This is a genomic window from Paenibacillus radicibacter, assembly GCF_024721995.1.
Lineage (GTDB): Bacteria > Bacillota > Bacilli > Paenibacillales > NBRC-103111 > Paenibacillus_AM > Paenibacillus_AM radicibacter.
In genome coordinates this window covers 455,725-513,395 of the sequence record NZ_JANQBC010000001.1, presented here as the reverse complement: position 1 = coordinate 513,395, position 57,671 = coordinate 455,725, and the positions used below count along the sequence as shown (strand labels likewise).

Below are 57,671 nucleotides of genomic sequence, written 5' to 3'. Positions count from 1 at the left end.
TGATATGCTGCCATCCAAATGAATGATTGACCATCTACTGGACTATTCAAAAATATATTATTGTTCAAGTTAAAACCTCCATCATTGTATTGTTGAAGAATAGAAAAAAGCCCACCAAATAGATGAGCTCTAGACTATTTAACAGAAATGTATTTTTTTATATTTAACTATATTGATATGCTACACGAAGCAAGAAATCAACATTTCCTGCTGTTGCAGTAGCTGAAGGTTCAGCAATCAATGTTACCTTTGCAAAGTTGTTAAGTGCATTAGTTGTAGTTCCATCATTTATTGCTCCACTAATTGTTCCAGCAGCAGTAGTTCCACCAGCTTTAATTGACTTAGTTGTTTCTCCACCAATTGGAGTAAAAGAAGTTTCTGACATCGTAGCCACTTTAACCTTAATCCATTTATCAGTTACTAGCTCACCTGTGTTGTCACCTTTGCTGTCTTTAGTGGTAATGGTAACATTTTTCATGTCGGATGCGACTGTTGTTCCGCCTCTATTGTTCCAAATAAGTAATGTTGTCTCTGGTGATGTTGATCCTGCATCTACTGTACCAATGTTCCAATTATCGACCTGTGCAGTATTTTGAGAATTAAACCATCTTACTTGCGGCTGATTTGCCATTATGTATTCCTCCTATAAAATATACTTATTTTATTTTAATATCAATTTGGATAGTGATCCCTTTAAAGTTATAATCTAATTCAGACAGGTTAATTCTAAAATAATCACCTTTTGCTACTTGTTTGTTAATGAAAACAGGATCATTACTCTTTAAACTGTTTGGTGAAAATACTAATTCTTTAGAAAAGATAGATGTCCATTTTTCATTATCGCTAAAGTCTTTCTCTGAGTTTTTCTCAATATGTAACTTCAATTGATTTGAACCTGCTTGTGTACAGTAACCAGAGACTTTAGTAATTTCGCCATTATGGGGAAACTGGACTAGATATCCTTGGACTCCCGATCTTTGAACACTAGGCATTAAAAAAAGGACTCTTCGAAATATGAAGTCCTTGTAATTATCACTTTTCAATAGCCCACTTGTTGTTTCAGACGCAAAAGGGATTGAACCACCTAGATAGTTGTCAATAAGTTGCCACTGACCTGTAATTACTCCATCAAACCGATAGATATCACCAGTTTCAGAAACCATGACCCTCCATCCATTTTCAGGAAGAGGATATTTGGTTTTAATGTCTTTAAAATTAGAAACTGGATCTTTGTAAATCATGATTGTACTAGCAGCAGCATTTAAGGCTGCTTTAATAGCCATTAGTGTTTCAAATGTAGCTTGTTTGGCGTTATCTGTTGCTATGTTCGCATTATTTGTAGCTGTATTTGCTTTTTCTATAACTTGATTCAACAAGCCAATTGCTAATTCAGTATCTTTTAATCTTTGCAATGCTTCATCAATGATGTCTTGTAATGTTTTAACAATATCTGGACTACGTTCGACTAACGCGTAAATACGAGAGGCGGGATATAGGATAATTCCACGACCAAAGCTTTCACACATTAGAGATTTACCTTCGTTAGATGGATGAAAGTGAATATCTCCAACATTATAATCAACTAAGAACTCATATGGTTGAAGTGTGTTGTGTCTTTCGTATACATCTTGATTGATTTCAGTAAAGCCAGAAATTTTTACCCGTTGTTCTTTTGCTGGTATCTCAAGCAATGTTATTCTACCATTGATGATTGGCAAGAAGTCTGAACGTGGTATGTAAGGATCGTCTGCTTTTCCAGAGCGCCACACGATTTTTAATGGATCGTTAAAATGATCATATGTTTGCAACAATGGCATGTATTCACCTCCTTTAATTCACAAATACATTGCTGCTACCACCGTTAATGGTAGATGTAGTATTAACACAAGTACTAGTCGAGGAGCCATTTGTGGCTAATTGTCTACCATTGACAAATACATTTGATGAGCCACCTGTAACAGAACCGTTTCCACTTCCATTTTGACCCGGACTCGCACTAACAAATATTGGCGTAAATCCTGAGTTAGTCCAAGATTCAATGGTTGAATCTCCTATTGTAACTGCACCTCTACCATTAATGTATACATTCGAAGTGCTTGATTTAACCGTGCCATTAACTATTGCGTTAGAGTTGTCTTGATACTCATCATATCCTCCTCTGTAGCATGTTCGAGGGTGTTCATCAGTACCGCAATCATATGGATTATTATATGGATTCCAAACTTTATATGTATAGCTTATGTATCCATAGCTTGTTGATTGCGCTATGGGAAGACCATCATAGGCTGCTCCTGCCATGAGTCTACCTCCTCATATCTTCGTTATACTTCCGTTTTTTCCGTCTTGTTAATTCATAATTCTCAATGAAATGGTAATTTCATGGGAATATAAAAAAGCCACTCGATTAGGAGTGACCATTTTAATCATTGATTTCAGTTAGTCGGGCTTTTGCTTCATAGATTCTTTCAATAATAGTTTCGAAATCTTCTTCGTCAAGAATGCCAATATAGCCTCTTAAACGAACTCTCCCTATCTTATGTGTATTTGTATGTGAGCATTTCACATAAGATTTTTCATCAAGTCCTGCTTCTTTCCATTTTGAAATAACTTGCTTAAGCCCGTCATAATGCGTTGGTGGTTCTTTTGGTTCAACAGAGGTGATTTCTTGAATTGTATACAAGTCACTATCTTCCTCATAGTTAACAACTAATACAGGACGTATTTTACCTGATCCAGAAGTACCCTTATAATATATCTTTGTTTTCCAAACCTCTGAAATTGAAGGATTATCTGCCACGTTTAAAAATCACTCACCTTTATAATGATCTTTATCATACCACTCTTTGTGATGAGGATTTTTTGGATTAATTTCAATCATGTTATCTTTCCCAGATAAAATAGGCGCTGACTTGCTTATCTTGTTTAGCTTATCTTTTAGATGAGCATACTTCTGATTAAGTGCTGTAGCCATATCTTTATCCTCCTTATCTTTGCTCATAATACACCTCCTAGTTTCCTAGTAAGATGTATATGAGTAGATTTATTGGTTTATGTAGGAATTCATCTTATCATGCGTATGTCCACTCTTGGTTGGTAATAATAGGATACCACATTTTTCCTAAATGTAGAGATTTTTTTCTTAAAAAATCAGATATATGACACATATTGAATGTTAAATTCCTTTTTTTAATCACAATCTCATGTGTGAAACCTACTTCCTATTTATCATGGTAATCACGAATCATTTCTCTAATGTTATCCATGCCAACACTTTCAGTTTTCTTCTGTTGCATTGCATAACAATCAAATTCCTTTTTATCAGTAGATGATCCAAAAATGGCTGTAGTTGGTCTGATTGGTTTAGATACAGTCACCACTTCATCATCAACCTTATGGTTAATCATAATCGATCCTCCTGCTTTGATCATCTCACTCTTTGTTTGAGGAGTTAACTGTTTCTTCTTTTCGACTAATTTCAAAAGATTTTCAGGTGACACATTAACACTCCTCTATTTGAGAGATTCAACTTTATCTCGCTCCACAATTGTGTGGAATGAAGAATAGAAAACATTTAGGAAATACCCTTCTTCCAATTTAACACTTCTCAATATTGCAAAATGAGGAATAGTCAGTATCACAACAGATGACATATCTGTTTCATAATCAATATATCAGAAGCATGGGATTTAAACAATGATAACTCATTTTTTATTTTTAAAATAGAGAAAAGACTTCCGATTGAGGAAAGTCTTCTATTAGAGAATATGCTATTCTTTGTAACCTCTTAAGTTAGAATACTCAATTTCACTTTTTTCTGTATAATCAATAGGCATTTTACCATCATTGTCTTTTATTCTGGATTTTACTTTGAAACTTTCTAAAAGCTCATCCATCATAAACCCGTTTTTTGTGATAGTTGCTATATGTAATGGTGTTTTACCTTCTTTATTTGGTAGTACTGGATCTACTCCATTTTCCTTTAGATATAAAAATATATCTGAGTTGCTCTCTCTAATACTAAGAATCAACAATGAATCACCACTTACCTCATCTTGACTGTTAACTGTCAATTCCCCTTTAGTAACTGCTGCTTTTACCAAACCAACATTCAACTTATCATCTTTGGAATATTTTTGTTTCAAATCCTTAATGTAACTACCAGTAGCATTCAATGGCTTTTTATCCTCCTGCTTTGTCACTTCTTCTTTTGACTGAATATATTTTTTTCCGTCATTTGCTAGTGAGATTGTTTCAGAACTAGAATCAAACTGTACTTCGTATCCCAGCATGTTACTAATAGCTCTTACAGGCATGTAACTACTTCCATCAACTGTAATCATTTGTTTGTCTAATGCTTTTTTCTCACCATTTACAAGCAAGTTAAACTTTTCGAGCGTAGCTGTAACCGAACTACTTGCAAATGCAGAAGTAGCCGAGAATACTAAAGCTCCACATACAAACCCAATAATATATTTTTTCATTATTTTGAACCCCCGATATAAGATTATATAATTCTATTATAACTTATATCGGAATGTTCTGATATAAAGTTAAGTTAATTGTAATTAATTGAGATCAATTTTGGCTCCCGACAACTTCATATTACTAGCTGCTTTGAGATTAAATTCTGCGCCTGATTCAATTTCAATTCCACCAGTTGCTTTTAGTTTTATTTTGCCTTGAATGTCTGCATTTAAGCCGTTACTATCAAGTTTGAAAGTAGAGCCATTATTTAGTTCAACGAGAACGGAGCCATTATCTGAAAAAAGTTTGAAATCCTTACATTCTAGATTTATTTTATTCTCTAGAGATTTAATAAATAGACCTTCGTCTCTCATTCTAATGCTTCGTTCATCACCATTTTGACTACGATAGTATTCAATAGAGTATTCGCCATTTGGCTTTTTTTGATAGCCCCTGCCAGAATTTTTTAGTCTGAATCCATTTGCGTCTGTTTTGACTCCATCTCCGACACCATCAGCAACAATAGGAAATGAATCTCTGCCATTTCCTTCAAAGAATATCTCTTTCTTATTCCAATTCTCATTTTTATCGAATGTGTAAGAATAAAAAGGATAAGGACTACTCTCGGTTGTTACCAATTGTTTTTTACTATCAGTAAAGTATAAAAGTCTTCCTTTGGAGTCTTTGGCTTGTTCTTTTTTTGTTACCTTTGAAGTCTTCCATGCGGCAATATTATCCTTAATGTCGATGTAATCAACATACTCACCAACGTTTCTCTCAACTCCTAAAGTTTTCAACTTATTGACAGTTAAATCATTGATATACCCTTCATCTGCAACAATCATTTTAGCTGTAATTAAGTCTGCTGCTAGTCGAGCAATACCACCAATATCAAAATTCCCAAAGTCAATAAATCCATTTTCAGTATCAATTAAAACTTTGCCAGCTTTACCAAAGAAAATTGCTTTATGTGCCTTAAGATTTCCATCCAAATCAACAGAAAATGGCGCTGAATCAAAGTTTACATGTCCTGCCCAAATACCGATATTAGGAAATACTCTAAATGACTTATTGCTATTTTCATCACCAATAATTAAATCAGATCCTCTAATGTGTCCATCTTTAAACCATGAATTTTTAATCTCAGCAGTATCTGCAAACAACTTGTTCATCCAAACGTTTCCATACATATCAGCATGAAGAGGAGCTGTTTCCCAAACAGAACCGCCCAATTGAAACCCATCATGAGTTACTTTAAAGATTCTTTCACCTTCACCAGCTTGAAAGTTACCCTTCATAAATAAGTCACCATCTAATGAAGTGTAAAGAGTTTTATCATATCCAGTTCCTTTTTTACGTTCAAGTGTTAGCCCGTTATCTCTTTCTAAATAAACACGATTAATGATTTCTTTATTGTCACATTCAACACCACCATACCGATTCAATAAAATACCAAATTGATCAGGTTTTTCACCAATTAAACCGAATTTCATCACTTCGCGCGAACATCTATCTGTGATGACTGCTTTTGCACCTGATATTTCTAAGATCCCATCATCATCACCAATAACAACTCGTTCTGTTAAAAGAATTTTGCCCATTAGTCGTTCTGCAATTATACCATCGGCAGTTATTGCAGTCTCATATCGGATTCCTCCACTCCTTGTGAGTGCTAATGCACCATGTGTGGCTCTCAAGAATCTCATAGGATCATTAGGATCGATAATTGTCAGTCCTGTCCTATCGAGTGTTACAAATTCATTACTTGCCATATTAATTTCGTTAGTTGTTTTTTCCCAAAAACGTTCTAAGATTTCGCTAATTTCATTTGTACTGTATATGGTCTTTGTCCACTTGTTTTTATTTAAGTCAATGGTTGTGGATGTACTTGTACCTTTTTTAATAAAATCTTCAAATTTCTTGTACGTATCAGAAATCTCTTTTACATTGGCGATAGTTAAGTTAATATTCATATTTTCATAGTCATAACTTATTCCAATTATTTTAGCCGTTACTTTGATTCCCATTTTCTCATATTCGATTGTAACTTCATCACCTAAGACTAATTTATGCCAATTTCTTTGTTCTTCTACGACTTCGAGAAAGTTAACAATATCGATATTAATTACCAATTGAGGTTTACGCATTTCTTCAAATTTTTCTTTAGCATTTTTGAATAACTCTTTAGGGTCAAAGTGATTTTCATCAGAGTATTCCTTAGTGATGACATACGGATTTAATTCTTGAATTTGAGCTGTTGTAAAGTTTTTCTCAATTGAGATAATATCCATTAACGCTTTGATTTGAACATCTATTGTTTTAATGTGATTGATTAAGGAGTCGAGTTCAACCTGTTTAGCAGTTATCTGCATCTCTTTATTATCTTGACTATATTTATCTACTAATGCAGTTTCATTTTGTGGAGTAGTATGTTCAGAGTCAGTTGTATTTGCAATTTGTATGAATATCTCAGACGTCCCGTTGCCATTTACTTCAATAATATTTGAACTTTTAGACTTCACTTTACTCAATACTGTCCATTGCCCTTGTGTCAGATTCTTTTGTACACCATCAACTCTAATTGTGATTACTGAAGGATTTGACGTCTTACAAATAATAACGTATGAATATGACTCTCTGAGCTTCGTGTTGTGAACCACACTAGTACCATTGTAAGTATGTTTATAAAACCACATATTATTATCAAATTGCTGTAGCGTCCTAGTATCAATAACTTTGGTTAGTTGATTTTTGAGCTTACTCATTTCAGCATCTTTAGTCGATTTCAAAGTATTCAATTGTTCCTTCTGTTTGAGTAAATTGCTGAATTGATCCTTCTTACTTTCGACTAAATTCTGATAATCAAGTAAGGCATGACACAGGCTGTCACTCATATAGTCACTAGATTGAATTACATTTTTTTTAGCATCGCGCTCAAAAGGATATGTAAAGTAACTAAAATCTTCAATATAATTTTGCCCAGTTGGATTAACAGACTCAATAGACATTCCATCTTTACCAAATGCTTTTAATCTTGTTACCATCTCATCGGCTTTAGTTTCTCTACCCAAGGTCTTAAGATACTTTCGATGTGAGAATTTTAATCCTTTGTTAACACCTGTATACTCTGGTTTTATCAAAGATATTGTTCTATTATTTGTATTCCATCTTATAACCGCATTAAACGTTTCTGCGATTTGAAACACAGCATCTAGTGCAGTAATACTTGAAAATTCAAAGTCACGATGAGTTAACTCAAAATCAGCATCCATATATTCTATTGACCAAAGTGTTTCTGACAAAACTGTATTTAGCGCATCTTTCATATTCTTAGATTCTAATTTAACATAGTGGATATTCTTATCAGCTATTTCAAAACCAAGTGAGAATGTAGAAATGGTTTTAATGTCACTATCATCGTTCATATTGTCTGATGGATTGGTGATCATATACCACTCTTCAATCTTTCCCAACTTGACCAATACTAGAAATCTATCTTTGAGTTTATCAATGTTAGGGTTTCTAATTTTCTTATTGTGTCTATCAAGCTCGTAAGGTAAGTCGAAAGTAATATCGTTAAGAGAAGTCAATTTTACATTATGTTTAATATTGAACGCTTCATTCAATCTGCCGATAATTTCTCTGTTTGGCTTTGCAATAAATAGTCTGGGTTTAATTGGCTTCTTTTTTAAATCAATTTGTCCTAACAAAACGAGCCCCCTTACAAGAATTTATATGTATATCTATATTGAATCTTTGCATTACCATGAACTTTTAAAATGTTTAGTCCTTGATCAAAGTTTAAGTAGTTGTCATTGAAATCTTTGTATCTGTATTTAACAGAAAGACTGGTTTCAATGTCTTCACTCTCATTATTTACATAAACAGTTTCACCATCAATTAAACCTGTAAACTTAAACTCTTCATTGCCTTTAGTAGTGTTGATTATGGTGAAATCACCATTTCCAATTTTGGTTATCCATATCTCAGGAGATATATCTACATCTCCTTTGTTGTTGAATTCAACTACAGGCTCAAAATAAAAAGAAACCTTAGATAAAGTGGGTTTAACATTTTTATCATTCGTTTCTTGTATTACTCTGTATTTAATTTTTGTGTGCTTAAGTGATTGACCACTTACAGCGTCAGGTATTGCTCCACCATTAAGCGCCTCTTTCCAACCTTGCCAAACCACGCCATTGTCAAAGGAAAGGTTGGTTTGAATAGTTAGACTTGTTCCGCTTGGCGTGATTGAGTCCCACGATATTCTTGTTAACGCACTATCTCCGTCAAGATCTAATGAAATTTCTTGAGAAGTGTAGTATCCTTTAAACTTTGCTAAATAAGCCCAAGTAGTCATATTACCACCTACTCAATCTTTCCAAATGGTCTAAAGTTTGCTGATGTTCCTTTTTCTTTCCATGTTGTAATGCGATAACTAATCCATACAACTCCACTATCATCAACCGAAGTTCCGTCAACCTGACTCCAATTTGGCTCTGCTGTGCCTGAAGTTCCCGATACTGTACATAGATAGAATCGATTGTTATCAAGAGTTGGAACCACTATTTCATTTAGGTTGTATAATTTATTGGGTAGCCAAGTCGTATGACCAAGAATGTCCTTAACAACTCCATTTGAAGTAGTAGGAAAGTTTGGGTCATTAACTCCACTTCTACCTGACTGGGTACATTCATAATAGTGTCCATTGTCTGAATTTGGAACAATAGTGTTACCCACTGTATAAGCGGTTAGTGGAGTCCATTTATGAGCTGCTTCGCCAGATCTGATATTGATCCATCCTATATAGTCACCAATAACTGGTTGCTTCTTATAAACTTTTTTATTTTGATTCCAGCTTCCACTAGTCGGAGGGTTATTCATATATAGTTCCGCAGCGTCATCTATTTTCTTAAAATTATTTGCTAAATCATTGATTGTTTGATGTATTCCATCGTTAAGAATTGGCATTACTAATTCTAAGTTTTTTGTACTTGTTGCCATTCAACTTCCTCCTTTCTATTGTGAGTTCGGAGGTGTAGTCATTAGTACCTCTCCAAATATTGTGTCTTTCGCTGTACCAGCAAAATTATCTATTACATGATGTGATGTCGTATCTTTGTGTTCAAGTATCAGCACATCCTTATGTATGTCCCAACAAACTCCACCCAATCTTGCTTTTACTGGTGCAGATACAGCATTTAGTTGTTTGTTTACCTCAGCTACCAGATCCGATGTGAAATGTTCTTTGCTTGTGACATATGTTCCTTGATCGATGACAATTTGATAAGTAGTTCCATCCACACTAAATGAGAAATCATCATTGACACTCAATGTAATAGTAACCTGTGGATTCAAAGGAGAACTACCCCAAACCATTACGCCGTTTTGTACTGCCATTCATTTCCCTCCTATAAATCTTTCCAAGTCATTACTGGAGATATGTTAATCCAACTGACTATTGTTTGATCAGTAGATAAGCTTCCTTGATTATTTAATATGAGATTATCAAGAGCGCCCTTTGTAAAGTCTGACTCACTAAATTCTAGAGGCGACTCGCGCCACTCATAAACTTGGGATAGATGTTCAGCAGAATGGGCGTATGGGTCACTACAGTTGAATTGTACATCGATAAAACCCTGATTCATTCCATTGTGATAAAGAACAGGACTATCAACAACCAGCGCATAGTATATTCTTTCTGGATCATCTGAAAAGATAAGAGGTTGATAATAGTCATGATTCATCAACCAACGTTTAACTTGTCTAAACTGGTTCTCGTCCCAAGCATCTTCAAAAGCTAGTGTAACTTTGATTTTAAGAGAGTCTTTTTTGATTTTTTGAAAATAGGGTTTATCTCTTCCTGCGGTTTTTACTTCTATAATCTCTCGACCACTCACATAGGGCTCTTCTTGCATACCATCATTCTTATTCACATTAACAATTCCGAAATTATTGCTGGCTTGTCCTGCGTACTCTATATGTAAGCTCGTGCGTATTGTCACTTTAATCACCTCATAAATAAGAAAAGGACTAGAATTAACTAGTCCACCATTTGTTATATTTTTCTACCCTTAGCACTTAAACCGTTTAAGATTACATCTAGTGCAATTTCCCCACCTTTACGATCACCTGTAATCGTACCAATGTTTACAACGAGATCACCAAAACCAGAAGGGGTAGCTTGGGTCTTTGGAATGAGACTACTAAAGTCTGGCATTCTTGGCTTAAAGCCAGATACCAAATCACGTACAACATTAACAACTTTTAAGATATTAGAAGTATCAACTTTGTTAAGCACGAGTTCTTTAGGATGCAGCCCTGCTAATTGAACACCTTGGAAATCACCAGTATAACCACCTGTTTCATAAAGTGGAATACCATTTTTCAGCCATTTTCCAGAAGGAGAGTTATATTCTGCACCGATGCTTTTGCCTAATTCCTGATTCTCGTTAAAAGCCTCATCTCTTTCTTGTTGAGATTTAGCATTTGCCCATTTAATTGAGTTAGCTTTCATTTTGTCAATTACACTTTGTTGTCCAGTTGGATTAGATGTTTCGTATTTCAATTCGCCTAATTTGGAGAACTTAGCAATAATTTCATCTAGCACTTTAAGAATTTTAGAGTTTAGTGAGTCGCCAATATCTGATATGGAACTAATCATACTTGGCTTCATCATGTTTTCCATATTTTCAGACGCCTTGGTTATTCTGTCTTGCAGATTCTCGCTAATACTTTTACCGATTAAATTATAACTGGATTCAGCAAAACTCTTAAAGCCCTCTAAGTCCTTTTTAATCTGAGCAGTTGAACCTTTAGCCAAATCTTCTTTGATTTTATTGTATTTGCGCTCATTGTTAATCAGATCATCGTAGTACTTATCTTGCTCTTCTTGTCTTTTATTAAGCTCATCTTTTTCTGCATCGACACGGTTTTTCTTTTCTTCGAGCAAATCTTCAAGATTCTTCTTTTGTTGATCTCTTGCGTGGTTCCGCTCAAAGTCACCAATTTCTTCATTTTTGTCAGCTAATTGTTTTTCTAATTCTGCTCTTTTAGCTTTTCCTTCGAGTGAGTTGTTCATTGAAGCAGTGTCTAACTTCTTTTGTATCTCATCTCGCTCTTTTTGAAGTTTAGAAAGATTTTTATCATAATCCTCTTCATTCCATTTCTCGTCTAAAGCTTTGATTTTGAGTTTAATTAGATCATCGTACTTCTTCATCTCTTCATCAAGAAGTTTTATTTTCTCGTTATGGGCAGATTGAGCAGCTTCCTTTTGTTTGCCGTACATTTCCTTATAGATTGCTACAATTTCATCGCCAAGTTTACTTACTTGATCCTTGAGTTCTTTGTTCGTTGACTTCATTGCAGTTGCTATGCCTATTTGTGCAAGAATAGATTCTTTAAGTTGTTTATTAAGGTCATTCCAGTTTTCTTCGGTCAAACCAACGGTATTCATTTGTTTTCGAATATTTTCTTCATGTTCCAATTCAATAGCCATTTTGTCTTGTAGGATTCTAGTTTGCTTTTCTAATTCATCAGTGTAAGCAGCAGTTCCTTCTTTGAGCAAGCCCAGACGATCTTTTGAGATAGATAACAGGTAGTCGTATTCTTTGACAGCATCACTAGTTTTCTTTAATTCTTTTGTGATGTTACTAAAAATCAGAGTACTTAGTTTTTCCTGAGATGCTGCAACTGTATCGTACATTTTTTTTGCTTCTTCACTATTTGCAATAAAAGCAGTTTTATAAGACTGAATTTGTTTGAAAATGTCTCCATATAGCTTCTTTTGATTCTCAAGTTCTTTGACCTGATTTTTTTGGGTTGCAGTTAAGTTCTTTCCATCACCTTCAACTTTTTGGATAGATAGATCAATATCTTGAATTGTCTTAATATATTGCTCAGATGCAGAGTCACTATTAAACCATGCATCGAAACCAACACCATTTCTTGAAAATTGATCCCCAAGCTTTTTATAGGTTGAACGAACATTATCTGCCGAAGAAGCCAGCTTACTATTTGCAGAATCAATATCAGTGATTTTTCCTAGCTGTTCTGATAGTAACTTATTAGTAAGCTCAACTGCTTTGTTGTAGTCATGAGTTTTTGTAGCTATTTCAATCTGTTTCTCTAGAGATTTAATATTTTCATCTCTTAGATGAATCATATTGTTAATATTATCAATTTCTTCTTTTGAGAAATCAGAAAGAGTATGAAGAGTATCTTGTGTCTCTGTTTTTTCCTTTGTCTTACTATTACTATCTCCAACTGCTTTGACAGCGGCAGACGAAATCTTTGCTTGGGTCTCTATTGCCTCAAGATTCTTAAGAAACTTCTTTACACTTTTATACTGGGTCTCTAACGCGACTCCTTCTGCAAAACTATTCACACTTTGTACTCTATCTTGATAAGATTTATCAAGTGTTCTGTTCGCCTCAACTAAATCGTCCAGTGCTGAAATCTCTAATTTATATATATTTAATTTATCTAAAAGAGCCGTATTTGCATTAACAACTGTGTTTCTTTGACCTGTTGCAATCTCGTCAAAAGATTCCCTATAAGCATTTTTCTTATTGTTTACAGCATCGACATTAAGTTTTAGTACACCATTTTCCTCATAAAAGAGACTTACAAGAGTTTGATCCTTTTCGATTAGTTTTGCTGCCTCAGATGCACTAACAGATTTACCATTTGCATTATCTTGAAGTAGTTTATTCAATGGTTCAATTAATTCAGATGTTAATTTTAATTGGTTAGAAATTGTGTGCTGGGCATCTTTGAAAACATCTGAAGCGAATGATGAACTCTTTAATTTAGTTTGTAGTTTGTCTAAGTCTACAATTAAACTATTGTTTAATTTTACTTGAGGTAGTTGTTTGATTTTTTCAATAGCCTCAACTATATTATTGCCTTTAAATTCTTTGATGTTCTGAACAACACTGCTCATACTTTTTTCATATTCATCTAATGGTTGTTTATTTAGAGCAGTATTAATTGTGTCAAACATCGATTTTTGATCATTATTGAAATTTACTTGGGCAATTGAAGATTCCTTGATTTTAATTTTCTTATCTTCTTCTAAACCAACAATTTTGTCATAGAGGGGTTTTATTTCATCGATTTTTTCTTTAACTCTTGCTAAAGCGTTAGACCACTCTTCTTGATTCTTAGGAAATAAATTCATCCCAGCGAAGATTTCTGTATTCTTGTCTCTGACCCCATCTTGAAGTAGAAGTAGCTTATTAAAATATTCTTCTAAGCCTAAATCTCCAACTCCGGCATCTCCACCAATAGAATATGTATTATTGCCTGTTCCGAATAAACCATGCATTCCCCAATCATTTGCAAGTTTAGGATTACTGTATTTCTTTTCTTTAATTCCATCTACAGTAATTTGATTATCTTTAATCTTATTGTCTAAATTCTTTTTGTTTAGTTCATCTATCTTCTTAATCTGTTCGTTGTAAGCACCATTTACCAGATCAATCGATTCTGCTTCTTTTCCAAAGGTATTGATTAGTTTATTTTGCATTTCAAATAGCTTGTCTTTAACGTTTGTATCTGTCTGTACTAATTTATGGTTTTCTTGATAGTAGGAAAGGGTATCCTTTAATACATCTGCTTGTTCCGCGTACTTTTTATTGTTCTCATCAATTAACTCAGAGGATTTTTTAGTTGCATTATTCAGTCCAGTGAAAACGGAATACAAGACTGATCCTGCTGTTAACACCAGTCCAACCCATCCTAACATTCTTTGCATACCAGTTAATGCGACTGTTGTTGACTGTATGGCAGTTCTAGTTGCAAATAATGCAGCAATCGCAGAGTATGCTCCTGTAATAAAATCAGCAATTGCCTTGTATTTAAAAGCAATAAAAACTCCACTTGCTAATGCAACTACAGTAACTAAATTATCCATTGAACGAACTAAGACAGTAACTAATCCAATAAGACCTTTAAGAAAACCACTATCGATACTTTTATCCCAAAAGCCAATTACAGTGTTTTTTAATTGTGCAACTTTCGCCTTCATAGATTCTAAATATGTAGCATTTTCTTTAGCCGCACTCCCAGTAGAGTCTAAAGCTGTAGCAAGTGATTTCTCTGCATCTTTCCAGTTGTCTAGCAAACTTGTAATGACATTACCTTGTCTTTTACCTGCAACAAGCTCAGTAATATCAGCCTTTTGAAAGTCTGACATTTTTCCTGAAGACCACAATTCAGCCAAGTCCTTGAAAATATCATACGTAGATTTAAAAGTGTTATCATCTTTTTTAAGTGTCAAACCCAAGCTTTGGAATTTACCCTCTAATTTAGGTATAAGATTTGATAAATCTTCCCCATCATCTGAAATTCCACGAATTCTCATTGTTACTGTTTTTAATGCGGTTCCCACTGAAGTGGGATCTTGCAAGGTTGAGTTAGCAGCAGTAACGAGTGCTACTGATTGCTCAATACTATTTCCTGAAGCACTTAAGCTTGAAGCTGATCTTCTCAGTGCTTCACCAATACCTGATGAAGAAATTGCAAACTTATTACCAACTTCATTAAATATGTCTACAACTTTACGAATGTTTTTTCCTTCTAAGTCCACTTCGATACCAAAGCCTTTTATAGTTGAGATCAATGACTTACTAGCATCTTCAGCTCCCATATCACCAACGTTTGCATATACAATTGATTCTCTTGCTAAAGATTTTGATTGTTCAATGTTATAGCCTAACCTTGCCCACTCAGTAGAGGCTTTGATTACATCTACTGTTAAAGCACCAATAGACGATGCCGTTCTGTTTGCGTCTCCAACGAATTCTTTATACTGCTTACTGGTTCCTTCTGTTACTTTTTTTAAATCAGTCATAGCAGTGTCTAATTCATAAATATAGCCAACTCCTGCTTGAATAGCTCTAAGTGGAGCATAGAAGGCAGTTGTAGCAATCATCCACACTGGAAATTTTGTCATTGCCGATTTTATTGACTCTCCAAATCGATCTATATGACTACCGCTTGTATTTGCTGTAGCTGCAATACGTTTTAATTCAGATTGCACCCCACCAATAGCTTGTTTATAATTTCCTACACTTTCAATTGCACTGGTCTTAACATGTAATTCTTCTAGCTGATTCTTAAGACTTGAGTCCGAACCGAACCTACGTTTCATATCTAAAATCTTAGACTCTGTGTCCATTTTTTGTTTTAGATAGTCCTGTTCACGTTTGGCATTTTGCTGTAGTGCAAGTACATGCATTTTTTCTTCTGCAATAACTTTTTCATTACTTGTTTTTAATGCAAGATAATGAGCACGATCAATCAATTCTGCTTCTTTTAAGATAGCTTCTCGCTCTCTTATCAAATCCTGTCTTTCTTTTAAGTAATTTGTTGTTGTCTTAGTTCCAACTGTAGTTTGACCATCAGATTCCAAACGGTTGTTTATTACAGTGTAGCCTTGAGATGACTTCACATTGTAGCCTGTTATTGAGTTGGAACGATTTCTGTTAACAACAATAGAGTCAATTTCGGCTTTATTCAGGTTCTCAATGCTAGTAGCCAATTTTGTAGTAGCGGAAGTTTCTTCTTGAATCGATTTTTTGTTTTCGTCATGCTTAACTTTAGTTTGTTTGATTATTTCGCCATTCTTTAATACTTTTTCTGTTACTTTTTCGATGCTTCCATCTAGTCGTTTGTACTCAGTAATTGTTTCTTCTACAACTTTGTTCTGTTCATCAGAAATTGCTTTCATTTTTTCAACAGAAGAAATAAATTTAACCATTGATGTAGCAAAGTTTTGGTCAATATCTACTTTTAACTTAATTTTTTGTAACGTAGGGTGTGACTCAATAGCTTTAATTGCACTATTGATATTATTAATTGATTTATTTTCGTTTAAATTCGCTGATATCAGTATCCTTAAATCTTGATTTGCCATGTGTTTTCTCCTTCTCAAGACAAAATAAAAAGGAGATGGCATAAACCAACTCCTGCAAGCAATTTATATATTTTCATTTATTTAATATCCCATTGAACAGTGTTACACCTTCAAGAGTTGATCACTATTCTTTTCCAAATCATCTGCACTTACGAATAAATGCAGACTGTTTGATTAAGAATCTTAAGCTAATAATATGTGCGCGGGGAAATATTCAATTAATTCTTGATAGGATAGATGCCTAACGTTATATGCGACATCTATTCCATGACCACGGCAAATAATACATCTCCAAGAATGCTGAAGAGGATATGAAGTCAGTATGTATGATGAGTACTGTTTAACATGATTGCAATTTGATCTGTAATTCTTAATTTTTTTCATTTTCTGATGGTTTTAAAGCAATTAAAATTTCATTCATTGCATGAACCTCTTTAATTCCAGTGATTGGAACACGATCAAGGAATGTAAGAATGTTGTTTACTGTAGTATCTTTTATTTCATATGTACGCATATATTATAGCTCTCTCCCTTTGTTTAATTGGTGATGAAAAGCGGATTTTATTATCCGAAAATTTGATTTTTCTCTTCTTCAAAATCTCTTAAATCATAGTGCTTTATAGTTGTTGAGACATCATTATGATGTGCAATATATTTTGAGACAATTTCTAGTTTCACTTTCTTAATCTCAAGCAAGTATGTGATGCAAGATGCCTTAAATAAGTGGGGATTTATCCTTCTACCTAATATGTCAGTTAAAACATTTGCGCAAAAATCATCTGCCCAAGAAGGAGACATTTTACGGATTTCACCACCGTATTTAACAGTGAAAATATGAGAATGTTCATATCCACGTTTTTCTATCCACATTTTCATAAATTCTAGTGCATCAGTGTTGACCATATAAGGCTCTTGTTTTCCATCCTCTCCACGACCTTTCAAACGAACCATATGACTCATAATATAATTCTGTCCTTCAGGAAGTGGATAGCTTAGTATTTCACTCTTCAATTGTGGTATTTCCGAACGGCGCGCACCAATATTAAATGCAGTAGCCACCCATGTAGCACCCAGATAATTTTCATCCTCAAGAAGTGTGCTGATCAACAAATCATATTCGTCTTTTGTAATTTTTACTTTGTTGTAGACAACGTTCTTTGGAATTGAAGGCAAACCACGAGTAAAGTTTCTAAAAGTTTTAAATTTTTCATCGTCATCAGCAACAACATTTTCTATATAGTTACTAAAACTTGAGACTGCTGCTTTTTTTAGTGCCTGACCACTTGATGACATTCCTCTATTTGATAGATAACTCAAGTATCTCATAAAATCGCGTTTAGATATTTTTTCTATTGATTTATCATTCAACGCAACATGAACCCACCAAAAGAACTGACCTAACGCGGAACGATATTGATCTACAGTTTGACTACTTAACGAACCACTACTTATTTCTAAGTATTCTTTCATTAGCAGAAGGTGCTCTTCTGGAATTTGTTTAAGCATTTCATCAGATACTTTTGGTAATTTAAGTGCTCTTTCACGTAGCATATTTTTATTAATTACTTTTTCTGTCATTTCTTCACTTCCTATCTGATGTCAAACCCTTGTCTATGTAGACCATCTTTCATTGCATTTTCAAGCGTATTACTATTACTTAAACTGTCTCTAGTTGCTTGTGTAAACTTTCTACCCTTAGTCAATATTGGAGAGCTTCCATACTCGTAGCCTTCGCCACTCTCAACGATATATGGGATGTTTCTATTGCCATCATAAGCAATATTCTCAATTGAGATCGTATCATCGTTTACAATTGAAATTTCGATGTTCCTACTGTCGATTAAACCATCATCATACATTCTTCGACCATCTGGATTATATGGATCATAAGCGTCATAAACCTTCTCTTGGATCTGCTCTTGCATTTCCTCTCTTGCGACAATAGCTACTTCATTCTTTAATGTCTTATTGATCTTGTCTTGTGCATATCTTAATAAGTCATTCAGATTGTTGAAGTCCATCTTCATCATCCTTCACTGATTCGTTAATTACAGCTTTAGTGAAAATTTCACCCATCTGTTTACCAATGAGGTTACTGTTATTACTAATTTTCTTAATCATCTCATCAATCTTTTTCAACTCTTCTAACTCAAATGATTCAAAAATCTCTTCTAAGATGTCCAAGTCAATCAGCTTTTCACATACACTGACCATTTTATTAATGTCCTTGGGGATATTATTAAGGTTAGTGAAATGCCTTAATAGCAGCATATAGTAAACAAATGAGATATCCTTAATCACACCAAAATCTACATTCATATTTTTCATTGACTCTAGAATTTCTTGATATTCCACCAACATATTTTGAACATTAGTTTTTCTGAATTTTGTTTGAATCATGATGAAATCACCTGTTTTCAAAGTGACCTTTTTTTGCTCATTAAATTCTTTTGCATGCAATTTGCTTACTGTAGATAGTGTTAATTGTTTACTCATATTATCTCTCCCTCTGATAATCCCCATATTCAAAAACCCTTCAAATAAAAGGGTTGCTCAACTTGAAAATTACTTTAAAATGATAGTTTTATTGGTAAAAAAATAGGCAGAAGAAATAAATCATCTGCCTGTTGTATACTTTTTAAGTTAATGCGGACTCGTCATAAATAGTCATCGTGTACATTTCTTTACTATTTGCAGGTTTTAATAGCTCAATTGGAATGTCAAATACAGAAGGATCTCCATCTGGTTTTGCTTCGATTTTCCAACCATCTTCAAGTTTAGCTGCTCCAGCAACGATTTGAGCCGCAAAATCTTCCTTAGTAAACACATCACGAACTAGAACATCTAATACGAGTTTATAAGTTCCTGCAAATTTATCTGTAGATACTGTGATAGTTTTTGAGTTAGCATCTGTTTTTGTTTGATAGTACACAATCACTTCACTTCCTTCAGTTAGTTCACCAGCTTTAAAAGTAACAACCTTTGCAGATACTTTGTATTCACTCGCTTGAGGAGATGCTGCTGCTGCTTTTGTGAACTCTAAGCCATGTGTACCATCTGGTTCTGCTTTATATACACTAATAAGCGTATCTGCGATAGCTGGTGTATGAGTTAAAGTGATCTTGTCACCTGCAACTTTAAGGACTTCACGTTGATGCACAGGGACAGTACCTTTTTTGATTTCATTTCCAGTCATCATTGCTAGTACTTCGTTAGTGAAAATGCAATCCTGTAGTGCAATTTTTGCCCCACGATCACCAGAAAATCCTACAACTTTCGGATTACCAGAGCCACCTCGTGCATAAGCTACAGTTCCGCTATTTTCAATTCCGCTTGATTTGAGGTTAGTTAACTGAACCCTTGCCTTGCCTGTCTTAATTTCGTAGAATGTTGCTGTTGCAACGTCACGAATTGCCCATTGATTTGGTGTAGACATTAATAGAACATCTCCTTTATTAACTTTCTATAATTTTTGCCCAATGTAATTGAGAGAAATTGATTTCCTTGCTATTTACGTTTCCTGAATAAATGCCAGTCAAAGTATGTTCGTAATTATCAATGTTCTCCATGACTCTAAAGCCTTGGTACAGTTGATATATTGTTAGATCGAAAACATTAATGATATTTACATTATTTGACTTCCAAGCCATTCCAGAAATAATGCTATGAAGGTTCATTGTCTCTTTGGGTTTAGGTTTATTCTTTTTATTTTTCATAATCAAGTCGATCATTTGTTTTGCTTTTGAGTTTGCGGGATTATATTCAGGTTCCTTGCTTGTCTTAAAGAAGTTCATTTTCTTCAATACAAATTGAATGAGATCTAACTTTTCGTTGTCAATTTTCCTATTCTCGAGTTCACTACCAAAATAAAAAAACACATTGGATTCGTCATAGCCCAAATGTGCTTTCTCTTTAAAGAAGAATTCAATTGCTTGTAGCGTAATAGTTCTGAAATCTTCATGATGATAACAATAGCTGCATAGTATCTGAAGGTTGTTGTACTCTGCTGCTTCGGAAGCTAAATCAATATTATCCTTATCAAAAAGCAAAGTAGATAAAAACTGATTATAATTTGTTTCTCCCAGTTTTATGATATCTGCTAATTTAGGTGGGAGCATCATTCCAACTCCTTCTATTGGTATTGGACAACCATAAAGTAGTTTCAACTCCAGATCTGTTTCATTCATCTCTGTCACCACTAACTAAAATCACAAACCAGATATTCCATGCGATAACCATAATATTTTTCATTAACTGCTATTAATTTGCACTTTTCAAATTGAACCTTTCCAATGCCAACAACCTTTTGATTATTGAACAATTTGTCAATCTCACTCATTATTGCATAAGGACGCAATGACCCATCCATCATCCACTTGTCAACATGACACATTACATTAAAACAAAGAACAGTGTTCTTAAATCCAATATTCTTTGTTCCAATACGTATTTCATCTAGTAAAATAGTTAGATAACTTTCCTTTTCAGTACTCGCGGAAGGGATCTTAGGAATTGGGAAGATGTTTTTCATAAACAGAGTCTTATATGTATTATCAATATCAGGTTTTCTTAGCGGTTTGTCATCTTGATAGTAAAGTAATTTACATAAATCTTGAGACTCAGTAAGCTTCATTATTACTTCGATCAAATTGCTATTTAAATCTTCAAACTTTGCCAAACCGATCCACCTCACTTTCCCATAAAATTAGGTTTTCGTTTTAATTGTTGATAAAGTTGTGTGTCAATTCGTATACTACAAATCCTTCGCGTTTTGTATCTCTGCTCATATCTAAAGTTGAAATGATCTGTGTTGCTTTTTCAAGCGTTACAGGAGTTGTTCTGTGGAATTCTACTCCAGAACTGTCTCTAGCAATTAGAGTGTAATTTGCTCCATCTAGAGTTAAATTGCCAATCAAATATTGAATTTCAATACTTTTAAGAGCTGCTAATGCTGAAGCTTTAGTTGTGTGCAATGCCTTGGAAAATGCTAATTTAATTTTATTGTCAGTTCCAACAGAAAACGCGTAATTGGAACCTGTCAATGCGACATCTAGATCTGCTTCAACGATCTCAATTGTAGTAATACCATTGATCGTATACACATCATCAATTGCGCTACTACTCTGTTTAGCGTATGGAATTGGATGGAATACTAAAAAGTTATTATTAGTTCCAGATGTCACAAAATTTTCTACACTTAGTTCATTCATTTTTGTTGTTGCAATACTCATATATACGCCTCCTTAATTTTCTAAAGGTGATTTAATTTGAATCAATATTGAACCATTGATTAAGCTATTTTTATTTTTTACATGCAGTTTCACATACCCACTTGTCTTACTTGCTTTGATGGAACAAGTGTTTTTCTCGCTATCTTGAATAATAATTGAAGCCAGTTTCGTTTGTGAGAGTCCATCTTCAGCAGTTAGCCAATATTCACTTGTATCAGAAATTTCAAATCCATTGTTCCTGAATATGCATTTATAGAATAGAGTTGTGCTATACCTGATGTCAGTACTTCCAACAACATCAACAGAATAATTATTTATTATTTGTTCAAGAACGTTGATAGTGATTGAATCTGAAACATTCTCATATGTGGCTGTAATGGTAACTTCACCTTTTCTGTGGGCTTTCACCATACCGTTGTGGTCAATTGAAGCTATACTCTCATTGGAAGATCTAAAACTAACAGGAACAGAAATGATTTCTCCTCGATTAGTACATTGCAAATTTAATTGAAATGAACTACCAACATAGATGGAAGTTGTCTCTTTATTCAAGATGCTGACCTTATAGTTGGATACTTTTCTATAGTAATCTGCGATTCTTAAATCAATACTGTCTTTTGTATGATCAATATCATTTTCCTCTAATTCAAAATATATTAATCCTGATAATAAGGAGTCAATAGCAGTAAGTTTCCATGCTCTGGAATCAAAAATAAATCTTTGTCCTTTTAATAACTTCAAAGTATCCTCATTTTTTTGAACATAAATATATCTTCTCTCTTGTGCCATCATAATAACTTTACCATTATCAATACCCGCACCACGATAAAAATCTATCCGATATGTAAAAGGGACTTCTTGTATTACACCAAATGAGTCAAGCCATTTTAATGAGGATATACATTTTTGGATTGATCCTCGAAAGTATATATCACCTCGATTTTCAACTAATGTAGTGAGCCATTTATCACCTTGCCAAGTGATCACATCTCCAAAGCTTAAGACCTTATCAGGCACAAGTTGTATTTGTTTTAGTTCTTTCACTTTGCTGTCATTTGTAATCCAACAATCAATCATTTCGTCTGATAGACCATTTATAGTCACTTGATGATAGCTAGGTGAGTCTGAAAAAGTGCTCTTTAATACTTTTTTAGTGTGCTTTATTTGCTTCTCTTTGTTGGACTGATTAGTAGATTTCAATATTGCATTATAAGAATCGTATGGCATTTTAATTTCCACTCATTTTCAATAGGTAGTATTGCATTTTTAAATGATCAGCAGTTTCAGTAGATTTATCTTTTAATAGACTCTTCTCTTTTAAATTTTGTGATTCTGCATATCGTTTCCAATCATCTGATGATAAAGCTAGTCTCATTTCAACAATATTATTAGTTTCTTTTTCAAGCCATTCGATTAACATTAGATGTGCAAGGATTTCTTGTTCAAGCTCACTTAAATCTGCTGCGAAGAATTTGGCAGTGTCATTACGATTTGTTAAATCATTTGCACAATGAAAGAACTTCACAACACTTGATTTTAGAAAACCTGTTAAATAATCCTCATATGAATCGATTGAAAGAGTATAGATTTCGTCAATTGTGTAATCTTGGATTTTTTGTTGAAATCTTTCAAACACTTTTGAAAATGGGGTTGGCATTTATATTTACCCCCTCTTATTTATTGTTATCTTCAATTTCAGCTACGATTTTATATAAATCTTTACCTATGTGATTGCCAATCTCATTAATTTTACTCCGATCTTGGTACATAATGCTACCAGATACAATGCCTTTAATAATACGAGAGATAATCGTTTCTTTTAAAATTTTACCAACAGAGTCTAAAGTATTTTTAATTTCTGTGATAGGGAATTTGATAATATTTTCAACTTGATCTTTATTCATCATGCGTTCGTACTCTTCTGTCAAATAAAGTGCCTTTACAGCTTTTTCACTTTGGATTAAAAATGCTCCTTCTTTTGCTGCCAGAGGATGATTATCAACAATAGCCCTAATATCCTCAAAGGTAACGCTCTTAGAAGTACCAAAGTCATTAAAACGAATAACAGAAGTGTTTGTAGAAAGATTCAATCCACCATCAGTCAATGAAACCACTCGAATATATTCTCTTGGATCAATATCTAATCGTTCCTCTTCTGTCTCATAGAGAGAGTTGGTGTTCTTACTAATATTATCTGTATTAGATTTTTCTTCTAATTTTTTATTCTGTTCAAGAAGCGTTTGAACTAATGCTGACAATTCAGTTACCTGAGCCGTTAATAATTCTGTTTCTGAATCAACTACAACATTATCTTTTGAAATAGCTGTCTGTTTTTCATTCTTTGATTTATCTTTGCTTTTTGAATTCGTATCCATTTTAATAATCTCCCTTATATTTTTTTTAAAAAATGGGAGCAGACAATTGTTAGTCTACTCCCACAATATTAAGTCAATTTATAAATACCATATTGTGCAGATGTGATGAGCTGTACGTCATAATGTTGAGCTACTGAGTAGCCAACACTGCGATCTGCATTATCTTCTGGTTTTGATTGAAGAACTTCAGTGTTTCCCTCAAATCCGATTTTTACAATCTTATCAGAGCCTGAAGACACAACAAGAATGAAGTCACTTGCAAGAGTAAAATCATCAGTGTTAGGCTTTAGTTTTTGCTCCATTTCGAATAATTGAGTACCTTGGAAATTCCCTAAGTGTCCATTTTTATTGTACTCACCACCTAGCGCAAACTGCATGTATTGATTCTCTGGAAGTACTTTTGATAATGCTACTTTAGTACCAAAGGCAACTGTGTTTTTATTGTTGTTCGCAGCAGCAACACGAGATACAAGGTTGTTGAACGCTGTTTGAGTAAAAGCAGCAGTCTCTTTATAGCTCGCACTCAAAGATGGGAAAGAGTTATAGATTGAGTCATAAATCCGACTAGTAATATCAGTCTCGATTGCTTGTGCGACACGGGCTACCCAATTTCCCCAATTAGTCTTACCAGCAAGAACTCGATACAATTCTTCATAGATCTCGACTGTGCGTCGAACTGGTGTAAGAGTCACATCTTTACCGAATAAACGTTGGCGTTGACTTCCTCTGATACCATTTGCTTTTGTGCTGACTGCAAACATGTCAGGGCTCTCAACATGAAACAGCAATTGATCACCCCAGTTTACATTCTTCACTTCAGCAAATTCATAGAAGCTATCAAGTACAGTTTCAGGAACAATAATATCCAAAGTTTGTGCTACAATTGCGAAAGTAGCCCATTGAACTGCTGGATGAGATTGAATCATTCCTTCACTAAATTTAGTATCAGAAGGAATTCCAGCGTAACGAAGTGCTTCCTCTTGTAAGCCTTTTGTAAATAATTCTTGTTTTTGATCTAGAGATTTACCATCATTGGCATATTGAGCATATTTATTGAATCGACCGTCTTTGTTACGGTTTTGATAACAGAAATGATACCATGCTTCTACACCTGCCTGAACTACATCTTTTTGTTCTTGAGGCATGCTAAAAAACTTTAGGTTTTGATAATTTTTCATATTTTATATTTTCCTCCTTATAGTCCTATTACTTAGGCTTCCTTAACTACTTGTAGTTTTGTTGCTGGAATTCGTGTGCGACCAACTGAAATATTTGTTTTTTCTAGAACTAAAAACGCTACACAGGTAGTTGCGTCTAATTTTGAAGTTGCAATTCCTTTATATGAACCATCTTGTGGAATAACGTATTGACCTACTACCGATACGCCATCCAAACCAACATCTGTAATTGTGAAAGTGTCACCCTTCTTTAAGTGGAAAGCACGGGCTGGTTTGTTTGCTGGATTAGTGAATAAAGTTGGATCAGATAGGTCGATACGATATCCATTAACTTCTACTAGTTCTGGAGAAGCTACAAGTAGTACTTCTTGTGTCGTAACTGCCGTTGGCTTAGTAGCTACACGAACATCGGGGTTATTAGCAAGAACACCGCCCAAAACAACAAAACTACCATTGTCTACTGATTCAGTTAATTGAACAGACTGAAGAAAGCTGTCGACTTTAGTCCCAGCCATAAGATTAAGATTTACAATTGTACTCATTAAATATATTCCTCCTAGTTATTCTTTACTTTTTTTTCTAGACGATCCCAGTGAGATTGTTCTTTTTTTTCATCTTTGTTTTCATCATCTTGATGATCATGTAGAATTCCCATTGAAATAAAATTCATCTTATGATCCTTTGCTTTCTTAACAATCCGATCACAAACGAAAGATTTGATTTCTTTCTCATATCCCTCAAATGTCGAGAATTGTGAACGTTTCTCTTTTAGATTTTTCTTTTCATCTTCAGTAATCAGAGATACGTATTCTGCAAACAAGATTTCTACTTTTTCATCATCTTCATCTTGTTTATATTTAGAAATCACTTCAGACATCTTTTTAATTTCATCATTTTTTTCTTGAATATTCTTATCTGCTTGTGAAAATTTTGCTTCTATTTCTTTAATGGTTTTTGCCATTTCAAGAATTAAATCATCTTTTTCAGAGAGTTTTGAGGAGTAGGTTGATTTGCTAGTTTCATTCTCTTCTTTCATTAGTTTAAACTTCTCAGCAGATTCAGACTCTAAAGTTGCTGAAAACTCACTCATCACACTAATTTCTTCATCTTCCCCTTCAACCCAATCGACTGGAGAGTATTTAATTCTTTTTGATTCTTTAAACATTACTTCCACATTATCACCGATTAATTTATATGGAGCCTTTTTGTTCAAGTAGCTATCTTCTGCATCAACATAGTATACATATGATTCATCATAATCTGTTAGATAATAGCATTCTCTTTCAACCGATTCTCCACACCAGTTCCGTGTAATATATTTATGTTCGCGAAGTACTTTACTAATTTCTGAATTAAGTTGATTGCTTGTCAACTTAAAATGGATTGCAATTTCTTCTTTACTTTTTGGCACTACGTAGTCCTCCTCTGTTTCATATTTTGATGTCTTGGAGAAGACATTTTGCATGTTAATATCAATTTCATTATTGGAAAATGTCAATAGATAATTATTCAGTTCATCTAAGTTTTTGGAGAATTTATCTTTATTTGTTTTTGAAAATTTCTCTAATACAGCATGAGCACCAATCATGCCAGTTTCAAATTTCTTGCCCAATAGTGTAACACCTGTATAACGAAACTTTTTAATGTCTAATATTTTTGTTGTGTTATTGAATTTAGATTCATCAATCACAATTTCAACACTTAGCTTTATGTTTTGTTCTCTTTGAATAATTTCAACTGCATCTTGCGCATAAACATTCCATATATATCCGTATACAACTGCATAAGTACGACCATCTATTTCTTCATAATGATAGCTATGATTAATGGCAGGTATGACTCCGATAGGTTTTTCTATGTAGTTTATCTTTTCTGAGTCCTCATCGTATTCCATTTCATGCTCACCGAAATCATCGTCTTCTTTAATGATATGTGCTAGAATCGGGGCATTTATTACAGAGTTTTCTACATCCTTTGATTGAAGAACAGACAATGAAATGGTTGATTTATTGTTGTTAAGCCCTGAATGAGCAAGATATAACTTCAGTTTTGAGAAACGTGTGTCTTCTAACATCTCTAATTCATATTTTTCTATATCGAAATACATTCTTTTATTAGTTATTTCAATCTGTATCACCTCCTTTACAGGGTAAAGCTAATAACTATCTCATATTTCCATCATTGTCTCTTGTTCTTTCTCCAGAATCACTTATATCAGACAACGACTTCTTGGTTGCTCCAACTTCTCCTGATCCTTTTTGCACATGAGCACTAGATAATGGAACCAAATAATTTGAAATCATATCAATGCTATTTTCGTACATTAGTAGATTTAACATGTCATCTGGATTTATGCCTAATGCTACAGAAACTAAAGTTTTTGAATACCCATATTGGGCTGATTTAAGATAATCTTCTAATTTTTCTCTATAGTTAAACCGTGTTAGATCAGGAAAAACAATTTTGAAACGATACTTTCCTGTCTTCGTTTTCATGTAAGCATTTAAAAACCGTTCAAATTGTCTGTACATATGAAGAACATAGGCTTCGTCCACCTTTATTGATGCATTTAAACCTGAAGCGTTTGGGCTGCCTGAGCCAAATAAAACTGGTGTTGAACCAGCACTGTTATAGAAATTATCTTGACTGTATCCAACTATATTGTTTTGAGTCTGTGATTGATCAAAATTTACAGTTTCCAAGTCGAATGGCGTTGTTGCTACTTTCACTCCGTCAGGAACTCCTGCTTGTAAAATTGCAGTATATTGACCAGCAACAATTGGATCAATTGCAAAATTATTTGATACAGCAGCTCCTTTTGAATCTTGTTTCATAGGTATCTTACCTACAATGATTTTCCAAACTTCTAGCTGAGTTTTTGTTTTAAGAAGTTTTTTGTAATGATCAATTTCCGCACTATCTTGAAACAACCCCATAAGCGGAGGAGTTAATCCAGCTCTAGTTTCATCAAATTTAAAGACAGGTGCTTTGATTGGATCAAGTGGTTGCCAATATGAAGTAGATACTTTATTTTTTTTATTTTTTAAAAAATCGTCTAAATATCCAATGAATTCAGGGTCAAAATCATTTACACTTATTCCAGCTTGCATGAAGTAGTACATATTAAAAGCATATTGATAACCATACTCAGTTTTATTAATAATTTTGCAATATTTTGCTGGCATTTCCTGCAATGTAATTGCTTCTCCAAACTCTCTGATATAATAGAATTTAGCATCCTCGAGAATAACACCTTTTAAGATATTTGGAAGGGTTAGTTTCAAATTAATTTTATCTAGTATTCCTGTTGCTTTTTTTCTAGAATTTTTAAAAGATGAAAGCTTCATATCATGATCGTCTGCATTTGTGTGAACAATGAAGTAATCAAATGTGGGAATTGTAGCATAATAGTTAACTAATTTATTGAATTGCATGACAACGTTGAATAAATATTGACTTAAATCTTTTAGAGCATCTTCATTGGCTCTTGGATTTTGAATTAATCTCTCTATGGTCTCTCTGTTGAATGTAGCAGGTGACATGTTAAGTGATTTGAGTAATTCATTTTGCCACAAGGGATTAAAGAGCGCGTTGTTTTGGTATGAGCGCGAGAGTGATTTGGCAAACTGTAAAGCGTAGTCTTCACTCTGGTCTATTTTGTCAACAGATGTAGGCTGATTGTTTTGAGTTGGTTCTTCTATTTTCCTCTTCCTTGGAGCCATTTTTCAACTCCTTTCTATATCGAAGTAGTTACTAGTTAGAGATATAAAGATAGTCTAGGACACTAAAAGAATCCTCTTCTCTTTTATAGTCTTCATAATGTTTTAGATAATATAGTACATATGCCAGTGCAGCCCAAATGTCTTTTTCAGTTTTTTTCGCTACTTGTTCAACACTTAGCTTACCACCTTGTTTTTGGACTAATTTTAAATTTGCGATTTGATCAATTAGCTGATCTGTTTGAAAATGAGCAGCCTTAATTTGATTCATGTCTTTATTATTTTTGTTTTTATCACTTGTATCAAGCAGTTTGCTTGGGACAAGCAATTTTAAGCGACCACTTTCAACAAAATCAATAAAGTTTGTTACTATATCAGTCTGAATGCCCTGAGCTTTCAAACTAAATATTTTTTGTGGTGAGTCGATATTTTGAGGAGTTTCATCAGTATTTATTGTATCCCAACTTTCATATGGATCGTTTTGAAGAGGGTCAATAGTTTCCTTCATTAATTCCTCCACTACTCCTTGTCCGATGCCATTAGCATCTACAGTAGTTACATTGCAGTGGTAGTGTTTATCCAACCTTTTGAGAAACATAGCTTGATCATTAAAGTTTGTTCCATTTGGAGGAACAAAAATATTACAAACTGTTGCTGTTTTAATTTTCCCATTAGATGCTCTTTCAACTTCAACTACAACAAATGCAGACTTGTTGTTGTTATTTGATTGAGATCTAGCTATATCAGCTCCAACAAAGTATTCGCGAGATTTCCTCGGATGGATACTTGCAGTAGGAACTGTTCTTAGCTCCAATAATTTATTTATTCCAACAAGCGCTCCGTCAGTAGCACCAACCCATTTGGATTCATAATTTTGACTAAATGACACTGAGCTAGTCGTTGGATCATCCCTTTTAGCTAATATTTGTGTTCTTGTTTCACCTCTACCATAATGACAAGGTAGCTCCCAACTAGCACCCAATACCATTTTTCCCTTGAGTTCTGCCATATCATCAATCATATTGATTAGCCTGATAAACTCGTCACTTCCACGGTATCCACTAGTTGTTAAATAATTTATCATGCCATTTAGTTCATAAGGGTTGATGGTAGAGAGTCTTCCTATGGTTCTTCTTGGTACGTTAACGACTGGTTCTAAGGCATCCTTAAATAGGCTGTTATTTAACAATGCTGATTCTTCTACATTTAACCTGCGTCTCCTTTGTCCCTTAGAATGCTGAGAATTAGCTAAAACACTATAAATTGCACCAGATGTGAAAATTACTTCAACTTGGTCTTTAGAAAAGCTTGATTTTACAATTTCATTATTCATCAATGGAAACCACTTTATGATCTCATTATGTTTCTCTTCGCTGATTGAGCTTGCATTTTCTCGTGTTTGCGCACTCATTGCTATAGTTATATCGGGGAAGTGGATACATGTGTGATAAATGCTCATCAATTCTATCATCGTTTTCCCGAAACCACGGGGAAATACTCCGTATGTACTTATGAATCTACTCATTGAGCGAAGAAATACACGCTGATCAAGATCTAAACGCATCCCCCCTTTTTCGGGAGAAATTAAATCATAAAATAAATCAGGAAACCACTTACTCCACTGAATAAATTGAATCCATTTCTCTAGATTTCGATCAAAGGAATTTCCTTTTAACTCATCAAGCTTTACAGTTGAATTAAAATCAGGATTGTCACCAACTCTAGAACTCTTTTTGGTATGCTTGAAGTTATCGTTTTGAAAATTCTTATGACTAGCCATTTGCATCAACTTCTTCACTATTAAACGAATTATCGCTCATTTGATTCTCATAATCTTCTTTCTTTTTATCATAAAAAGCGTATATCTCTTTATATTCACACTCAGGTAATCCCTTAAGATCACGAACATAGTTAATATAACACCAAAGGGTCACATCAACTTTATCTTTAGGTTGTTCTGTAAATAGAGGAAGTAAAGACATAATTTCATTGTTTTCTTCAACCAATCTCGCAAGTTGTCCAAATGTGTCCAACCCACCTGACAAATCAGCCTTACTCATTTGGGATGGTTTAAGTTTTCCAGCTTCAGCAACATCTTTTACCATAGCTGCCCATTCTTTTGCTTCCTTAAAATTACCTTTTGCTTTTGCGAGTGTTTCTTTAACCTTATTTACACAAAACTCTCGAAAATATTCTTCATGCATTGTGGTCAACAATTGAAAACTTGTTTTTAGTTGTTGGTATTTATCTTCAAATAAGTAGTACTCATCATCTGGATAGCCGTAACCATACTTACTCTTTAATTGACTGATATCATAATTTTTCTTTGAAGGAAATTCATCGTCACTTTTATTGACTTCAACTGAAGTTTTGTCGTTATCAAAAACACTATCTTTCCAAGAAGTTCCATCAAATTGAGGGAAGGAGTTTGCCATTGTTACGTATCTTGCAAATGTATCTGTCTTACTTTCTAGAGATTTTTCCCAGTAGAAAGTATCAAACTTTATGTCCATTTGTTGTAAGATAGTATATATAGAATCCATATTTTTGTAATCTATCATTAATTTTATACAATCTTTACAAATTGTTATCTTACCATCGAACATTGGGCTTTTACTGTTATAGTATTGAGCAATTGGTTTTTCTTTTTTACATTTAATGCAAGATTGTCTTTGTTTAATAGCGTTTTGTTGACTTTCTACTTTTCTTTTCGTAGACATCACATCAAGCCTTTCTCCCATAAATAAAGTGCCTGTATGACACTTATTGTATATAATAAAAAATTTCGGTGGACGGGACTCCAGTTTCAGGGAGATAAAGCCCACCATTACTTATCCTTCTAATCAGAATAATTCCACCGAGATTGTTTACATATCAATGTAAACTAAAAAGCACCCATATTTGGATGCTCGAACTTTACACTCAATATCACTATGAAATTACACTTTTATATTCTTCTAATTATTTTGTTATTATGGCGAGGGCTAAAGGAATCGAACCTCTGTCTTCGATTTTGGAGATCGACGTGTTACCATTACAACCAAGCCGACATATGATACGGAAGAAAGGATTTGAACCTTCGACCCCTTGCGTCCAAGGCAAGTACTCTACACAAACCGAGCTACTTCCGTATGATCTGTAACGTTTGTGATAATATAATCATTACAGATATTTTACTTATTTACTTTTATATTCATAATCAATAACTTGCACGATACCGTTTTTATCTACAACGTATTTAATAGCCATTTTAATCACCTTCAGTTTAATTTGATCTTATATTCAATAGCTCTACCTTTTCCACGTTCAAACACAGAGAACAATGCTCCTGCTTTAGCACCAGTCATTAGACTATCTGAATATTCGTCCGATCCCATTACACTGGGAATTTGAATTACTTCAATATCATTATTAGCACCAATACCAACAGTTAGTGATCCTGCATGGTGAAAATGTGCGATGTATAAATAATCGATAAACTCTCTATGTAGCACAGATAAATCTCGAATCGCATTTTTCTTACCCTTTAGTTGATGTCCATGTAAAGCCCATACCTTATATCCAAGAATATCTAACTTAATAATATCCCCTTCATATAATGGAACATCTACATTAGGGTTATATTCAAGAACATCATGGACATAATTCATGATGATTTTCTCTAAATCCTCAGAAACAAATTCGCTTCGGCTACTATTAAATGGTCTGATCTGAGAATGATTGCTGGCTGGAACATGATGATAGGTAATTCTTACATGTTTACTCAATTCATTTAACCACGAAGCAATAAACTTACTGAATTTAATGGTTTGATCAATAAATCCCATTGAAATAGATTGCAATTGAGATACACGTAGAGACATACCTTCTATAGAATCAGCACCGTTGATAATATGTATATGCTCGAACCCTTGTTGATTTACAATCTCAAGTGTTTCATATAGTAGCTGCTGCATGCGGTTTGTAGCAATTTCTTCACTGTACTCATTGTTGATACTTTTAAAATATTTTCCAAAGTGAATATCTGCAAAGGACATTACACCAACTCGATCATTATCTTTGGAGTAAAAATTATCTAATTGAAAGTCAGGTGCAGGTAGTTTTTCAATACTATCCTTCACCATATCCCATTTCAGATCAAAACGTGCATTTTCACGGAGAAGTTTATTGTACTCAATCTTCACTGATTGAACTTTTTTAACGGCTGTTTCAGCTTCAATTTTCTTCATTTCGTATTCATTTAGAATTTCATCATTTTGAATATTCCTCTTATTTGCTAAGTCGAATCCTTTTTTGATAAGACTATAATCTTTACGCCACTTAGATTCTCCAAAGTCTTCATTAGAAGCCTCATTCATCTTTTCAGCTATTTGAACCCAGTTTAGAGCGTACATTTCTTTATTGTTTCCCAAACGTAGGAGGTAATCATCTAGACTTTCTGAATCTGTCTTTTTCATATCAGAAGGAGTCATTTAATTACTCCTCTTCGTTTTCATCGTTAAAGTCATCCGAAATTTCATACTTCTCAGTTGGTGTTACAGTTACTTTGTCACCTTCAGCAACGAATTGAATTTTTACAGCATTCGGATATAAAGCGAATAGGTCATCTTTGATTTGTTTCAAGTCCTTCATTTTTTCAATTGTCATAATTATAATCTCCCTTTTATAATTTTATTTTGTTAATGAAATGATGTTTTTATTGTATTAGTCGTATTTATTTTTAATAGAATGGGTAAGAGGCATAGCCATTTGACTACACCTCTTGATTGGTCTTGCGCCTCTTAGCGAGGAAATATAAAATGACACTATCTCTCCTTAACGGAGGTAACGTTTAGTCTATACATAATATAGGTGAGTCGGTGTATCTCATATCTCTGGTAACTTACATTACTAAGCTTATAGGGAACGTTTCCTATCTCTATATTATACAGTGATAAGTATTATGTTATATGTATTTTAAGATTTATACGTTTACGGAGTCTTTAAGTGCTTTTGCTGGCTTGAATCCAACAGTTTTACTAGACTCAATAGTAATGGCTGCTTGTGCTTTCGCAGATTCTTGGTCAACACCTTGTTCTTTTAATTCTGCCATTAGTTTGGGATTAATTCCTTGGCGTTCAGCACGTTCACGAATCGCATATTTACCATGTCCCGCAATAGATACTTCTTCACCAGATGCCAGTGCTTCACCAATTACTTGAAATACTGCGTCAACTAAAGTAGATACTTCTTTCTTACTTACACCTGTTACTCCTGCTACTGATTTTACCAATGCATCTTTGTTCATTTTAATTTCTCCCTTTGTTTTATAATTGTTATTTATCATTAATACTATTTTTATCAAGATGGGATAATTGCTATTACTGAGCCTGTAGCTGTTCGTAGGGCAACAATCGGTTAACCTTTGCTCTCAACTATCCCTTTCCATATGGGAACTTTCACGAAACTCAAAAAATCGGTTTAAATACTATGTATTTATGCATTTTTTATTTAATTTTTGTGGACTTTTTTGTTTTTTGAATGCATTAATGAATGTATCTCTTTGAGTTTGGTATAATACATTCATCAATCTTCTGTTGTTATCACTTTTATTCTTAGCAATTTTCAATAGTATCGCATTCATTGTGTCTTCTTTTACAGTTAACTTTTCTATGTAAAACTTATAGTATTTAATAATGTTATCAATGGCTACTTTTTCTTCTTCATCTTCTTCTTCACCCAAGCTTTTCTTATATGAACTGCCTTTAATACTGTTGATCTTGCCACACATCTCGGATACATATTCTTCTATTTTTTCTTGTTGTTTTCGATCCGCATTATTTTTTTCTTTCTTTTCCAGTAAATCTTCCAATCCCATGTTCTTTTTTCGGTCTGCGTTCTCTGAATCAATTTCTTCATATAGAAAATCCATTGGTGTAAAATACTTGTTTCGTTTTAATAAATCTGATTTCTTTTTCTTAACATACTTCCAAAACAATGGATACTTACCGCTCAATTCTTTAGTCTTCTTTGCATATGAGATCTCTTTATTAATATCGATGTTATACATTTTTTTTGCTAAATCAATACAAATACCGCTTAGGACTGTCATAACATCAATTTTTTTTAAGAGTTCAGATAAACTTGTCATGGTTTCACCTTTAGAAATCAAATCCCAATAAGTTGACATGAGTAATTGACCAGTATTAACAACAGTACCGATATTCCTTTGACTAGTAGATAATTGATTATCAATTAATGCCATATCTCTATTGTTTAACTGATAATCCTTTTTGCTGCTTCTAACATCATTAATACATACACGATATTTACCAAAACATTTCTCTGCTAATTCTAGTACTAACTCATTATCGATTAGTAATAGAGTGTCTGAATCGTAGTCACATCCTGATAATATATCCTGTAAGGGAAAATCAATTGCATTAACACAAACTATGTTGTCACTGAGATTGAAATATTTCATAATATCTTTGTTATATGTATTTTTTGCTACCAAAACGTTACTAGGGCTTGTATGCGGATTTCTAAAACCGACTAAAAGCTTATCGGCTTCAAACATCATTGTGAATACCTCATTGGTTTTCAATGCATAGCTTGATGGATCAAAACATCCAATAGCATGGTCTAAATATTCCATTGGATTTCCCAACATAACCGCGTAATCACCATGCAATCTTATCTTTCCTCTTTTTATGTACTCAGAATGATTAAATATTTCTTTTTTCCGAAAATCTCTAAACATTTTAATTCGCGTTATTTCATTGTTATGCTCATACAAACTGACCATCATGGCATTACTATTTGTATTACTAATTGCTTTTCTAACATGTTCGATAAAGAAATCATCATCGTTTTTCAATCTATTGATGTAATCATTTTCAAAAACAACTAGTTTATTCATGTCTCTTTGAGTCATTGGCAATGAATTAACCATCTGATAACTCAATTGCTGGAGTGTGCGTCCACTTTCATCAGCTCCGAGTTTGCTTTGTTTTTCTGACTTGCATACACCAAACAAATTTCCATTATCTGCAACTATCATCTTCCAATACTTCCACATTTCTAATTCAGCTTCTTGACCTGAACCAAAGACATTTGAGAACTTTAATGCCTTAAGGCTGCTAGGGGTTATAATTAAATGAATATCCTTTGCGAACATTCTTTCTCCAAACATATTCTTAACTTCCCATTCAGAATAATCTATTTCTAGTGGGCATTTATCGATTAAGTATTTTTGAATGCAACAGTTAAACGCAGCAGATTTGAACATGTGATTTCGCAAGAGTTTCATTGATTTACCCTCTGAAAAATAGTCTGAGTCAAGAAGGGATTCACCGTCAAAAAGACTGTTTTTAATATTAACCCTCTCTTGAAAACTATCTAGATAACCATTTGCACCTGTTCGTATAACATTACATTCTTGATTAAAATGACTCTCAACATCACTTACGATTAAAATATTCTTTGGATCAATAGCAATTGTATCTTCTAAAGATGAACCAACTAATGATTCATAAGCCAATAATGACGGATAATCAATTTTAACATTCTGTAAAGGTAACCCCATCCTACTCCATGAAATCATGTCATTGAATAAATGTTCTTTGATAAATAAGCATTGACCTACTCTGCTTTTAGCGCTTGAGCGTTTGTAAACAACATATTTGTTTTCTGTAATCTCACCAGTTTTCGTATTTACGGACTTTAGTATAAATCCATTAATATATAGTTGTTCCCTTAGCTTGTCGATATTCACTTCTTTCCATTTGTCTAAATGTGCTTCTGTTTCAACTGTAGAAATAAAATCTTCTAACTTACTGATATAGTTTAACAAGTTTTGTCTTTTTATTTCTTTTCTTTCTTTCTGTTTCTCAGTTAAATCATTATTACTGTTTTCTGCTTGAATTGGATTGAGTGAAGTTGAGATCTTATTTTTTAATGCACGTATTGTATCTTCAGCAGCCTTAACGTTACGTTTGAATTTCACATTGATGATATCATCTGATAATAATTTATCGCTTGTTTTATTCTTAAAAGTACACATTCCTGAGCTAACTAACTTATTTAATTCTAAGCTAGAGGGAATCATTCCAACATATTGTTGCTCAATATCCTTATTACGAAGCATGTGCGAATAGATATCACTTGCTTCAATTGATGGAATATAAACTGGCTTATGCAATACTGTTTTTGTATTATTCCAATGAGTGCGACTAGCTAGTCCATGTTGGAGAAGAGTAGTAGCAGTATGTTTTACTTTTTTTATTATTAGATTTCCTCCTTTAAACTATACTTTTGACGGTTTAATCATTTCAAATACGATTCGTCATTGCAATCTTCAATGAATTCTATGTATTTTCTGGCTTCTAATAATTGCTCATTTCTGCATTCTTTCATAAATGATGCCATCTCAATTCCTTCGTGATCTAAGTATTTTCTTTCATCGTATCCCAGTTCATAAAGCCAGTCCTTAACTACTTGATTCCTCATTTTCATTAAAATTCTCCTTTTTTATATTTATCATCCCTCTCTAATTAAGATTCGGTAGAATTGGTGATTTCTTTCTACAAACACAAGATAACATTTTAATTTCGATTATGTCAATGTTTTTTATTTTTTTATTTATTTTATATGAAAGATCGATTTTATCTGGATGATGTCGTTTGATTACTACTTCATTATTTGGGGCTTAGATGTGAGCACCTGTGCGTTCAATATCGAAACCATGTAATTGCCACATAGTCAAGTTCAAAGGCAATACAGGTGAGTTGTGAGTTCTGAGTTGGTTGTTTGGATGGGTGATGACTGATTTGAAAAGATTGACATAGTAAAATTAAAAATGATAAAATCAATATGTGGTCATTCACATTAAAAGAGTCACATATAAATGAAAGATTCAATTAGGAGATGATATTTTATTGAGTTATAAGTTACGGGATTATCAGATTGAGTGCATTGAAGAGATAGAAAGTAGTAAGAAAAAGTGCAATTTAGCTGTTTCTAGTGTAGGTAGTGGTAAGACCGTGATCTTCTCAGAGCTTTCTGTTAAAGCCAAAGGACGAGTATTGATTCTTACTCCAAGTACAGAGCTGCGTGAGCAAGCAGAATCAAAGTTAAAGGAGATTAACCCAGAAGCTAATATTGGTTCAGTACAAGCAGACCTAGATGATGTTGATGCTAAAATTGTAGTGTCAACGAGACAATCACTCACGCATTCAAAGAGTACTAGATTGAAGAGGATGTTAGAACATGGAGATTTTGAGTATTTAATCGTAGATGAAGCACATCAAGCACCAAAACAAATTAAAAAAGTACTGAGTAAATTAAATGATAGCGTGAAAATTATTGGTTTTACAGCTACACCATACACACGAGAGTGCATAGAGATTTTTGGACAGCCGATTTTTAGACGAACAATACTCGACATGATTGATTCGGAATATCTCGTAGAACCGTATGCAATGATAGTTCAATCTAAAACAAATATCAGTCATGTCAAGACAACAAGTGGCGATTTTGCACAAGGGGAACTTGAGGATGTAGTAAATAATGCAGAACGTAATCAGTTAATCATTGAATCTTACAAGAAATTTGGGAGTACTCGAAAGTTGACATTGGTATTTGCTGCTGGATGTGAACATGGAAAAGAGTTGTTAAAAGAGTTTCAATTAAATGGAATTGCTTCAGCATACATAGATGGAGAAACTTCAAGAGAAGTCCGAAAAGAGCTGATAAGTAAATACAAGAAAAAAGAGATCAAGGTGCTTATCAATGTAATGACTCTTACTACTGGCTTTGATGTTCCTGAAACTGATTGTGTAATTATTTGTAGACCAACAAAAAGCAGGATATTGTATGAACAAATCATTGGACGAGGACTACGATTGGCTGAAGGGAAAAGTGAATGTCTTATTGTTGACATACAGGATATCACTAAAAAGCACGATCTCATGGATATTTCATGTGTGATGGAAACAAAAATAAAAAATGGTGAAACATACAGAAAAGCAAAAGAAAGAAATGAGGAAGAGAAAAGAATTGAACAAGTGCGAAAGCAAGAAGAGGAGAAGAAGTCGAAAGAAAGGGAGTTGGTTAGACAAAAAGAATTAGAGATTGTTGCTAAACGAATTAAACTTATCAATCGTGATATGAAGCTAGGATTCGAAAGTAGAAAGCTAGATTGGTTTAGAGTTGATACAAATACATACTCATTGACTTATGGATTCAATACACATTACGTGATTGAAGGAAGCCATGATAAGTTTGCGATTTATGATGTATCTACTGATAAAGATAGCAAGCATTCAACCTACATTGATGAATTTGATAACGTGGTAGACGCTATAACATACATAGAAAAGAAAGCGAAACTAAATACTCACACAGATCCCAATGCAGACTGGAAGAAAGAACCACCAACAGAAGGTCAGAAGAAATACTGTGGTTGGGCAAAAACAAAAGTGGATGCAGCTAGATATTTCAGCAGCAACGCAATTAGTGGAATAATAAATAAACAAAGAAGAATGGGTTGAGAGGAGAATGTAACTTGAAATACTTTTATTGTTACGACAAAGAATTGATGAAATATCTCAGATATGAAAATGACATCGAATTTATATGTACTGGCTTACATCTTAAGACTAGTGATCAGTTTTGGCAATTTGAACGATCAGACAGATTATACTCGATATTAAATATGTTTCTTGAACAGAAGAAACCATACGCCAAAAAATGTACATATGAATGTCAACCGGATACCGCTCAATGTACATAGAAGTGACGTAACCAGACACCAGAAAATGTACATAGAAGTGACGTAACCAGACACCAGAAAATGTACATAGAAGTGTACACTGAGAGGTACATATTAACAGAAGACCTATTAACAGAAGACCTACTAACAGAAGAGGCAAGTTGGTTAGTTTTAGTTGAATGATATTTAAAGATGAAAGATGAAAGAACTTAAAAGAGAGGAATAACTAATGGTTGCTGGGAATGTAGGTTTTATTAAATTTTACAACTGTTTCATGGAAAACGGGGATTACAAACTGACTCCAAGAGAGTGGTACTTCTATTCTCTATTAGCAGCGAGATGGAGTCCTTTTACAAATGTTGCTGAAACAACTGTAAGTGTTATCTCAAACGTACAAAAAGTTTTCTTAGACAAGAGTAGACCAACGAGAGATAAGTCTAATACATGGGAACAAATATGCAACTTAGAGTCAAAAGGAGTTATTAGGTTACTAGAGCATATTGCTAATGATGGAGGTCGGTGCAACTATGATCAGACACTAACAATATCGTTTATGGATTTAGGAGGATTTCAGAAAATCACACATAAATTAGTTTGTGCAAGTGAAAATCCAATTGAATTGTTTTTTTTGAGTGTTCTAACAAGGTTTACTACCCTTGGATTTTCACATTCCGTATTCAGTTTGTCAGAATTGTTTGTTTGTAGTGAAAGTAGGGTTCAAGAGATTGTAAAAGAAATGAAAAATAAAAATTTAATTACATATATTGTCGGAAAGAGGTTTAGAAAAACAGATGGTCAATACGCAAGTAAAACAAATACATATTTTCTAAATGATCAGTATGTAAACAAATTAAAAGACAATGACATCACTCCTAATGCTCCAGAAAATGATAAACAAATGGACGATATTGGAGATCGTTCTACTAAAAATAATAAATTTGAAGATAAGATAACAGTTTTTGGTGAAATTACAATGCAAGAAATACTAAAGAAAAAGGATCATAGTAATTGGGGTAAGAAAATCAATAAAGGAGGAAAAGATGTCGGTGCTAGGATTAACGAAAGCGATATTGATATACTTCTTACACTACAGCAATTTGAAATTGAAGAAGGATTTTGTAAGAAGTATTTAGGAATTTTGAATTCATGGGTTAATAATGGCGATATGGATAGTTCAGATATTGAGAAGTGGATTGCTAATTATCATAATAAGATGAAAGTTAAGAGAGAAAATTGGGAGAGAAAGAAGAAAGAGGAGTCAATTGTTAATGCTGTTGTCATTGATGGAGAAGTGCTAAAGTTAGATAAGAACAATGTTGGTCAAATTGATTTCAGTAAGGCTGATGAAGTTTACTATTTTGATGATAATGAATTAAAGAAGGGTGATATAATGTATCTTGCTGGAACCCATGGTGTTACAGATCACATGAGAACAGATGCTATAGCTGAGTATAAGAAGAATGTTGTTTTAGGAAATAAATTAGATATTGAAATTATAGAGAATATTAGATCTACTGTTAAAAGTAAAATAGAATAGCTATATAAATGGGTAGTCCTACATAATAGGGCTATTTTTATTGTTCGATGTAAATATATCCCCCCCTCACCTGTAATGGCAATCGTAAAGTGCAGTGTTTATATGGAAGTAAGGAGATTATTGAATGTTGGAGAGATGAATGGGTGTGAATCGATGATAAAATAACTGTAATCGTAAAGGAGATCTGGAGTGAGAGAATTGAGGGAGAAAATGTAGAGTAAATAAGGGTAAAATGGGTGTGATACAGGTGGGTGAGTGTTGTGAATCGTGAGTTAAATCGATAGAAGCTAGATGGAATAAGGGTAGAATGATATATTAGGGAAGAATATGAGTGAAAATGAGAAATATGGAGATGGAAAAAGTGAGGAAATATAAGGGGTTCACGATTACAAATACGATTACAATTTGAGTGAAATTGCTTAAAATAAATCTGAGTAAAACAATCGGATAAGATAATAAGTAGGGTATGTGAGTGGAACAGCTAGGGGCGCATTGTGGAAATAATTGGGTATTTTTGATGTAAATATACCCCCACATATGCATTAAAAGGCTTACAATTAACGGTTACTAGTGATAACTATAAATTATCATTAGTATTATATGAACATTGAATATTGATTATTTACACCAATATATGCATAGATATGTGAATGAATGTCCATTATTGGGAGACACATGTCCTGTAGCAGTAAACAATCGTATTGTAACAGTAACAACATACGATAAGTCATCTCATAACTTATCATTATCTTCATCACATTCATCATAACCTATATCTATCATATCCAATCAATCTCACATCATTATCTATCCATCCTTCCAATACATATCATCACATCACTCGTTAATCCCACACTTCCCATTCATTCCATAACTATCACATACCCTATTCCAATCCTCTACAATCCCATATAAGCATCCATATCCTTATATCTATCCCAACTATTAACCATTCTCAAATGGTATCATCTACGCTTACTATGCACCTTGGACACCATACATCATATATACATCCACATGTTACATATAGTCATATTGATTATTACATTCTCGGTAAAGCTATCATCTAATTAAAATAAAACAACATTGTATTAACACACACATAACTCATTTTTTACTTTGACTATTATCATATTTTAGTTTATAATTATAAATGTAAAGATAATAAATTCATACATAAGAAAGGCTGATGTTATGGACTGGTTTAGTAAGACACTCACAGTAGTTGGCACACTATTAGCAATCATTACATTAAGGCTAACAAGTAAGAAGCACAAACTAGAAGTTGAAAAACTTGAAATTGAAATTCATCTTCTTAGAATTCAACTTCAAGAAAAAGAAAAGAACGCATATCCTCTCCCACCAAGAAAAAGATAGTACGTTCACTTGTATAGTGTTGGAAGTTACAGCTTCCAATGCTATACTCATTATTATAGATGAATCTGAGTATAATAATCAATACAATACTAATTAAGAGGTGAGAACATGTTGTTTAATAAAAAGATTTTAGCTTTGTCCAGTGTAACATTTTTAGTCGGTATTACTTTAGTATACCTCTCTTCAGTTCAGAATAATCTTGTTATGACCATTGCAGGAGTCTTAGCAACTGGATCTGGATTAATTGGAGTATTTCGTTCTAGGGAATTGTAATTATGTTTTGTATTTACGATTAATACTCTCTAACGTTTTATAAATAAAATAAGAATATAGAGGAAGTGTGTCGAGTGATTCCTTTGCCATCGAATAACATTAGTGAATCAATCATCTTTACACCTGAACAGACCAATCACATTAATCAACTATTACATAAATCAAAGGCAGATAACACAATTAGAGCATATCAATCAGACTGGAAGAACTTTGTTACGTTTTGCAATCAACATAACTTTAGAAGCCTTCCAGCAGTATCTGACACTGTTGTATTATATTTATCTGAGTTATCAAAGACACATAAATACTCGACCATAAAAAGAAAGGTAGCGTCTATTAACAAAGCCCATATATCTGCAAACCAACTCACACCAATTAATCATGTGGTAAAAGAATTGCTAAATGGTATTGCAAGAACAATAGGGCACAAGCAGACACCAAAGACAGCTCTAATACTTGATGATTTAAAGACTATAATTGACAATATAGACGTTTCAACAATTGCAGGTAAGCGCGATAAAGCTTTGATTTTAGTGGGCTTTACAACAGCTTCTAGACGGTCTGAATTAGTCTTATTAAATGTTGAAGATATTTCATTTACACCTAAAGGTATGGATATTTCGATATATGAGTCTAAGAATAATGCATATGTCACAAAATCAGTTTTATTAATAGCTAATGCTTATTGTCCTGTTTCCGCTGTCAATGAATGGCTGTTAGCTTCTCAGATTAAAACAAAAGCAATTTTTCGTTCTATTAGTAAAACAGGAACCGTAAATGAAAGACTCACAGAACAATCTGTTGCAAACATTATAAAGAAATATGCAAGCATATCAGGGCTAGACCCCACAATGTACGCTGCACACTCTTTAAGGTCTGGTTTAGCCACTTCAGCGGCGATGGAAGGGTATAGCGAATCTGAAATTATGCATCAAACAGCACACAATACACATGAAATGGTTGGAAGATATATTCAAAACGGTAGAAGATACCACAACAATGTGAGTAACATTCTAAATAAACTATAAAAAAGGAGAATTAACAATGTACAAACATGGTAAATTAAAGGATGGTTTTTTAAAAGTGCTAACTAAAAATGGTGAATGGATCATATTATCAAAAATAGTGTTAAAATAAAAATCAAATAATCTAAAAAATGTATTTACATATATAAATATATGGCTTATAATAAATCTAAAAACAACAAATGAAAGAGGGTTTATTATATGTCACGAAGTCAAATAATTATTGCAATGAGCAAATGCCGAGCAATGAATAGTTTTAGAAATCTATTGGTTCATGGTTCTATTATAATAAAATAAAACATATAAAATGAGGTGTTTGTAATGAGTTATTCATATGTAAATCAAACTACTATTGGTGAAAAAGTCGATTACTTATCTGATTTACTTGCAGAAGTTATTACTAAAATTGAATATACTGCTTATCAAAATATGACCTCTGAACAACAAGATCAAGTAAAAGAAAATTTTCATGCTCTACTAAAAAAAGAAAATATTATCCTAACTTCTGAAATTATCGAAGCAGCAGAAAAAGAATTCTCGAATTCGCCAATTGTATCATTACTTCGTCAATACGGATACGCAGTAAAACAAGGCAGTATATTTTCCGAATCTGCAAATGAACTAAAATCTGGTCGAAAAGTGACACTAATAAAATTCTCGGAGTTTGGTTTCCCTGTTCTTATTAATACTGTAATTGATCGAACCGAAATTAAGCCTTATGCACAATACAACGAGTCTTTAAAAATCATACATAAGCCTAAACGTAAAAGATCGTTGTTTTCAAACACAATTTTGCCATATCAAGAACTGTTAATTTATGACGGTTGGTTGGAAACTGATATCAAAATGATGACCCATGAAACAATTAAGGAAGCTAAAAATATAAAATTGGAACAGTCAAAGTATTGCTCATTTGATAAAAGTTTCTTTGAAGACATACTGCAATATATCAAAGTCAAACCAATTGCAGCAGTTAACCTTCAGTATTAATTTTACTCTTTATGTGAGGAGCTGAGAGGCATTAACAAGGCTGGTAAGCTCTATAACTGGACTTTGATATGAGAAGCACGAAAACTATTTGGTCATGCTTCGCATACATTTTTACTCATATTAAAAGAACCATTTTAAAATGATTTTCATATATATTAAAAAATAAAATATAATAAAACTACTGATTTATATATGAAACAATTATAATATGAGTATAGAAAACAAAGCGGAGGCGATACATAATGACCAAAGTTAAGATGGTTTGGGGAATGTTTAAAGGTCAGGAAGGAACAATCACAAAACAACAAGGTAAAAATTTAATTGTTAAACTAGAAGCAGGGTTCGAAATTGACGCAAGCTCAGGTCATGTGGAAGAAATCGAACAATATGAATTGGTTCTTGTAAGAACATCCGCAGGAACTAAGACACACGTCGCAAAAAAATACAATGGAAGTTCGCATTTATTTGTTGGATGTGGAGTAGTAAAAAACTGTGGAACCAGACTTATTTGTTTGAAAGGTGAAGTAGATATTCGAACAATTACATGCGAGAAATGTCGAGAAAAATATGAGCTTCAAAGCTGTATGTGCTAGATAAATTAAAGAAGATCTTAAATAGATTGTATATATTTCTAAGGTAGAGAAATAAAAGCAGGATTTCATATTGAAACAGAGAGGATGTTATTGTATGGAATCTAAGATTAAATGGATTTACGTAGGATCATTTGTAACGGAGAACGGTATTTTAAAAGCTATTGTTGATGTAACAAACCATGCAACGATAAACAATGCAGCGAGAAGAAAGATATGCAAAGATAAGATAGGGCATTATGTGATAATTAAGAGAGAGAAAAATTATTTTCACTTGCCAAAGCTTCAAGTCATATATGAAAAAGATGGAATACAATATTTAGTTGATGAAAATAACAAATTTAAATCAAATTAAATTTGTATTGAAACTAAACAAAATATAGGAGGAATAACAATGATGATACTCGTGAATAAAGTAAAAAAGTTGCTGGATGATAACTACCTGAATTACGAGGTATGTGGAGACGAATACACATTTTCCATATCTCCAGTGTGTGAAATACATACTGATAACTGCACAATTTGGCTAGAGAAGAAGAAAATCAAGGTTGATGATAAGGTAGTCCAAGACACATGGGAAATGATCGAAGAAGTGTTAGCGGTTGAACGTTGTTAAGATACAATTTTAATTTTATATGAAAGGAGTCATTCACATGAACAAAGTACTATGTCCATACTGCAATAAATCTGCTGTATCTAATGTACAAACGGTGATTACTAAGTTTGAAAGCAAGAATACATTCAAATGTTTAAATAAAAAGTGTGGTGAAGAATTTTCAAAAACCACATAAAATGTTACTTGTATTTAGAAAGGTATCATTATGCTCTTTTTTTTAATAGCAACAAATATTAGATATCTGATAGTATAATAATATTATACTTGTTACATTGAGGTGAGTCATATGCCTAAACATAATATTATTCTAGGTCAGAGATATGAGCGATTAGTCATAATCAAAGAAGTTGAATCAGTCAAAAGCAAGCGCAGAGTATTATGTAAGTGTGATTGTAAAGAAGAAACGGTTGTTGATTTTTACAAACTAAGAACTGGTATAGTTAAATCTTGTGGTTGTTATGGTCGTGAACTTGCTTCAAAGCCAAAATCAAAAGACTTAACAGATAAAAAGTTTGGACAACTTACTGTGTTACATAGAGACAGTGACAAGAAAATAAAAGGTAGCGCTGTTTGGATTTGTGAGTGTGAATGTAATGAACGTATATCTGTTCCTGCTAGAGATTTAGTAAGCAAAAATACAAAATCTTGCGGTTGTGTCGGTTCAGACTTTATAAAAACGCTCCAAGCGCAAAATGAAGAGAATCATTATAAAGACGGTGCATTTGTCCCTTTGCTTAATCAAAAAGTACAGACAAACAATAAGACAGGATACAAGGGCATAACAATACGAAAAGGAAATAATGGATCAATACGATACATTGCAAACATCACAGTTAAAAATGAGAGGCATTATCTAGGGATACACGATACTATTGATTTAGCTATCGCAGCGCGAGAAAAGGGAGAGGAAAAGTATTACAAACCATACTTGGAGGATTTCAAAAATGAACAACGAACGGATTAAACAATGGATTAAGGAAAACTTAGTTATGCAGGACGAGGCGAGAACCATTACTGGACAATCAGTATCTGCGTTTAATCAATCAGTTGCCACAGGGCAAATAAACGCATTTGCAGAGTTTGGAGAACAGCGAAAGACTCGCCTTTATTTGCGTTCTGAAATTGAAGAATATGCGAAAAACAAAAGAATTAGAAAATAATCTAAATATCACACATATAATTATTTACATGTAACTAATTATATGTTATATTAGTATCAAGATAAGAAATCAAAACTGAACCTAAAGGGAGCGAATAAAAATGAAAATGTATTATGAGGATATTTTAGTGGGTGAGGTTCTAACTAACCGCAGCATGACAACTGATGAAGCATTAGAGTTGATTGGTTTTGATGAAGAAAAATTCATATCTGATAATGGATACGATAACATCGACCACAACGACTTTAGAGTGGAAAATTAAGATGGAATTGACTCCAACAAGCCGCAAAAAGTGGATGAGGATGAAAGGGTGAAGTGATATGAAATTAGTTAAAAAAATTCAAACGGTAGTAGATAATAATTGCATAAGTGCAATTCGAAGCGAATTAGACGAACTACCGGGCGAGACTGAGTTATTACCGGCATTATTCGAAGGTAATCTAGATTCTTTTTTGAAATATTTAAATGAAAAAGATGAAATTGCTTTAGAGTACAGACATGATTATCAAACCGAAGTAACCTATTCTCTCGGAAAAGATGAAGATACAGTATACTTGAAAGATGTAACATTCAGGTTTACTAATGAAGAAAACGAAGATAAAGATGGAACTATAATGAAGGATGAAATTATTTTAAGAATTTTTGAAGACATAGAAAATGAAAGCGTGGTACGTAAATTCAACATTGAAATTGAGTTTTATAATACTAATACATCAAAAGCTCACTCAATTTTAAGTGCTATTAAAATAAATTCCTTTGCGGATAGAAATACAAACATTATATATGACGATTTTAGTACAGAGCCGCTATTCGAATATGAAATGGCACTGTATTATAAATTAAGACATAGAAGAATGAGTCAGTGGAATTGCATTCGGTACGAAGATTACACAGGGGCAGGACTAAAAGCAGTTGTGGAAGAAGTACCGAAGCTCGATTTAACAGTTCCCGGCGAATATTTTACAAGTACAACAACGTTCAGTGGCACTGTATTAGATTACATTGCCGTTCTGTTAGAAGATCCAGATTTTCGTTATAGATCAAGACTGCAAGTTGAGTCGCATATGATAAATGCTGCTGCTCAATTATTAAAAGACAGAGATATGTTAGATGAAATTAAACTAGAACCGTTCACAGGGTTCGAACATGCAAAAGAGGTTATTGTTGTTCCTAAAGACGGGTCAACAGCTTCGACCATAGTATTTTTGCGGGAATAGTTAAAAACCACTAGGCATGCTCCTAATGGCTTTGATTTCTAATTTCCAATGAAATATTATGTTTTTCAATCCACACTCACATAGTGTGAGCGACAATTTTATTAAAATACTATATTCTTCAATCCACACCCATTTATAACAGGTGACTATAAGAATATTATAATATGGATACTAATTACAATCAAGGAGGACTTATGCAGACAGCCAATAAGATCACATGTAAAACAGTCGATTGTAATAATGAGTTTATGCCTAACAACAATGGACAAGAAAAAAGTTACTGTTCAGATAGATGTAGATACCGCGAGTATGCAAGAAAACGAACTGAAAGGCGAATAAAAGATGACAAATGTCCTCAATGTGGTGGGGAATGGATCGAACCAATAGAGACGCATAAAGGTAAGCCTAGACACTGTAGAAAGTGTCAAGACTATTATAAAACCAGATATGAAAGTAGTAAATAATGAACATATCATTTGAATGATAACATCTAATGTTGTAATTTAAGAGAGGCTGATAGCTTCTTTTTTCTTTTGATAAAATACTGTTTTCATTGTCTTTCATGCATGAGAGTAATAATCATTGTCATAAAATAAAATTTGTAAATATATTATTATTTCTAAGTTGAAACAAATGATAATGGCTTAACATGGTTTAATAACAGTTAAAATAGCTGTTTAAATGGAAGCTGAGAAGATATATAATATTACTTACTTGGAGGTGGTCAAATGACTTGGGAATTTACAAAAACAATGATTGTAGGATATGGGAAACTGACAGATTCAAAAGGGAAAGAATATAATGTAGATTTTGATCAAAACGGAAATATTGAAGTGACAACCATAAAACAAAACAAACCTGTAAAGATTCCTAATAAAGTTCATCAAATGATTTTGCAAAAGATACGATGAAATATCAGTTTTATTGTAAATAAAAAATGAAAAGTGATAAATAACTCTTGCATTTACATATGTAAACGTGTATTATAATAAGTAAGAAATACAAAATACATAGCGCATAACGCGCATGAGGAGACAATTATAATGGCTAAAACTCGCGTAGCAATGGTAGCTCAGGAAATCCGCAAAGAACTAAAAGCAACATTTCCGAATGTTAAGTTCTCTGTTCGTTCGTCAAACTACAGCATGGGATCATCCATCAATGTAGAATGGGATAACCTTCCTACTCAAGCAGCAGTTGAAGCCATTACAAATAAATATGCATGTGTTCGCCGTTGTGAAGCAACTGGAGAAATTCTGAGTGGTGGTAATATGTATGTAACAGCACAACCAAACTTTACAGCAGAATTCAAAGTAGAAGTTGAAGCACAAATGGAGGAACATGAAATAAATGATCAATATTGGAGAGGAAGAGCTTTTGATAGAATTATTACTCGAATGTGGGAAGCTCAAAATACTTCAGCAATTGAGACAGTAGAAGAAGCAGCGGAAACAGTACAAATCGAAACTAATACATATAACAACAATCAAAATAACAATCAAGCAACCTTAAATATAAACAATGATAAAAATGGAATCGAAATTAAGTTTGAATTTAAACCATCTACAAATGTTATTGAAGGTTTAAAAGCAATGGGTTTTCGTTGGTCTTCATATAGCTCGGTATGGTGGGCAAAACAAACTCCAGATCGTTTAAAATTCGCAACAATGTTTACAGACAGTTTCAATGATATAACAGTAGAGGAGCCAGCAACAATTGAAAATGAGGATGTTGTAGAGGCTCAGGATGAGAAAGAAGAACCAGCACAAGATCAGCCCGAACAAGAAAATGAAATGTTAACAGATACTATAATTATCAATGGTAAAATAAAAGTAAAAGAAATAACTTTTTTATGGTCTGAATCTTCAATGATCAAAGATAATTTAACGGTAACTACATTTGCAGAAGCTGAAGAATCAGTGAGACTTATTGCATCTAATGTTAGAGGTGGATACGATAAAACAAAGTTTGTCATTACTTGGACAGATGGAGACACATACACGGGACGTTTAGACGTTGAGAAAAAAGACGAAAACAAACAGACTCCAATTAAAGATCATATTACAGATTGGCTACAATTTTTAACTGTTGACAAAAAACCTTCTCATATGTCAGTGGAACAATATCACAATACTTTAAAAGCATACGCAATAACAGAAGAAGACAAAAAGCTGTATTATGACTTTTTCGAAAAATACGCACTAACAGATATGGAACCAATCGAACCAGACAACGTTGTATATTATGATTTCGGAATTAGTCAAGAACAAGGGGAGGAAGAAGAAATAAATATTGATAATTTTGATAACATTCTAAGTAAATTTGATAGCATCGAGGTAACAACAGATTCAAAAATAGCCACAGATGACTTGGAATTTTGCAAGGAACAAGAAGAAATATATAAAAAGCTCGTTTCAACGTACGCCAACTTTTATGCACAACTTCAAGAAATTTCAACACAAGCAAAGGAACATGGGAATAAATTCGGCAGACAGTCAGAAGCGTACATCCATGAGCAGAAAACAGCACATTACCACAGCATGAGAATATGGGATTATGAAGAAGCAATTATAGAAATGAAAAATAGTTTCATAATGTATATTTGCTCTTATTTTATGAAAAATTATAGTGTAACTATTGACTATCAAAAAATTCAAAATAAATATGATTTAAGTGTAACTTATGAATTAATCATTGACGAAATATATTTGCAGCTTGGAGGCTATAATTTTACAGAAAAAGCCGAACAGGAAATAAAGGAAGAAGTTAGAGATATTTTCCGTCATGGGGATAAGATAAATATTAAAAATACTAAATTAATACTTGATGGATACTTTGCTCGTCATGATTCTATTTGGAAAATATATAGATTAGGTTCTAAGCATGAGTCAGTATTCAAGGCACTACAACATTTCGAAGATGGCTCTACATCTGGTAATGTTGAATTGATAGGAAAGTACTGCGGATATGATAATGAGCGCAATCAAGCCAATTTTGAACGATATGAGCCTTTAACAATAAAAAGTGTAAAGTCTATTAAGTTTTTGAAAAACGGAAAACTAGAAATTGAATTTAATACTAATAAACTAGCAGCTAAATTTGCTCATGAATATTGTGGGTACATTCAAAAATCAGCATAAATATAAAATACATAATAGGAGTTGGTGTAAGTGCTAACTCCTAGAAAACGGTGCAAAGATGACTTATCAAATATTAAATACGACTATTCCACAAAATAAACGTAAGGAAATTAACGAAAAGATCATTCATATTATTGAAAATAATCTCACAACTAAATATAATGTTTCAACTCAGGATGTTTTTTCCTCTTATACAGGAGATGGACATCTTCATGGATTATCCTTCAATGATTATGATAGTTTTCATGAGTATACAAAAGCCAAGCAGCAAATAGAAACAGGGCAGTTTTACACACCTTACGAATTAACTCGATTTTTGTCTATTGCTCTCAATCCATCAATCCATGATATCATTGGCGATATAACGTCTGGACATGGTGCATTTTTAAATTGGTTACCATGTAAAGAAAACATATACACAAATGAAATTGACGTAAAAAGTTTTAAGGTTCAGAAATTCCTTTATCCTTCAGTCAATGCAACTCTAGGAGATATTAGGGAGTATTCACCTCTCACACGTTTTGACTTGATCATCGGTAATCCACCGTATAACCTTGATGGGTTCCAATGGGAAGGTAAAAAAGTATCAAGTCAAATGTTTTATTGTTTAAAAGCTGCTGATTTATTAAAACCTTCCGCATTGTTTTGTATTGTGGTTCCTGAATCTTTCTTGTCAGATGAATTTTCAAATAAAACTGATATAGAAATGATCAATCACAGATTTAATGCTCTGTTGCAGCTAAATTTACCAAACGATACGTTTAAAAATGTCGGAGTAAGCAATTTTAAAACCAAGGTTCTCTTTATGCAGCGTAAAAGTGAACATATAACCGAATCTCCTTATAACAGCCAACCAATTTTAGACCTTCGAGAATTTTCACTTATAACAGCGAACACTATACACAGTCAATATATTCAACCAATTTTAGAACAAAAAGAAAAACTGAAAGCAAAATTGTATTTTGAAAATGTTGGGGTCATTGATAACACAAAAGAGGAACAAGAGTTTCAATTTAAAATTGATAAGCTATTGTTTGATATTAAACGTAGTAATAAAACGTCAATCCATTATGCTAAGTGTACAGAGACTATCCATAGATTTAGAACACAATTAAAACCTGAAGGAATGTCAGTTCCTGAGTGGATGGAAATAAGATTAACCAAAGAAAAAGTATTATTGTATTTGAAGAGCATTATTAAGAATCAACATATTAAAGAAATAAGTAGAATATCCCTCGTTAAAACTAATTACGGATTGAGAATGAAAGGATATTCTCAAAAGGACAGAGATTACTTATCTAAATTTACAGGAGTAAAAGAAATGAGTTTCAATGACATGATTCTCAATGATATTTATCCATTTGAGGATCAGAGTTATAAAAAATTATTAAATAGAAAGAATGAGGCATATAACAGACAGTCAAAAAAATTCCAAGACGCGCAGAAAAATTCATGTATATCAGAATGGCTTAATGACTTCAAGCTCTTAGACGAACAAAATGAGCGTGTAATCGAATTAAATGCCATACAAAAGGAAGATATAGGAAAGGTGCTACAGAAGCGTTCAAGCCTATTGCAATGGGACTGTGGAGGTGGAAAGAGTCTTGCAGCTATTGCCTATGCTCAATACAGATTAAAGCATAATAATATTCGTAATATGTTTATAGTTGCACCAGCTATTGCAATCGCAGGAACATTTGAACCTTCACTAACTAATTTTAAAATTCCATTTTTTAAAATTGATTCGCTAAAAAGTATAGCCAACATCAAAAATGGTGACATAGTTCTGATTACTTTAAATATGTTAGTTAAGTATCAAAAACAGATTAAAAAATTCATCAAATTAAAAGCAAATAAAATAGGTTTGATTTTAGATGAGTCTGACAGTATTGCAAATGTATCAAGTAAGAGAGCAAAAGCAACAATCAATGTATTTCAAACTGTTAAATTCAAATTATTAACCACAGGAACTAGCGTTCGGAATTCAATAGGGGAAGCATTCCCACAATTTAATCTTATGTTTAATGCTTCAATCAACATGATTAATCATTGTGAGTATACTTACGTACAAGACAATAAAACAAAAGAGTTGGTTACGAAACATAATGAATATTACATGAAGCCATTCCCACAATATACAAAAGGTCAAAAGCTATTTCAAGAAAGCCACATTCCAGAAAAAATAACAGTGTTTGGAGCTTCAAGTAATTCTCAACATATATATAATAAAGATGTTTTGAAAAATATGATTGATTCAACAATTATTACAAGAACTTTCGAAGAAATTACAGGTAGATCCATTGCTACGATTCTGCAAGATACCTGTAAATTTAACAATCATGAGAAGGCTTTATATAAAAGAATTATTGATGAATTCTATGAAATGGCAAGAAACATATACAAGACTGGAAATCCTCGTAAGGATGCAATGTTGCAAATTATTCAACAACTTAATATGCTTATTCGCTCGTGTAGCGCTTCACATTTGTTTGATGAATACACTGGATCAGGATATTCGTCTAAATTTGCAAAAGTATTTTCAATGATTAAAAAATGGGACAATGAACCTGTGGTTATTGGTTGTCGCTTCAAGAAAACCGTTTACAGCTACGCCAATCATATCAGAGCACAATTCCCTGATAGAAAACTATTTGTTGTTACAGGGGAAGATATGACGCTTAAACAACGAAAAGAAATGGTAGTAGAAATGAAAAAAGAAAAAAATCCAATCCTAGTTTGTACTCAGCAATCACTTTCAAGTAGTATCAGTATTAATTATGTGAATAAAATTATTGTTGCCGAATTATCTTGGAATGGAGCTAGTTTACATCAATTCACTGCTAGGTTTGTGCGTTTCGATTCCGAATCAGATAATAAGGAAATTCATTATGTAACATATGAAAACTCTATCGAAAACAACCTTCTTCGGCTTATCCTTAGCAAGGAAGCACTTAACCTCTACATGAAAAGTGATTATATAAACAATGAAGAATTATTTGACCGTTTCGGAGTTGACGCGAACATTTTCAATATGTTAATGACCAAAGAGAAGACAGAAGACGGATATAGTCGAATCAAATGGGGAGAACAAAACATAGTTTAACTTCCCCATAAATCGTATCTTATATCGGTAAAATTAATAATTAAATATATAAATAACATTTAAAAATATAAAATAATGTGGTATGATATATTCATAAGGTTAGTGCATATTCAACTGGGATCGTTTATTATTACGTTTCATCCCATGGAGAAGTAATGCCAAGTTTAAAAGGTACAAAATATACTGATCATAATAAATGAGTAGGCGCAAAGATACTTGAAGAGATAAAACATCTAATTGTTGAGTATAAAAGTATAATGAGAAAAAAATTCAAATGAAAAAGCTGTTTCATCTTGACTCGCTAATGAACGTCTTGTTGATTTTACTTTTGCAAAATCGACCTTGAATCATCATCACCAAAAAACTTTTTATAAACTTCTGCGTATTTGCCGTTTTCTTTTATTTTTTTGATACCTCCGTTAAGTATATCTAGGATTTCGGCGTTACCCTTTTTGATAATATAAGTATGGTATCCTTTATAATCAAATGAACTAAACTTAATGATCGCATACATATATGAGTAGCTGTAATCAAACCTTACTTCTTTCGAATTAGTTTGATAACCAAATGCCGCATCTGAGTCTCCAGCTACAATTGAAGTATAGACGTCATTATCGTTTGGAAGTTTTTCAAATGAATATTCAACATTCATTTCATTTAGTATTGCTTCAGTCAGTTCATATTGAAACTGTATTGATTTTTCTATCATATCTTGAGTTTCTTTTTGTGACGCTGTTTGCTTGTCAGACTGAACATATGTGACTCTGATTTTCTTCTTTTGAGCTTCTGATGGTGTGGGAGTTGGAGTGGTGATAGTAGAAGAAGTTGCAGTAGTAGTAATGGTAGGTGGTTCATTTTCAGAAATTTGATTACCGCAAGCAGTTATAAGGATTAAGGTAAATAATAAATTTAAAAGTAATAGCAAGGATTTTGCTTTCATAGAAATTAAACCGCCCTTATTGTTTTCTACTATTCTAACACTACTTGAAGAAAATGGAATAGACATTGTAATTTTGCACGAAGATTAACTTCAAAGCAAAAATAAAATAGCAGTACAAGAGAAGAATTGAAAGTTGTGTTCAGACTTTTAGTAAACGGGTTTAGAGAGATCCTAGTTACTACTGAGAGTTAAAACCACTTACTTCCCCTAACTGTCTAGAATGTCCAGATCACTAGAAGAATGCCAATGAAATAACAATTTTAAAAGCAATTGAATGTTTAGTTTAAGTAAATAAATTTACTGGACAAGTATCATCATCTTTAACTATAATGTATAACAATTATATCCATTGTATTGTTATAGGAGTTGTTATTGATTAAGAATATTTTTTTGAAGGTTATTAAAAGTGATGTATTTAATTATTTTATCATAGTATTGTTAATGTCTGGCTCTTTACAGATTATTTCACATTTGAAAATTGAGTCGAAATTTTTATTTTATATTAATATAATCTACTTTATGTCTTTTGCCTTTATGTTTTTTAGAGGAATGAGAACCCCAAACTCTCTAAATACTAGGATAGCGTTTATTCTTCTATTAGGTCAATATCTAGTTTACGTTATAAATAAAGCAAGCATCAGGTTTAATGAAGAGTTATCTTCTTTGGGTTACAGTGTTTATGATACTACAGAAGATACTATTGAGATACTAATATTGATAGTAGTATTAATCTTTTTTTGCTCATTATTTAGAGTATTAAAACAAGGAACCGTAGTAATTAAGTTAATCTTTTACATAATAATTGCATTGATGACAGCATCTTTTACTTTTGAAATTGGTTTTGAAGGAATACCTAAATGCATAGATTTCCAAGACTTTTCTAAATATCAACAATGTGTTAAGGCATTTGAGCCATTTGAGACTTTTAAATCTAACTTGTTGAACATATTAATAATTGGAATATCATTATTTGAAGCTCTTTCTAATCTGTTAACCTTAATATTTCCTGAAGCAAAGAAAAAAAGAGAAACCTAGTCAAGTATAACATAACTTACCTTTCACTCTATCGGGTTGTACTTGTTACAATTAGATGGGGTGATTTATTTATGTTCATTTCTCCTATGTTATTACAATATGCAAAAAATAATGAAGCTTTCGATAGTCCTGATTATTTGGCAGAATTAAAACTCGATGGAATCCGATTAATTGTTTCCAATTTGGAGCAACTTAAATTATATACGCGTCACAACAATGATGTAACGGCAAAGTTTCCAGAGCTGCATGAAATTGATTTACCTTCAGGAACTATATTAGACGGTGAAGTCATTGTAACTGATGAGCGAGGTAAGCCAGACTTTGAATCAATGATGAGTAGATTTCAGTCAAAGAAAGATAAACGACATGTAACATTTTGTGCTTTTGATATCCTTCGATACCGCGGTGTTGATGTTACTGGTTTATCCCTTGTTAGACGAAAGGAATTACTGGAAGATTCCTTTGTGGAAACAGAAAGATATACTAAGGTTAGAACTATTAATGGAAGCTCATTAGACTATTTTGAAGCTATAAAACAACATAATCTTGAGGGTATTGTTATTAAGAAGAAGAACTCAGTGTATGAGATTGATAGACGTTCATGGTCATGGCAAAAAGTTATTAATTGGACTTATGCAGAAGCATATATAACAGGATATCGAAAAAAGGAATTCGGCTGGTTAACATCAATGCAATGTGAAGACGGGACATTTATACCAACAGGTATTATCGAGTTAGGCGCAACACCTGAGCATAAAAAAGCTTTCAACAGTGTAAAGCAGCGTTTATCTTATAAAGAAGATAAGAATTTTGCATACATGGAACCATTGATAAGAGTGAGAGTGAAGACACGGAATTGGACTAAAAATGGTATGTTGAGATCTCCAGTTTTTGTTGAGTATATTTTATAGATGAAATGTCCATTTTAAACAAAAAAGAAGAACCCTGAATTTACACAGCAGGGTTCTTAACTAATCCAAGTTCTCTTGCATGTTCGATGAGCTTCATAAGTGCTGACAGATCTTCAG

56 protein-coding genes and 1 tRNA gene (2 of these 57 only partly in view) are annotated in these 57,671 nt (G+C 33.1%); 18 read left to right on the top strand and 39 right to left on the bottom strand.

The window, feature by feature from the left end; genetic code table 11:
- The 37 genes from NV379_RS02745 to NV379_RS02565 all read right to left on the bottom strand — a co-directional run.
- A protein-coding gene (locus NV379_RS02745) for a hypothetical protein (RefSeq protein WP_258205733.1) crosses the window boundary here: on the bottom strand, positions 1-68 show its 5' portion. 535 nt of this gene lie to the left of the window's left edge; 68 of the gene's 603 nt are visible here — the first part of the coding sequence; the start codon lies at positions 66-68; the stop codon falls past the left edge of the window.
- A gap of 95 nt (positions 69-163) precedes the next feature.
- Positions 164-631 (bottom strand): hypothetical protein, encoded by a 468-nt coding sequence (locus NV379_RS02740; RefSeq protein WP_258205732.1) that lies wholly within the window; start codon positions 629-631, stop codon positions 164-166.
- A 25-nt stretch (positions 632-656) separates the two neighbouring features.
- Positions 657-1,817 (bottom strand): hypothetical protein, encoded by a 1,161-nt coding sequence (locus NV379_RS02735; protein WP_258205731.1) that lies wholly within the window; start codon positions 1,815-1,817, stop codon positions 657-659.
- Positions 1,818-1,830: 13 nt separating this feature from the next.
- Positions 1,831-2,298, bottom strand: a complete 468-nt coding sequence (locus NV379_RS02730; RefSeq protein WP_258205730.1) for a PAAR domain-containing protein — start codon at positions 2,296-2,298, stop codon at positions 1,831-1,833.
- A 121-nt stretch (positions 2,299-2,419) separates the two neighbouring features.
- Positions 2,420-2,797 carry a type II toxin-antitoxin system PemK/MazF family toxin gene (locus NV379_RS02725; protein ID WP_258205729.1) on the bottom strand — a complete coding sequence of 126 codons (378 nt, stop codon included), beginning with the start codon at positions 2,795-2,797 and terminating at the stop codon, positions 2,420-2,422.
- 9 nt (positions 2,798-2,806) lie between these two features.
- Complete coding sequence (locus tag NV379_RS02720) at positions 2,807-2,998, bottom strand: hypothetical protein (RefSeq protein ID WP_258205728.1); 192 nt, start codon at positions 2,996-2,998, stop codon at positions 2,807-2,809.
- A gap of 220 nt (positions 2,999-3,218) precedes the next feature.
- Positions 3,219-3,497, bottom strand: coding sequence for a hypothetical protein (locus NV379_RS02715; RefSeq protein WP_258205727.1), 279 nt, complete (start codon positions 3,495-3,497; stop codon positions 3,219-3,221).
- Positions 3,498-3,767: 270 nt separating this feature from the next.
- Complete coding sequence (locus NV379_RS02710; RefSeq protein ID WP_258205726.1) at positions 3,768-4,481, bottom strand: stalk domain-containing protein; 714 nt, start codon at positions 4,479-4,481, stop codon at positions 3,768-3,770.
- A gap of 84 nt (positions 4,482-4,565) precedes the next feature.
- Entirely contained in the window at positions 4,566-8,174 is a 3,609-nt protein-coding gene (locus NV379_RS02705) for a phage tail spike protein (RefSeq protein WP_258205725.1), read from the bottom strand.
- Positions 8,175-8,185: 11 nt separating this feature from the next.
- A complete protein-coding gene (locus NV379_RS02700) occupies positions 8,186-8,824 on the bottom strand; it encodes a phage tail family protein (RefSeq protein ID WP_258205724.1) in 639 nt (212 codons plus the stop codon).
- 8 nt (positions 8,825-8,832) lie between these two features.
- Positions 8,833-9,468 (bottom strand): hypothetical protein, encoded by a 636-nt coding sequence (locus NV379_RS02695; protein ID WP_258205723.1) that lies wholly within the window; start codon positions 9,466-9,468, stop codon positions 8,833-8,835.
- Between the two features lie 15 nt (positions 9,469-9,483).
- Positions 9,484-9,864: a hypothetical protein gene (locus NV379_RS02690; RefSeq protein WP_258205722.1), complete on the bottom strand. Its 381-nt coding sequence runs from the start codon at positions 9,862-9,864 to the stop codon at positions 9,484-9,486.
- A gap of 11 nt (positions 9,865-9,875) precedes the next feature.
- Positions 9,876-10,469 carry a distal tail protein Dit gene (locus NV379_RS02685; RefSeq protein ID WP_258205721.1) on the bottom strand — a complete coding sequence of 198 codons (594 nt, stop codon included), beginning with the start codon at positions 10,467-10,469 and terminating at the stop codon, positions 9,876-9,878.
- Positions 10,470-10,522: 53 nt separating this feature from the next.
- On the bottom strand, positions 10,523-16,384 hold the full coding sequence (locus NV379_RS02680; RefSeq protein ID WP_258205720.1) for a phage tail tape measure protein: 5,862 nt from the start codon (positions 16,382-16,384) through the stop codon (positions 10,523-10,525).
- 370 nt (positions 16,385-16,754) lie between these two features.
- Positions 16,755-16,898, bottom strand: coding sequence for a hypothetical protein (locus NV379_RS02675; RefSeq protein WP_258205719.1), 144 nt, complete (start codon positions 16,896-16,898; stop codon positions 16,755-16,757).
- A 50-nt stretch (positions 16,899-16,948) separates the two neighbouring features.
- A complete protein-coding gene (locus NV379_RS02670) occupies positions 16,949-17,962 on the bottom strand; it encodes a tyrosine-type recombinase/integrase (protein ID WP_258205718.1) in 1,014 nt (337 codons plus the stop codon).
- 11 nt (positions 17,963-17,973) lie between these two features.
- Complete coding sequence (locus NV379_RS02665; RefSeq protein ID WP_258205717.1) at positions 17,974-18,405, bottom strand: YomN family phage-derived protein; 432 nt, start codon at positions 18,403-18,405, stop codon at positions 17,974-17,976.
- Entirely contained in the window at positions 18,383-18,880 is a 498-nt protein-coding gene (locus tag NV379_RS02660; protein WP_258205716.1) for a YomO family phage-derived protein, read from the bottom strand. Before NV379_RS02660 ends, NV379_RS02665 begins: the two co-directional genes overlap by 23 nt.
- A 142-nt stretch (positions 18,881-19,022) precedes the next feature.
- Positions 19,023-19,820: a YomU family phage tail tube protein gene (locus tag NV379_RS02655; RefSeq protein WP_258205715.1), complete on the bottom strand. Its 798-nt coding sequence runs from the start codon at positions 19,818-19,820 to the stop codon at positions 19,023-19,025.
- Between the two features lie 19 nt (positions 19,821-19,839).
- On the bottom strand, positions 19,840-20,571 hold the full coding sequence (locus NV379_RS02650) for a hypothetical protein (protein ID WP_258205714.1): 732 nt from the start codon (positions 20,569-20,571) through the stop codon (positions 19,840-19,842).
- Between the two features lie 11 nt (positions 20,572-20,582).
- The gene (locus tag NV379_RS02645; protein ID WP_258205713.1) at positions 20,583-21,062 is read right to left on the bottom strand and encodes a YomW family phage-derived protein; all 480 of its coding nucleotides are present in this window, start codon (positions 21,060-21,062) and stop codon (positions 20,583-20,585) included.
- A gap of 40 nt (positions 21,063-21,102) precedes the next feature.
- Positions 21,103-21,615, bottom strand: coding sequence for a hypothetical protein (locus NV379_RS02640; protein WP_258205712.1), 513 nt, complete (start codon positions 21,613-21,615; stop codon positions 21,103-21,105).
- Positions 21,616-21,627: 12 nt separating this feature from the next.
- On the bottom strand, positions 21,628-22,842 hold the full coding sequence (locus NV379_RS02635) for an Ig-like domain-containing protein (protein WP_258205711.1): 1,215 nt from the start codon (positions 22,840-22,842) through the stop codon (positions 21,628-21,630).
- 1 nt (position 22,843) lies between these two features.
- Positions 22,844-23,272 (bottom strand): hypothetical protein, encoded by a 429-nt coding sequence (locus NV379_RS02630; RefSeq protein WP_258205710.1) that lies wholly within the window; start codon positions 23,270-23,272, stop codon positions 22,844-22,846.
- A 16-nt stretch (positions 23,273-23,288) separates the two neighbouring features.
- On the bottom strand, positions 23,289-23,990 hold the full coding sequence (locus NV379_RS02625; RefSeq protein ID WP_258205709.1) for a hypothetical protein: 702 nt from the start codon (positions 23,988-23,990) through the stop codon (positions 23,289-23,291).
- Between the two features lie 68 nt (positions 23,991-24,058).
- On the bottom strand, positions 24,059-25,168 hold the full coding sequence (locus NV379_RS02620; RefSeq protein WP_258205708.1) for a YonB family capsid-like protein: 1,110 nt from the start codon (positions 25,166-25,168) through the stop codon (positions 24,059-24,061).
- Positions 25,169-25,200: 32 nt separating this feature from the next.
- A complete protein-coding gene (locus NV379_RS02615) occupies positions 25,201-25,710 on the bottom strand; it encodes a hypothetical protein (RefSeq protein ID WP_258205707.1) in 510 nt (169 codons plus the stop codon).
- A 14-nt stretch (positions 25,711-25,724) separates the two neighbouring features.
- Positions 25,725-27,305: a hypothetical protein gene (locus NV379_RS02610; RefSeq protein ID WP_258205706.1), complete on the bottom strand. Its 1,581-nt coding sequence runs from the start codon at positions 27,303-27,305 to the stop codon at positions 25,725-25,727.
- A 25-nt stretch (positions 27,306-27,330) separates the two neighbouring features.
- Complete coding sequence (locus NV379_RS02605; RefSeq protein ID WP_258205705.1) at positions 27,331-28,890, bottom strand: hypothetical protein; 1,560 nt, start codon at positions 28,888-28,890, stop codon at positions 27,331-27,333.
- Between the two features lie 31 nt (positions 28,891-28,921).
- The gene (locus tag NV379_RS02600) at positions 28,922-30,685 is read right to left on the bottom strand and encodes a hypothetical protein (protein ID WP_258205704.1); all 1,764 of its coding nucleotides are present in this window, start codon (positions 30,683-30,685) and stop codon (positions 28,922-28,924) included.
- Positions 30,660-31,715, bottom strand: a complete 1,056-nt coding sequence (locus NV379_RS02595) for a YonG family phage-derived protein (RefSeq protein WP_258205703.1) — start codon at positions 31,713-31,715, stop codon at positions 30,660-30,662. The genes NV379_RS02600 and NV379_RS02595 overlap by 26 nt, the downstream gene beginning before the upstream one ends.
- Positions 31,716-31,943: 228 nt before the next feature.
- A tRNA-Pro gene (locus tag NV379_RS02590) sits at positions 31,944-32,018 on the bottom strand.
- A gap of 129 nt (positions 32,019-32,147) precedes the next feature.
- Entirely contained in the window at positions 32,148-33,344 is a 1,197-nt protein-coding gene (locus NV379_RS02585; protein ID WP_258205702.1) for a hypothetical protein, read from the bottom strand.
- Between the two features lie 19 nt (positions 33,345-33,363).
- A complete protein-coding gene (locus NV379_RS02580) occupies positions 33,364-33,534 on the bottom strand; it encodes a hypothetical protein (protein WP_258205701.1) in 171 nt (56 codons plus the stop codon).
- A 316-nt stretch (positions 33,535-33,850) separates the two neighbouring features.
- Entirely contained in the window at positions 33,851-34,174 is a 324-nt protein-coding gene (locus tag NV379_RS02575; RefSeq protein WP_258205700.1) for an HU family DNA-binding protein, read from the bottom strand.
- A 180-nt stretch (positions 34,175-34,354) separates the two neighbouring features.
- A complete protein-coding gene (locus tag NV379_RS02570) occupies positions 34,355-37,015 on the bottom strand; it encodes a hypothetical protein (protein ID WP_258205699.1) in 2,661 nt (886 codons plus the stop codon).
- A 179-nt stretch (positions 37,016-37,194) separates the two neighbouring features.
- On the bottom strand, positions 37,195-37,383 hold the full coding sequence (locus tag NV379_RS02565; RefSeq protein ID WP_258205698.1) for a hypothetical protein: 189 nt from the start codon (positions 37,381-37,383) through the stop codon (positions 37,195-37,197).
- 422 nt (positions 37,384-37,805) lie between these two features.
- On the opposite strand from NV379_RS02565, the gene NV379_RS02560 reads away from it, so the two are divergent.
- The 16 genes from NV379_RS02560 to NV379_RS02485 all read left to right on the top strand — a co-directional run bounded on the left by NV379_RS02560 (position 37,806) and on the right by NV379_RS02485 (position 54,668).
- On the top strand, positions 37,806-39,419 hold the full coding sequence (locus tag NV379_RS02560) for a DEAD/DEAH box helicase (protein WP_258205697.1): 1,614 nt from the start codon (positions 37,806-37,808) through the stop codon (positions 39,417-39,419).
- Positions 39,420-39,869: 450 nt separating this feature from the next.
- Positions 39,870-41,177, top strand: a complete 1,308-nt coding sequence (locus tag NV379_RS02555; RefSeq protein ID WP_258205696.1) for a hypothetical protein — start codon at positions 39,870-39,872, stop codon at positions 41,175-41,177.
- A gap of 1,194 nt (positions 41,178-42,371) precedes the next feature.
- Positions 42,372-42,554 carry a hypothetical protein gene (locus NV379_RS02550; protein WP_258205695.1) on the top strand — a complete coding sequence of 61 codons (183 nt, stop codon included), beginning with the start codon at positions 42,372-42,374 and terminating at the stop codon, positions 42,552-42,554.
- 108 nt (positions 42,555-42,662) lie between these two features.
- A complete protein-coding gene (locus NV379_RS02545; RefSeq protein WP_258205694.1) occupies positions 42,663-42,827 on the top strand; it encodes a hypothetical protein in 165 nt (54 codons plus the stop codon).
- 74 nt (positions 42,828-42,901) lie between these two features.
- Entirely contained in the window at positions 42,902-43,855 is a 954-nt protein-coding gene (locus tag NV379_RS02540) for a tyrosine-type recombinase/integrase (protein WP_258205693.1), read from the top strand.
- 318 nt (positions 43,856-44,173) lie between these two features.
- Positions 44,174-44,842, top strand: a complete 669-nt coding sequence (locus NV379_RS02535) for a hypothetical protein (protein ID WP_258205692.1) — start codon at positions 44,174-44,176, stop codon at positions 44,840-44,842.
- Positions 44,843-45,084: 242 nt separating this feature from the next.
- A complete protein-coding gene (locus NV379_RS02530) occupies positions 45,085-45,435 on the top strand; it encodes a hypothetical protein (RefSeq protein ID WP_258205691.1) in 351 nt (116 codons plus the stop codon).
- 94 nt (positions 45,436-45,529) lie between these two features.
- Positions 45,530-45,787: a hypothetical protein gene (locus NV379_RS02525; protein WP_258205690.1), complete on the top strand. Its 258-nt coding sequence runs from the start codon at positions 45,530-45,532 to the stop codon at positions 45,785-45,787.
- A gap of 39 nt (positions 45,788-45,826) precedes the next feature.
- Positions 45,827-46,048, top strand: coding sequence for a hypothetical protein (locus tag NV379_RS02520; RefSeq protein ID WP_258205689.1), 222 nt, complete (start codon positions 45,827-45,829; stop codon positions 46,046-46,048).
- A gap of 286 nt (positions 46,049-46,334) precedes the next feature.
- The gene (locus tag NV379_RS02515) at positions 46,335-47,012 is read left to right on the top strand and encodes a hypothetical protein (protein WP_258205688.1); all 678 of its coding nucleotides are present in this window, start codon (positions 46,335-46,337) and stop codon (positions 47,010-47,012) included.
- Positions 46,993-47,208 (top strand): hypothetical protein, encoded by a 216-nt coding sequence (locus tag NV379_RS02510; protein WP_258205687.1) that lies wholly within the window; start codon positions 46,993-46,995, stop codon positions 47,206-47,208. Before NV379_RS02515 ends, NV379_RS02510 begins: the two co-directional genes overlap by 20 nt.
- Before the next feature lie 100 nt (positions 47,209-47,308).
- Entirely contained in the window at positions 47,309-47,470 is a 162-nt protein-coding gene (locus NV379_RS02505; protein ID WP_258205686.1) for a hypothetical protein, read from the top strand.
- Between the two features lie 58 nt (positions 47,471-47,528).
- Positions 47,529-48,425 carry a hypothetical protein gene (locus NV379_RS02500; RefSeq protein ID WP_258205685.1) on the top strand — a complete coding sequence of 299 codons (897 nt, stop codon included), beginning with the start codon at positions 47,529-47,531 and terminating at the stop codon, positions 48,423-48,425.
- A gap of 728 nt (positions 48,426-49,153) precedes the next feature.
- The gene (locus tag NV379_RS02495; protein ID WP_258205684.1) at positions 49,154-49,336 is read left to right on the top strand and encodes a hypothetical protein; all 183 of its coding nucleotides are present in this window, start codon (positions 49,154-49,156) and stop codon (positions 49,334-49,336) included.
- Between the two features lie 132 nt (positions 49,337-49,468).
- Positions 49,469-51,565 (top strand): LPD29 domain-containing protein, encoded by a 2,097-nt coding sequence (locus NV379_RS02490; RefSeq protein WP_258205683.1) that lies wholly within the window; start codon positions 49,469-49,471, stop codon positions 51,563-51,565.
- A gap of 58 nt (positions 51,566-51,623) precedes the next feature.
- The gene (locus tag NV379_RS02485) at positions 51,624-54,668 is read left to right on the top strand and encodes a helicase-related protein (RefSeq protein WP_258205682.1); all 3,045 of its coding nucleotides are present in this window, start codon (positions 51,624-51,626) and stop codon (positions 54,666-54,668) included.
- 322 nt (positions 54,669-54,990) lie between these two features.
- Here NV379_RS02485 and NV379_RS02480 read toward each other — a convergent pair whose 3' ends face one another.
- The gene (locus tag NV379_RS02480) at positions 54,991-55,674 is read right to left on the bottom strand and encodes a transporter substrate-binding domain-containing protein (protein WP_258205681.1); all 684 of its coding nucleotides are present in this window, start codon (positions 55,672-55,674) and stop codon (positions 54,991-54,993) included.
- A gap of 306 nt (positions 55,675-55,980) precedes the next feature.
- Here NV379_RS02480 and NV379_RS02475 point away from each other — a divergent pair, with 306 nt between their 5' ends.
- A complete protein-coding gene (locus NV379_RS02475; RefSeq protein WP_258205680.1) occupies positions 55,981-56,643 on the top strand; it encodes a hypothetical protein in 663 nt (220 codons plus the stop codon).
- A gap of 86 nt (positions 56,644-56,729) precedes the next feature.
- Positions 56,730-57,554 (top strand): ATP-dependent DNA ligase, encoded by an 825-nt coding sequence (locus tag NV379_RS02470; protein ID WP_258205679.1) that lies wholly within the window; start codon positions 56,730-56,732, stop codon positions 57,552-57,554.
- A 40-nt stretch (positions 57,555-57,594) separates the two neighbouring features.
- Here NV379_RS02470 and NV379_RS02465 read toward each other — a convergent pair whose 3' ends face one another.
- Positions 57,595-57,671: the end of an RsfA family transcriptional regulator gene (locus NV379_RS02465; RefSeq protein ID WP_258205678.1), read on the bottom strand. 433 nt of this gene lie beyond the right edge of the window; the window shows 77 of its 510 coding nt (coding positions 434-510); its start codon lies beyond the right edge, outside the window; its stop codon occupies positions 57,595-57,597.

Excerpts from the sequence above, each read along its gene's own strand:
- NV379_RS02740 (WP_258205732.1), bottom strand. The coding sequence starts at position 631 with ATGGCAAATCAGCCGCAAGTAAGATGGTTTAATTCTCAAAATACTGCA.
- NV379_RS02735 (WP_258205731.1), bottom strand. The coding sequence starts at position 1,817 with ATGCCATTGTTGCAAACATATGATCATTTTAACGATCCATTAAAAATC.
- NV379_RS02730 (WP_258205730.1), bottom strand. The coding sequence starts at position 2,298 with ATGGCAGGAGCAGCCTATGATGGTCTTCCCATAGCGCAATCAACAAGC.
- NV379_RS02720 (WP_258205728.1), bottom strand. The coding sequence starts at position 2,998 with ATGAGCAAAGATAAGGAGGATAAAGATATGGCTACAGCACTTAATCAG.
- NV379_RS02710 (WP_258205726.1), bottom strand. The coding sequence starts at position 4,481 with ATGAAAAAATATATTATTGGGTTTGTATGTGGAGCTTTAGTATTCTCG.
- NV379_RS02700 (WP_258205724.1), bottom strand. The coding sequence starts at position 8,824 with ATGACTACTTGGGCTTATTTAGCAAAGTTTAAAGGATACTACACTTCT.
- NV379_RS02695 (WP_258205723.1), bottom strand. The coding sequence starts at position 9,468 with ATGGCAACAAGTACAAAAAACTTAGAATTAGTAATGCCAATTCTTAAC.
- NV379_RS02690 (WP_258205722.1), bottom strand. The coding sequence starts at position 9,864 with ATGGCAGTACAAAACGGCGTAATGGTTTGGGGTAGTTCTCCTTTGAAT.
- NV379_RS02680 (WP_258205720.1), bottom strand. The coding sequence starts at position 16,384 with ATGGCAAATCAAGATTTAAGGATACTGATATCAGCGAATTTAAACGAA.
- NV379_RS02675 (WP_258205719.1), bottom strand. The coding sequence starts at position 16,898 with ATGCGTACATATGAAATAAAAGATACTACAGTAAACAACATTCTTACA.
- NV379_RS02670 (WP_258205718.1), bottom strand. The coding sequence starts at position 17,962 with ATGACAGAAAAAGTAATTAATAAAAATATGCTACGTGAAAGAGCACTT.
- NV379_RS02665 (WP_258205717.1), bottom strand. The coding sequence starts at position 18,405 with ATGGACTTCAACAATCTGAATGACTTATTAAGATATGCACAAGACAAG.
- NV379_RS02660 (WP_258205716.1), bottom strand. The coding sequence starts at position 18,880 with ATGAGTAAACAATTAACACTATCTACAGTAAGCAAATTGCATGCAAAA.
- NV379_RS02655 (WP_258205715.1), bottom strand. The coding sequence starts at position 19,820 with ATGTCTACACCAAATCAATGGGCAATTCGTGACGTTGCAACAGCAACA.
- NV379_RS02650 (WP_258205714.1), bottom strand. The coding sequence starts at position 20,571 with ATGAATGAAACAGATCTGGAGTTGAAACTACTTTATGGTTGTCCAATA.
- NV379_RS02640 (WP_258205712.1), bottom strand. The coding sequence starts at position 21,615 with ATGAGTATTGCAACAACAAAAATGAATGAACTAAGTGTAGAAAATTTT.
- NV379_RS02635 (WP_258205711.1), bottom strand. The coding sequence starts at position 22,842 with ATGCCATACGATTCTTATAATGCAATATTGAAATCTACTAATCAGTCC.
- NV379_RS02630 (WP_258205710.1), bottom strand. The coding sequence starts at position 23,272 with ATGCCAACCCCATTTTCAAAAGTGTTTGAAAGATTTCAACAAAAAATC.
- NV379_RS02625 (WP_258205709.1), bottom strand. The coding sequence starts at position 23,990 with ATGGATACGAATTCAAAAAGCAAAGATAAATCAAAGAATGAAAAACAG.
- NV379_RS02620 (WP_258205708.1), bottom strand. The coding sequence starts at position 25,168 with ATGAAAAATTATCAAAACCTAAAGTTTTTTAGCATGCCTCAAGAACAA.
- NV379_RS02615 (WP_258205707.1), bottom strand. The coding sequence starts at position 25,710 with ATGAGTACAATTGTAAATCTTAATCTTATGGCTGGGACTAAAGTCGAC.
- NV379_RS02605 (WP_258205705.1), bottom strand. The coding sequence starts at position 28,890 with ATGGCTCCAAGGAAGAGGAAAATAGAAGAACCAACTCAAAACAATCAG.
- NV379_RS02595 (WP_258205703.1), bottom strand. The coding sequence starts at position 31,715 with ATGGTGGGCTTTATCTCCCTGAAACTGGAGTCCCGTCCACCGAAATTT.
- NV379_RS02585 (WP_258205702.1), bottom strand. The coding sequence starts at position 33,344 with ATGAAAAAGACAGATTCAGAAAGTCTAGATGATTACCTCCTACGTTTG.
- NV379_RS02580 (WP_258205701.1), bottom strand. The coding sequence starts at position 33,534 with ATGACAATTGAAAAAATGAAGGACTTGAAACAAATCAAAGATGACCTA.
- NV379_RS02575 (WP_258205700.1), bottom strand. The coding sequence starts at position 34,174 with ATGAACAAAGATGCATTGGTAAAATCAGTAGCAGGAGTAACAGGTGTA.
- NV379_RS02570 (WP_258205699.1), bottom strand. The coding sequence starts at position 37,015 with ATGCTTCGTAATAAGGATATTGAGCAACAATATGTTGGAATGATTCCC.
- NV379_RS02565 (WP_258205698.1), bottom strand. The coding sequence starts at position 37,383 with ATGAAAATGAGGAATCAAGTAGTTAAGGACTGGCTTTATGAACTGGGA.
- NV379_RS02555 (WP_258205696.1), top strand. The coding sequence starts at position 39,870 with ATGGTTGCTGGGAATGTAGGTTTTATTAAATTTTACAACTGTTTCATG.
- NV379_RS02550 (WP_258205695.1), top strand. The coding sequence starts at position 42,372 with ATGGACTGGTTTAGTAAGACACTCACAGTAGTTGGCACACTATTAGCA.
- NV379_RS02545 (WP_258205694.1), top strand. The coding sequence starts at position 42,663 with ATGTTGTTTAATAAAAAGATTTTAGCTTTGTCCAGTGTAACATTTTTA.
- NV379_RS02535 (WP_258205692.1), top strand. The coding sequence starts at position 44,174 with ATGAGTTATTCATATGTAAATCAAACTACTATTGGTGAAAAAGTCGAT.
- NV379_RS02530 (WP_258205691.1), top strand. The coding sequence starts at position 45,085 with ATGACCAAAGTTAAGATGGTTTGGGGAATGTTTAAAGGTCAGGAAGGA.
- NV379_RS02525 (WP_258205690.1), top strand. The coding sequence starts at position 45,530 with ATGGAATCTAAGATTAAATGGATTTACGTAGGATCATTTGTAACGGAG.
- NV379_RS02520 (WP_258205689.1), top strand. The coding sequence starts at position 45,827 with ATGATGATACTCGTGAATAAAGTAAAAAAGTTGCTGGATGATAACTAC.
- NV379_RS02515 (WP_258205688.1), top strand. The coding sequence starts at position 46,335 with ATGCCTAAACATAATATTATTCTAGGTCAGAGATATGAGCGATTAGTC.
- NV379_RS02510 (WP_258205687.1), top strand. The coding sequence starts at position 46,993 with ATGAACAACGAACGGATTAAACAATGGATTAAGGAAAACTTAGTTATG.
- NV379_RS02505 (WP_258205686.1), top strand. The coding sequence starts at position 47,309 with ATGAAAATGTATTATGAGGATATTTTAGTGGGTGAGGTTCTAACTAAC.
- NV379_RS02500 (WP_258205685.1), top strand. The coding sequence starts at position 47,529 with ATGAAATTAGTTAAAAAAATTCAAACGGTAGTAGATAATAATTGCATA.
- NV379_RS02495 (WP_258205684.1), top strand. The coding sequence starts at position 49,154 with ATGACTTGGGAATTTACAAAAACAATGATTGTAGGATATGGGAAACTG.
- NV379_RS02490 (WP_258205683.1), top strand. The coding sequence starts at position 49,469 with ATGGCTAAAACTCGCGTAGCAATGGTAGCTCAGGAAATCCGCAAAGAA.
- NV379_RS02485 (WP_258205682.1), top strand. The coding sequence starts at position 51,624 with ATGACTTATCAAATATTAAATACGACTATTCCACAAAATAAACGTAAG.
- NV379_RS02480 (WP_258205681.1), bottom strand. The coding sequence starts at position 55,674 with ATGTCTATTCCATTTTCTTCAAGTAGTGTTAGAATAGTAGAAAACAAT.
- NV379_RS02470 (WP_258205679.1), top strand. The coding sequence starts at position 56,730 with ATGTTATTACAATATGCAAAAAATAATGAAGCTTTCGATAGTCCTGAT.